The organism is Sphingomonas sp. Leaf357 (genome assembly GCF_001423845.1).
Taxonomy (GTDB): Bacteria; Pseudomonadota; Alphaproteobacteria; order Sphingomonadales; family Sphingomonadaceae; genus Sphingomonas.
The window spans coordinates 278,780-322,610 of the sequence record NZ_LMPM01000003.1 but is presented as its reverse complement, the minus strand read 5'-3'; the positions used below and the strand labels follow the sequence as shown (position 1 = coordinate 322,610).

The following is a 43,831-nucleotide window of genomic DNA, read 5'->3' as shown; positions in this document are numbered from 1 at the left end:
CCGCTTCGCGATCGACCGGGCGGGCCTGGTCGGCGCGGACGGCGCGACGCATGCCGGCAGCTTCGACGTGACCTATCTCGCCACGCTCCCGAACTTCGTGGTGATGGCGGCGGCGGACGAGGCGGAACTGGTGCACATGACGCACACCTGCGTGGCGCATGACAGCGGGCCGATCGCGGTGCGCTATCCGCGCGGGAACGGCACCGGGGTCGCGCTGCCCGAGACGCCGGAGGTGCTCGAGATCGGCAAGGGCCGCATCGTGCGCGAGGGCAAGACGGTGGCGATCCTGTCGCTCGGCACGCGCCTGGGCGAAGCGCTGAAGGCGGCCGATGCGCTGGATGCCAAGGGCCTCWSCACCACGGTCGCCGACCTGCGCTTCGCCAAGCCGCTSGACGAGGCGCTGATCCGCCGGCTGCTGACCACGCACGAAGTGGCGGTGACGATCGAGGAGAACTCGGTCGGCGGCCTCGGCGCGCAYGTSCTCACGCTGGCCTCGGACGAGGGGCTGATCGACAACGGCCTGAAACTGCGCACGATGCGCCTGCCCGACGCGTTCCAGGACCAGGACAAGCCCGAACTGCAATATGCCGCCGCCANCGAGGGGCTGATCGACAACGGCCTGAAACTGCGCACGATGCGCCTGCCCGACGCGTTCCAGGACCAGGACAAGCCCGAACTGCAATATGCCGCCGCCAAACTCGACGCCGACGCCATCGTCGATACCGTGCTCACCGCACTCCGGCATAATGCGACTGGAGTGGTGGAAGGTGCGCGGGCTTAATAGTCCCCCGTCTCATCATCCCGTCGACGCGGAGCCTGTCGAAGCGCGGTTTTGAGGCACGTGCTTCGACAAGCTCGGCACGAGCGGGATGGAAACCGACGGGAGGGGAATTGGATTTCGAAATCGACGGGCGCGGCTCTGGGAGCCTGCCGCGCCCGTCCTGGGTCTTACCTGCCCAGATAATGTTCCTGTGCCGCGTCGGTGCCGTTGATGGCGAGGATCGAACGGGCGTCGGTCGGATGGCGGGCGCGGCCCTTGCCGTCGCTGGCGGCGGCGATGACGCGTTCCAGCAATTCCTGGCCTTCGCTCCACCAGCCGATGCCGCTGGCGGCATTGAGATGACCCTGCGCGCCGGCGTCGATGAAGTGGCTGCCCCAGCCGACAGCGAGGCTGTGCGCGCGATCGATGTCGATCCACGGATCGTCCTGGCTCGCCACGACGATCGACGGGAAGGGCAGCGGCGTGGTCGGCGTGGGACCGAACGCCTTCAACTCGTTCTGCGTCTGCGGGCGATCGACGTCCGCCGGAGCCACCAGCAACGCGCCCGCCACCGGCCAGCCATAAGGCTGGCGCGTGAGTTCCGCCCACCAGGCGACGGCGAGGCAGCCGAGGCTGTGCGCGGCGAGGATGACCGGAGCCTGCGACTGGCGGATCGCCTGGTCGAGTTTCGTCACCCAGGCATTGCGATGAGGCGTGTTCCACATGCCGAGTTCCACGCGCACCGTATCGGGCCGCGCGCTTTCCCAAAGTGACTGCCAGTGCGATGGACCAGAGCCGCCCAATCCAGGGACGGTCAGGATCGTCGGTTGGGCCGGGTCGAACGGTGAAAAGCTTCCCATCGTTTCGTCTCCTCAGGTCTAAGGAAAACGTGGCTGTGGATGCTCCGCAGAAACGCCACTCGGCCACACTTTCCGTTGACCAAACCTATTCCTACTCATTTGATAGGCAATAGGCCTTGCGCCGGACCGAGGACGGGATGCGCCAGTCTGAATGTGTCGAAAAGTTCCCGTCATCTTGTCGCAAATGAGGCAAGCTCGAACGACGTGTTCGGGGTGCGGATCTCGCCGTGAGCGGGTAGGAGTTCTTCGACTCGAAGGAAGTGTGATGTCCAAGATCCGCGTTGATCAATTGCTGGTGGATCGCGGGCTGGTGGAAAGTCGTACGCGGGCGCAGGCTTTGATCATGGCCGGGCTGGTGTTCGCCGGTACGCGCAAGATCGACAAGCCGGGACAGACGGTGGCCGACGATATGGTGCTGGAGGTGCGCGGGCGGGACCACCCCTGGGTATCGCGCGGCGGGATCAAACTGGCCCACGGACTTGAGCATTTCGGCTGGGACGTGGCCGGCGCGGTGGCGATCGATGTCGGATCGTCGACCGGCGGCTTCACCGACGTGCTGCTGAGCAAGGGGGCGGCGCGCGTCTATGCTGTGGATAGCGGGACCAACCAACTGGCGTGGAAGCTGCGGCAGGACGACCGGGTCGTGGTGCATGAACAGACCAGCGCTCGTATCCTGACCGCCGCGCACATCCCGGAAGCGATCGACATCGTGGTGTGCGATGCGAGTTTCATCGGTTTGTCCAAGGTGCTGGACGTGCCGCTCGGCTTCGTTCGTCCGGGTGGGCGAGTGTTGGCGCTGATCAAGCCACAATTCGAGGCAGGTCGCGAGGAAGTGGGAAAGGGCGGCGTGATCCGCGACCCATCAGTGCATGCGCGGGTGTGCGATGAGGTATCCGAGTGGCTGGTCGGGAAGGGGTGGACCGTCGCGGGTGTGGTCGAGAGCCCGATCACCGGGCCGGAGGGGAATGTCGAGTTCCTGATTGGGGCCGTGCGGCCGGCCTGACGCGCGTCAGGCGCAGAATTCTGTCGCGGTGCGGCGCGGTGTCTGCTTCTATATCGAAAGATCACGGACGGGAGCACGAGGCTTGAGGGAAATCGCGTCGAAGCAACAATTGCGACTGGCGTTCGCGCGGTGGGCGGTGGTGACGGTGCCGTTGATCCTGCTGCTCGGGTTCGCCTCGAGCCGTATGTTCCCAGCAGGTTCGGACAATCGCTGGTATGCGATGCTGGTCAAGCCGGCCTTTACGCCCCCCGACTGGCTGTTCCCCGTTGCGTGGTCCACTATCTACGTGCTGATGGGCCTCGCGCTGGCGATGATCATCAACGCGCGCGGATCGAGATTGCGCGGGGCAGCCATCGTGCTGTTCGTCTTGCAACTGATCGTCAATCTGATCTGGAGCCCGCTATTCTTCGGCGCGCATCAGGTTTCGACCGCCTTTCTCGCGATCGTGCTGATGTTCGTGCTCGCGCTCGGCACGACATTGCTGTTCGGGCGGATCCGCGCCGGGGCGGCGTGGCTGATGGTGCCCTATCTGGTGTGGTTGGTGCTGGCGGGCGCGCTGAATTTCGAGATCGACCGGCTCAACCCGAACGCGGCGACCCTTGTGCCGTCTTCCGCCACCACCCAGATGACGAATTGAAGACTTAAAGGACAGATGCATGCAAGCCGATAACAAGATGTTCGACGATTTCGTAAAGTTCGTGAATGGCGCGGCAGGTACGCTGGCTGGCGTGGGCCGCGAGGCCGAGGCCGGTGCACGCTCCAAGGCGAAGGAGTGGATCGGCGGGCTGGACTTTGTTTCGCGCGATGAATTCGACGCGGTGAAGGCGATGGCGGCGGCGGCACGCGACGAGGCCGAGGCGCTGCGCGCGCGTCTCGATGCATTGGAGGCCAAGACCGCCAAGGCACCCAAAACGGGGGCCTAAGGCGATCTTTTCCACAACTTTCTCCTTGCCCCCGACCGCACTCGCCTTGCGTGGCGGGTTCGGGCACGTCACCCCTTCGCATAAGTTGGGAGGGGCGAAGTGATGCTCGACGAAGCGGACGATCATGGCGACGATGCCGCGCCGATCGACATGCTGGAAAGCTATTTCGCGGCGCATGGCTGGGAGCATGAGCGCCTCGACGACGAGGTGATCGCCAAGGTCAAGGGCAGCTGGACGACGTACGAGCTGCGCGCGCTCTGGCGCGACGAGGACAGCGTGCTCCAGTTCCTCGCCTTTCCCGATATCCGCGTGACCGACGAGCGGCGCACGGCGGTGTACGAGGCGATCGGGCTGATCAACGAGCAGCTCTGGGTCGGGCATTTCGAACTGTGGTCGTCCAGTGGCATCCTGCTGTATCGCCACGCAGCGATGATCGAGGGCGATGGCGGCATGCTGTCGCTCGCCTCGGCCGAATTGCTGGTCGAATCGGCGATCGACGAATGCGAGCGCTTCTATCCGGTGTTCCAGTTCGTGATGTGGGGCGGCAAGAGCCCGAAGGAAGCGCTGGCGGCGGCAATGACCGATACGCAGGGCGAAGCATGAGCCTCGGCCGTCTGTGGCTGATCGGTTGCGGGAATATGGGCGGCGCAATGCTGCGGCGCTGGATCGAAACCGGTGTTGTCGCGGCCTCGGACGTGGACGTCGTCAACCGTACGGATCGCGATCTGCCGGAGGGCGTGCGGCAGGCGCGAGAATTGCCCGACGGACCGTTGCCCGACATGGTGATGCTGGCGATGAAGCCGCAACAGATCGACGAGATCGCGCGAAGCCATGCGGCGAGGATGGCCGGTGTGCCGATCCTGATGTCGATCCTGGCGGGGGTCGAGGCGCCTGCACTGGCCGCTCGGTTCGAGGCGGGGGCGATCGTGCGGGCCATGCCGAACCTTCCCGTAGCGCTCGGCAAGGGTGTGGTCGGACTGCATTCCGACGGTGCTTCCGCCGATGAGAGGGAGAGTGTCGCGGCGTTGATGGCACCTTTGGGCCTGGTCGAGTGGGTGGCCGACGCAGGGCTGTTCGACGCGGTGACGGCGCTGGCCGGAAGCGGACCGGGGTTCCTGTATCGCTTCATCGATGCGCTGGCCGAGGGGGGCGCGGCGTTGGGCTTGCCGGCCGATCAGGCGCAGCGGCTGGCGGTGGCGACGGTCGAGGGCGCGGGATTGTTGGCGGCGGCGTCGGACGACCGCCCGGCGGCACTGGCCGACAAGGTGGCGAGCAAGGGCGGATCGACGCGCGCGGGGTTGAACGTGCTGGATGCGGACGGTGCGCTGAAGGTCTTGCTGCGCGAGACGCTGGCGGCGGCGGAGCGGCGCAATCGCGAAATGGCGGCGATGGCACGTTAGATTGGCATTATCTCCGCCTTCGCGGGGTTGACGACGGAAGACGTTCAGTCCCTCAAACTCTCTACCCTTGGACGTTCCGCCTCGGGGATCAGTCCCTCCAGCACCGCCCAGAATCCGCCGACCGCCGCTTGTCCGGCACTTGCGTAGGCCGCGGAGAGGCGTTCGCGCAGCGCGTCGAACAATTGGTTTTCCAGCGCGGTGCCTTCGGCCGAGAGCCGCAACAGGCGCTGGCGGCGGTCGCGTTCGCCGGGGCGGACTTCGATCAGGCCGCGATCGGTGAGTTCGTTGAGGACGCGGCCCAGGGATTGCTTGGTGATCGAGAGCAGGCCGAGCAACTCGCTGACCGTCAGATCGGGCTGGCGGGCGACGAAATAAAGGGCGCGGTGGTGAGCGCGGCCGAGACCCTGCGCCGCCAGGCCACGATCGATCGAACGGGTCAGGTGGCTGTTGCCGAAATAGAGCAGTTCCAGGCCGCGACGCAGTTCGGTTTCGCGGAGGAACAGTGGCGATGCTGAGGGAGTGGGGGAGGCCATGTTGACCCGGTTTGCCATCCGCCTTAGGCGTCCGCAACCCGCTTTGGACGTGCAGATCCTGCATCGCGGCATGATGACAAGAGGACGCGATGGACGCCGACACCAGCCCGACATTCGCTTACGAGCCCAACGCCACGCCGGTCCCGGCGAACGAGCGTGCGGCGCGACTGGTCGATCCGGTCTTCGGGCGGGTCTTTACCGATCACATGGCGGTGATCCGGTATAGCGACGACAAGGGCTGGCACGATGCGAAGATCACCGCGCGGGCGCCACTGTCGATGGATCCGGCCTCTTCCGTGCTGCATTACGCACAGGAGATTTTCGAGGGCATGAAGGCGTATCGCCTGGCCGATGGCGGCACGGCGTTGTTCCGTCCGCACGCCAATGCGCGGCGCTTTCAGGATTCGGCGCGACGGCTGGCGATGCCCGAACTGCCGGAGACGCTGTTCCTGGAATCGATCGAGCGGCTGGTGAAGGTGGATCGCGACTGGATTCCGGAGAGCGATGGCGGATCGCTGTATCTGCGCCCGTTCATGATCGCGAGCGAGGTGTTCCTGGGCGTGAAGCCGAGTGCGGAATATCTCTACATGGTGCTGGCATCGTCGGTGGGCGCCTATTTCAAGGGTGGCGCGCCGACCGTGTCGATCTGGGTGTCGCAGGACTACACCCGCGCCGCGCCCGGCGGCACGGGAGCGGCGAAGTGCGGCGGCAATTACGCCACCAGCCTCGTCGCGCAGGCCGAGGCGATCCGCAACGGATGCGATCAGGTGGTGTTCCTCGACGCGGTCGAGCGCCGCTATGTCGAGGAACTGGGCGGCATGAACGTGTTCTTCGTGTTCGCCGACGGCAGCATGGCGACGCCGCCGCTGACCGGTACGATCCTGCCCGGCATCACGCGCGATTCGATCCTGACGCTGGCGCGGTCGCAGGGCATCACGGTGCGCGAGGAACCCTATGCGATCGATCAATGGCGCGCGGACGCGGCGAGCGGCACGCTGACCGAAGCGTTCGCCTGCGGAACGGCGGCGGTGGTGACGCCGATCGGCAGCGTCGCCTCCCCCGAGGGCAAGTTCGAGATCGGCGGCGGCGGGCCGGGGCAGTTGACGATGCGCATGCGCGAGGCGCTGGTGGGGATCCAGCGCGGCAATACGCCGGATGCCAATGGCTGGTTGCATCACCTCGATATGGCGTGAATTTCGGGGCGTGCGTTTCGGGCTTTTCTAAGCGAGGCACGCCGCTATAAGGCCGCCTCTCGTTGGGGCGTCGCCAAGTGGTAAGGCAGCGGCTTTTGATGCCGCCATTCGCAGGTTCGAACCCTGCCGCCCCAGCCAGTTCCTATCGCTCCACGCCATCCGGTCGCGCGAAGGGGCGGTCGTTCCTCAGATAGACCAGCGAATGGCCGCGATCCCGCGCCACGCGGAATACGAGGCGATACTCCTTCTTCAGGGCCGTTTCGACCAGCGTGAGCGTTTGCAAGTTCCACTCGGCCATCGGCGAATCCATCGTGACGATCACCGGCGGGCGGTTGGAGAGGATGCGGCGGACTTCGGCGACCTCGTCGACGCCGCTGGCGCCGCGTTCCGGTTCGTAGGCAAGCGTCGAGGGGAAGACGTGCGGTGTCGGCAGGCAGGCGTCGGCGAGCAGATAGGTGATCGAATCGCCGGCAAAGACATAGGGACATCCATGGCCGCTATTGGCCTTTACCACGCGGGCGAGGGCGCGGGCCCCTTCGGCGTCGGTGGGCCAGAGCAGCACCTTGCCGACAAAGAGCGCGAGGCCGAGCGCGAACATCGCCGGGATCGCGATGCGGTGGCGGGCGAGGATCGGCGCGGACAGGATCGCGAGCGGGGCAAGCAGAGGCAGGGCGTAGTGATCGAAGAATGCGCCGATCATCGCAAAGGCAATCAGCGCCGCGGCGAGCCAGCCGAACATCAGGGCTTTTCCCGGGCTCCAGGGGCGGGTGCGCCAGGCCAGGACTGTGCAGACGAGCAAGGGTGACAGGACCGCTGTATTGCCCGCGAGGCGGCCGACGATCTTGCCGGCGGGATATCCCTTGCGCAGCGTGATCGAAGCGAAATTGGAGAACCAGAAGGCGTCGAACACCGCCGGACCGCGACGCCAATAGTCGAGGGCCACGGCGGCGGTGGGGGCGATGGCGAGGGCTATCCAGAGCAGGGCGGACAAAGCGAGCGTGGGGAGCGAACCGCCGGCGCGGCGGAGATACCAAAGGTGGGCGAGGCCGAAAAACGCGCCCTCCACCGCCGGGGTGTATTTGGTCTGGATCGCAAGCCCGGCCAAAGCACAGGCGGCGGCTCCGTTCACGATGATCGCGCGCCGGGCTTGCCGCGCGGCGAGCTCCGGCAGGCGCAGGGTGAGGAGGGCGGCGGCGATGACCAAGAGGTTGTAGAAGACCGGCGATTGTCCGCCGCGCCCGCTGAGCAACGACAGCCAGAGGATATAGGCTATGGCCGCCGCGAGCGCCGCGCCGTTAGGTGCGCCGAGCCTGCGCGCGGCCTTGTGCACCAGCCAGGCGGTGGCCGCAGCGAAGAAGGTGGCGACGAGTTGATAGGCCAGAATGCCGTCGCCGGGCAGCAGGCGGATGCCCGAGAAGATCAGGAACAAGCCGACGGGTTTCCGATCCCAGATATCGATATAGGGCAACGCGCCGTGCAGCATGCGGTCACCGACGAGCAGGTAGAATTGCTCGTCGACATGGATCACCGGGTTGCCGAAATCCCGACACCGGATGAGCAGCGCGACGATCAGCAACAGCGCGGCGATCGCCGGCGGGGAGCGGGGAATGGCTGTTCTGGGCGCGGGCATCGCGGAAGGGTCATAGGGATCCCCGGGCGGGGAGGCGAGTGGGCTGTCCGGTGATTTTCGGTTCGCAGCGATGTGCGGGTCGTGCCGCACGGCATCGTCTTCTATTCGTGGGGGATATTCACCAGATGATCGGACGGTGTGTGGCGTTGGCGCGCGGAGTTTTCGCGCATCCTACAATGGCGGCGGCGAAGGTGTTGCTGGTGCGGTTCGGCGCGCCGGTAATCTCGCTTGCCGTGCTGGGGGCCGCGCTGGTCGAAGTGCGCGCGCTGGACTGGCAGGCGGTGCTGGCGCTCGTGCCGCAGAACCCGGTGTTCTGGCTGGTGTTCGTGGCGGCCTATTTCACGCCGATCCTGTGCGACTGGGCGATCTATCATCGGATCTGGAACGTGCCCGTCGCCGGCATCGCGGTGCTGGCGCGCAAGACGATCGGCAACGAATTGCTGATGGGCTATGTCGGCGAGGCGTATCTGTTCGCCTGGGCGCGGCGCGAGGGACATGCCGGTCGCGCGGCGTTCGGCGCGGTGAAGGACGTTTCGATTTTGTCCGCGGCGGTCGGCAACAGTGCGACGATCCTGGTCGCGCTGGCCGCTGCGCCGTTCATGGGGGCGCTTCACATCGGTATCCCGTTATGGGCGGCGGCGGTGTCGCTGTGCGTGATCCTGGCACCGCCGGTCGTCGCGCTGACCTTGCGCGGCCGATTGTTCAGCCTCGCCCCGGTCGATCTGCGCGCGATCGCCGGTTTCCATGCGCTGCGTGCGACGCTGACGATCGGTTTCACCGCGTTGCTGTGGCATCTCGCTTTGCCGGACGTCGCGGTGCTGTGGTGGCTGATCTTCTCGGCGTTGAAACTTCTGGTCTCGCGCCTGCCGCTGGTGTCGAACAAGGAACTGGTGTTTGCGGGCATGGCGGTGGTGCTGCTCGGGCGACAGGCGGACGTTCCGGCGCTGATGACGATGATGGCGACGCTGATGGTCGCGATGCATGTCGTGGTCGGTGGCGTCCTGGGTATCGTCGGGCTGGCCGATGGTCTGCGCGACGGTGGTGATAAGGCAGCCGCAACGGCCTGAAAAAAATCTTAAAAATCTTAAGACGATAGTGCGGGTAGGCCCGGGCGGCATCGTCTTAGCGGTGATGCAGAAGGTTGCCGGGGGGTAGCATCTGACAAGACCGGGCGGCGCGCGCAGGGCCGCCCGGTCGAATTCCGCCTCACCCCGGACGCAAACCTTCCGCCATCTTCACCGATGATGGAACGTCTCGCATGTTGCTCGATCTCGACGCCCGCCCAGATACGCGGTTCGCCCACATGGCGGCGCGCGACCGGGCCGTGCGGCCGGCGTGGAGCGTGCTGGTGCCGTTCTTCAACGAACAGGCGTTTTTGACGCGCACGATCGAAAGCCTGGCCGCGCAAAGCCGGCCCGCGCGCATCATCTTGATCGACAACGGATCGACCGACGACAGCGCCGCGATCGCGCGCGCGACGTGCGATCGACTGAGATTGGACTATCTCCTGATCGCCGAGATGCGGCCGGGCAAGGTGCAGGCGTTGAAGACCGGGCTGCGCTGGGTCCGCACGCACTATGTCGCGACGTGCGATGCCGATACTGTCTATCCAGCCAATTATCTCGCCGCCGCCGAGGCCCTCTTGGAACAGGACGGCTGCGTCGTCGCCGGCGCGTTTTTCGCGCCCGAGCAGGCCGATGAGGCGACGCGCCTGAAGGCGGGTGCCAAGATGCGTGCGACGGCGCGATTGCTGCCGCGGCAGTGCCATACCGGCGGGGCGGGGCAGGCGTTCCGCACCGACGCGCTGCGCCGCGCCGGCGGGTTCGATGCCGATCTTTGGGCCTATGTGCTGGAGGATCACGAGGTGATCCACCGCATGATGAAGCTGGGCACGATGCGGTACAGCGACGACATGTGGTGCTCGCCGTCGCCGCGCGAGCGCGACCGCGCGTCGATCCGCTGGACGCTGGTCGAGCGGCTGATGTACAGCGCGCTCGCGCCATGGGCAGGGGACTGGTTTTTCTACGATTTCCTGGCGTCGCGGCTTCGGTCGCGTCGACTGGTCAGCCAGAGCATCCGGGAACGCGCGTTCCAGACCGGTGGCCAGGATAGCGGAAGGACGATGGGTGCCGCGACTTATCCTGTGTGCGGATGATTTCGCCTTCTCGCCGGCAGTAAGCGGCGTCATTGCAGACCTGGCCGCCGACGGCCGCCTCAATGCGACGAGTTGCATGGCCGTGCTGCCCAATTGGCGCGCGGACAGCGCGATGCTGGCGGGGGCGCCGGATACACTGGCGATCGGTCTTCACTTGGTGTTGACCGGCGAGACTCCGCTGACGAAGATGTCGAAGCTGGCACCGGGCGGTACGCTTCCGGCGATCAATCCGCTTGGCCGCATGGCGGCGCGACGGGCATTGCCCCTGGACGAAATCGCGCTGGAAATCCGGGCGCAGTTCGATGCGTTCGAGGAGGCGATGGGGCGCGCGCCGGACTTCGTCGACGGACATCAACATAGCCATGCGCTGCCCGGCATTCGCGAGATCGTGCTGGCGGAGACCTTGTTGCGTGCGCCCGAAGCGTGGTTGCGGACGTGCGAGGATAGGCTGGGTGCGATGCTGTCGCGCCCGTTTCGTGGCAAGGCGCTGGCGAGTGCGTTTCATTCGCGCGGCTTTCGCGCCGCCGCCGCGGCGCATGGGCTGGCGTGCAACGACAGCTTCGCCGGGCATTACGGCTTTGCCGGCGATTACGCGAAGGTGTTCCCAAGCTTCCTGCGGCGGCCGGCCGGGACGCATCTGGTGATGTGCCATCCCGGATCGGGATCGCGCGACGGCGACACGATCGCCGCGGCACGGTTGCAAGAAGCGGCCGCTTTGGCCACATTGCCGATCGCCGACCTCGCTGCGGCGCAGGGGCTGACCTTTCCGGCCTGAAAAAACGCGAAAACGGGATGGGAATGACCGAGGACGGCCTGAAGGCGATCTTCTTCGAAATACGGCCGATGCTGCTCCGGATGCTGGTCGCCCGCCTGGGCAACCGCGAGGATGCCGAGGATACGTTGCAGGACATGTGGCTGCGCATCGACCAGCTGGCGGCAGGGCCGATCGGCCAGCCGGCGGGGTTCCTGTATCGGGTCGCCGCCAATCTGGCGACCGACCGGCGCATCGCCGTGGCGCGGCGTGGCGCCCGCGACACTGCGTGGCTGGACGTGCAGCCGGTGGCGGAGGAAATTCCCGACGCCGAACGCGCGCTGATCGCGCGAGAACGGCTGCAAGCGGTCGAGCAGGCGATCGCCGACATGCCAGACCGGATGCGTACGGCATTGCGCATGTTCCGTTTCGAAGAGCAGCCGCAACGCAAGATCGCGGAGGACTTGGGGATCAGCGTGAGCGGCGTCGAGAAGCTGCTGCAGCGCGCGTATCGGCAAATTCATGACGCGTGCGAGATATTTGCTGTGGATGATTGCGAGCGGCGACGTCTAAGTCATGAAGGGGACCCGAAAAGTGGGCAGTGACGACGGGATCATCAGCGAGGCTATCGTAGATCGCGCGATCGACTGGCATCTGCGCCAGAGCGATATGGCCGAAGACGCATGGGCGGAGTTCGTCGTGTGGCTGGAGGCCGACGCGGCGCATGCCGAAGCCTATGATCGCGTCGCAATGCTCGATCGGGTGCTGCCGGAAGCGCCGCTTGCCGTGCCGAATCGCCTGATCGCAGCGAACGACGATCATCAGGACCACGGGCGAGCGACGCGCCGTCGCTGGTTGTGGGGGGCAGGGGGCACCGCCGTCGCCGCCGCGATCGCCGTGCTGCTGGTGCCGATGGCCTTGCCGCGTGCCGCCGATCCCTATGAGATCAACACCGCGCCGGGCCAGCGCCAGACGATCGCGCTGGCTGATGGCACGCGGATCGAACTGAGCGGCGGATCGCGCCTGAAGCTCGATCATAACAATACGCGTGTCGCCGCCCTGGACGCGGGCGAGGCGACGTTCACGGTTCATCATGACGAGGGGACGCCGTTCACGCTCCGCTCGGGCGGTCTCTCGGTGCAGGATCTGGGCACTGTGTTCAACGTCGCGCGGTCCGGGCAGCGGCTCGACGTACAGGTTGCCGAAGGTTCGGTGATGTTCCAGCCCGGCGCCGAGGGAATCGTTCTAAAACCCGGCAAGTCGCTCGTCGCTCACGAAGATACGCACAGTGTGACGTTGGGCGATGTCGCGCCCGATACTGTCGGTGGCTGGCGTAGTGGTCGATTGAGTTTCTCGGGCGAGCCGCTGGCTCGTGTTTTCGATGCTATGCGTCGTCTTTATGGGACACAGGTCACCCTGACCGGAGACTTGTCGGAGCAGCCGTTTACCGGCATGGTCGAGATGACGGGCACCGCAGCGCGAGACATTCCGCATATGGCTGCGCTGATCGGGGTGGAATGGCGTCGTAACGGTGAGACCTGGATCCTATCGCGCCGGAGCGCTGCGACGCGCTAGCCGCCTGACTTGCATGATCGCGTTGTGTTCCGCCCTGCCGCTGGCCGCGCAGGGACCGGGACGGCGTGTTTCGATTCCCGCAACCAGCCTCGAGACCGCGTTGATGCTGCTCGGGCGGCAGACGGGCGCGGATATCATCAGCACCGAACCCGGCCTGTCGCGCATTCGCGTGCGGCGCATCGAGGGGGACCTGTCGCCTCGCATCGCGCTCGACCGGGTGTTGCAGGGCAGTGGCTATCATGCCGTCGCGGTGGATGCGCGCAGCTTCCGCGTGGTGCGCGACGCGGCGGTGGCCAAGGCGCGGCGCGCTGCAGCCGTTCCTGTCGCGGCAACGACGGCCTCGGGCGCGGCACCCGAGATCGTCGTTACGGCGAGCAAGCAGCGGGTGCCCTTCCTGCGCTATCCCGGCAGCCTGTCGACGATCGACGGAGCGCTGCTGAGCACGTCCGCGCCGTCTAAGGATCTGAGCGATGTGGCGCGTACCGCGCCGGTGCTGCAGAACACCGAACTGGGGCCGGGGCGGAACAAGATCTTTATCCGCGGGGTCGCCGACAGCAGCTTCGCCGGCGCGGCGCAATCGACCGCGAGCATCTATTTCGGCGACGTTCAACTCGGCTATTCGGGTGCCGACCCCAGCATCCGCCTCTACGACATGCAAAGCGTCGAGGTGATGGAGGGCCCACAGGGGACGCTATACGGCACCGGGTCGATCGGCGGGGTCATCCGCCTGACGCCCAAGGCGGTCGACCTGACCCGGTTCGGGGGATCGGCCGAAGGCGGCGTGACGCTGACGGATACCGGTGCGCCGGGGTTCGATATTGCCGGCACGCTGAACCTGCCGCTGGCAACCGAAACGATCGGGCTGCGCGCGACGGCCTATCGTACGCGCGACGGCGGCTATATCGACGATCCGGGGCGCGGGCTGAAGAACGTCAACCAATCCGACACGCTGGGGGGGCGGCTGGCGCTGAAGGTCGATCCGGGCGGCGGTTGGCAGGTCGATCTCAGTGCGCTCGGGCAGAAGATCGACGTGGAGGACGGCCAATATGCCGATCGCCTGACCGGCGCGCTGTCGCGCCGATCCTATATCGCGCAACCGTTCCACAACGATATCGCGCTGGGCCGCGTGGTGGTGACCAAGGATTGGGCGAACGGACTGCAATTGCTGTCGGCCACGGGCGTCGCCAATTCCCATTCCAACGATCTGTTCGATGCGACGCTCAGGCCGCCCCCGGGATCGGGCATGCCGAGCCCGACGGTGATCGTCTATCAGACGGAGGGGGCGAAGTTGCTGTTGACGCACGAGATGCGGCTCTCGCATTCCGCCGCGAACGGCACGTCTTGGGTGGCGGGGTTCACGCTGCTGCGCAACCGCGATTCGCAGAACCGCTCGGCTGGTCCGGTCAACAATCCGAACGACATCATCGGCGTCACCAACGTCACGCAAAGCGCATCGGTGTTCGCCGAGGGGACGGTGGCCGTGTTCCCCAATTTCTCGGCGACGCTCGGTCTGCGCGGCACCCTGGCGCGCACCGATGGCGAGCCTTCCTTCCGTCCGCGCGGGGGCGAATATGTTCGGGGGCGGTCGACACGGCGGGTCGATCCGACGGCGGCATTTTCGTGGAAGCTGAATCCCGGACTGGCGGTGTTCGGCCGAGTGCAGACCGGCTATCGCACGGGCGGCCTCGCCGTGGCGAGCGGCATCGGACGGGTCGCCGATTTCCGGCTCGACAAGATCCTGGTTGGTGAGGTCGGGATCCGGCGGTTGCGGCAGGGGGAGACTGGCCTGTCGTTGCAGGCGGCGCTGTCCTATGCGCGGTGGGAGAACATCCAGGCCGATCTCGTCAACCGACGCGGCCTGCCATATACCGACAATATCGGCGACGCGCGGATCCAGGCGTTCGAGGGAACGGTAGATTGGGTGCCGATCCGAGGTCTGCGCGGGACGCTGGCATTCCTTTACACACACAATCGGGTGATGGGGCCGCTGGCGGATTCCTCGATATCGGCGAACCGGCGGTTGCCCGAGACTCCGGCCTTCGCTGCGGCCGGCACGCTGGGCTACGAATGGGCGATCGGCGGGGAGAGCAAGCTGAATGTCGGCGGTTCGGCGGCCTATGTGGGACGATCGGTCCTCGGGACGGGCGATCTGCTCGATATCAGCCAAGGGCGCTACCTGACGATCGGCTTGAACGGTGGCTGGGCTAGACGGAGCGTAACCACATCGCTGACGATCGACAATCTGACGAATAGCCAGGGAAATCGGTTCGCTTCGGGAAACCCGCTGACCTTCGCGGCGCGGGACCAGACTACCCCGCTGCGGCCGATGAATGCCCGTATCGGGGTGGCGTTCGCTTTCTAGTCGCCAGATCGGCGACACAGGTCGAAAACCTTGTTGCCGAGCGGCAGACGGGCGTAGCGGCGGTAGCCGTCGCTCACGAGGCGCCGGGTTGCGATGGCGCGTTTAGTCACGTCTTCACCGTCCTCGGGCGATTGCAGGACGACGATTGCCGGATGCCGATCGAAGATGCGGTCGATTTCAGCGGCCTGGTCCGTGCCGACCGCGCCGTGCTCGCGCAACAGCATCAGATGGGTCGGGAAGATGTAGCGGGTGAGCGCCGGACGTCCGGTCATCGGGTACAGCATCGCCGATCCCTGATAGACGTAGAGCGCGCCCGGCCCCGGCCCGATCGCGCGGACGAGCGCGGCGAATTCGGCGCGGCTGCCGCGGGTGCGGCGTTCGCCGTGCATCACGAATTGGCCGGCGAGGAAAATGAGGGCGAGCAAAGACCAGCCCGTCGCGCGGCCATAGCGTCGGCTGGCGAGGAAACCGGCGGCGCAGGCGGCGGCGGGGAGCATCACCGGCAGCGTGTAATGGTTGAACCACGAGCCGAAGATCAGGAAGCCGAAGACCGATGCCATCAGCCAGAGGCGGAGGAATCCGATCCCATGCTTCGCACGTCCGTCCATAGGTGCTGACCCCGGACCGACGGTTGCCAGTAACAGCAACGGCGCAAGTATCGCGGCCCCGACCAGAAGATTGCCCAGGCTTTCCGTGATCGGATCGGACCGGCGGGCGATGATCGAGAGGAAGTTGGCGTACAGGAAGGCGTCGGCATGGCCGGCGATCCAATAACCCCCGGCAATGATCGCGGTGGGCAGCAATGCCGCGCCGACCAGGGCGATCGCATAGGGCACAAGCGCCGCGATCGACCTTCGCCGCCGCCATTCGTCCCACAATGGCCATAGGCCGAAGGCGAGCCCTTCGAATACCACCGAATATTTGATCTGGAGCGCGCATCCGACCAGCCCCATCGCGATCATGTTCAATCGCCGGCGTCGCATCGTGTCGCAGTCCGTGGAGACGACGATCAGCCAGGCCGCGCCGGCCATGAAGAGATTGTAAAAGACCGGGGCCTGGCCGCCCTGGCCATCGGCGAGATCGAGCCACAGGATGTAAAGTGCCGCCGCGATCGTCGCACCGCGTTGCCACCCGACGCGATCGGCGATGCGGGCGATGATCGCGGCGGTCCCGACCACGGCCGCAAAGGCCAGCGCCTGATAGACGTAGATGCCAACCGGCGGATCGAACATTCCGGGGGGCAGATAGAGCAGGAACAGACCGAACGGCTTGCGATCCCAGATGTCGACATAGGGCAGCGCGCCGTGCGCCATCGCGTGGCCGACGGAATAATAGAATTCCTCGTCGACGTTCACGATCGGATTGCCGAAGGTGATCGCGCGCGCGAGCACCGCGACGAGCGAAAGCAGGAACAGCCGATTGGTCGACAGGCGCGCGAAGGCGGACTTCAAAGCGGCGCTAGGCCCGCGATCGACTCCGCGAATCGATCAGCGCGCATTCTCGCGGAAATAGGCGATGTAGCCGACATGGTCGGACAGCATATCACCGGCGGGCTCTTTGCCGAAGGGCACGGCGATGCCGGTCAATTCGAGCCGCGCGGCATGGCCGGGGGCGAAGAACTGCCAGTCCTTGGCGCGCTTGCGCGAGGCGAGCGCATCGCCAGGCAGGGGCAGGCCGTCTTCAGCCGCTTGGCCGAGGGCGTCGCGTACACCACCGGCCACGCTCCAGCGCGCCGCGATATTGCCAAGCAGGGTCGCACGTCGCGCGGCCGTCTTGCCGACGTTGAAGTCTCCGGCAACGATCAGCGGATTGCGCGGATCGCGCGTCTGTTCGACGAAGCGGGTCATCAGATCGACCTGGCGATCATAGGCTTCGTCGGACCGCGCCTTGTCCACGCCCGAAGCCGTGCGGCTGTTGAGATGCGTAGTGACGATATCGACCGGCGTGGCGAGCCCGGGCACGGCGATGCGCACCAGCATGGCACCCTTGTTGGCGAGGCAATCGTAACCGGCGCAGTCGGAAGCCGGAAAAACCATCCGGCGCACGCTGACGATCGGATAATCCGACATCAGTTGCAGCCCGCTGCCGAGCATCTTGCCCATCGTCTCGCCGCTCCACCAATGCGCACCGGCGGCAAGCCTGGCATCGGCAGGCGACCCGGCGAGCCGTGCAGTGAGATCGGCCGATGGCCCGTTCACGACGTAGCGATAGCCGGCGGCGCGGCCGATCGCCTTCGCATCGGTGGTGAACGCTTCCTGCAACACCACGACATGCGGTGCCTGACCGCGAGTGCGCAGATCGCGAAGACGATCGGCGATCGCGGTGAGATCGGCCGGCCGACCACTGGCGACCGGCCAGGGCAGCCCCTCGACATTATAGGTGAGCAGCGAGAGATTGTTCTCGATCGCGGGCAGCGTCACCGTGCGCGGTGCGCGTGGAGGAAGTGTCGCACCGACCGCGCTGGTCATCACCGCTGCCGCAAAAATCGACTTCCGTACGATGTTCATTGCTTGTCCCGCCCGCCGCCGAAGAATGCATAGTCCGTGATTGTGACGACTCCGAATGCGGATTTCCGCATTGGTTCCATTAAAAATAAATTATTTATGTCGCGGCTGCGGATGTCCGCCTCCCCTGACGTCTTTCCAGTATCGGGGTGGGGGGAAAATCCATGCGCATTCGGGGTTCGGTGGCGTTACGTGTCGCGGTGGCGGCGGGGTTGGGGACGATCGTGGCGGGGGCTGCGGTCGCGCACGAGCCGGACCAGAGATTGCCGCCTATCACGCTTTCGATTGTGCGGGGCAAGGCGGCAACGCTCGTGTCGTCGGCCGCCACGACCCGCCTGCTGTCGGAACGCGACCGCTACACGCTGAACGACACACGCACCCGCAGCACGAGCATAGCGGCGGGGCCGGTCACGTTGGGAATCAGTGGATCGCGGTTGCGCACGACCTCGCAAAAAGGGCAGTTTGCGCTCCGATCGCCCGATCGGGTATCGGTGATGGCGGCGGGGTTCGATGCCGGGATCGATATGCTGGAGGGCCTTACGCTTCATGCTTTCTCCAGCATGATGCGCGTGAAGCGGCGGATCGATCTGCTGCCCGGAACCAGCCGATCGCTGAACAGCAGCATGACGGCGTTCGGCATGGGCATTGAACGGAGTGCGCTCGGATCGCTGGTGCTGGATTATACCGACAACAACGCGCGCGGGCGGCGCGATCCGCTGTCGCGGATGACCGAGCAGGTCGGCGGTGCGGTGCCGTTCGGCAAGGGCATGCGGGTTTCGTTGACCAACGCGACGGCCACGGATCAGCGCGGACGGCTGACCTGGACGCTCTCCGCCGCGGCGGTGAAGCGCCCGATGTACGACAATGACTTTTCCGGCAGCTCGCGCACGATGGCCGATCGTCGCGCCGAAATGGCGTTCCGCATCGCCCTGTAAGCTGAGCGCAAGCTTGCCGTGGCGCGGTTCTTCTCTAGGCTGCGACCAGCCAAAGGGGAGCGCGGCCAAGTGACCAACAGCCTATTCCGGTTGAAGACGATCGTTCGGGGCGAGGACCAGCCGGAGCATCACCGGCTGGCGCGGACCCTATCCTGGCCGCACCTCGTCGCGCTGGGAGTTGGCGCTATCGTCGGCACCGGCATCCTGACGCTGATCGGCGTGGGTGCGGGGCTTGCCGGGCCGGCGGTGATCCTGTCCTTTGCGATCGCCGGGGGTATCTGCGCCTGCGCGGCGCTGGCTTATGCCGAAATGGCGACGATGATGCCGGCCAGCGGCAGCGCTTATACCTACAGCTACGCCGTGCTGGGCGAACTGATCGCGTGGGTGATCGGGTGGAGTCTTATCCTCGAATATTCGCTGGTCGTGTCGACCGTCGCGGTCGGCTGGTCCGGCTATGCCGCGCCGTTGCTGCATGCGACGTTCGGCGTTCCCGAAAAACTGATGCAGGGGCCGGAGCTCGGCGGGATCGTCAACCTGCCGGCAATCTTCATCATCGCGGTCGTGGCCGGGTTGCTGATGATCGGAACGAAGGAGAGCGCGACGCTGAACGCGCTGCTGGTGGTGATCAAGCTGATCGCGCTGGCGGTGTTCGTCGCGGTGGCGTTGCCGCATTTCAACGGTGCCAATCTCGAGCCGTTCATGCCGTTCGGCTTCCCCAAGGCCCCCGCCGCCGATGGCGTGGAGCGCGGCGTGATGGCGGCGGCGGCGATCATCTTCTTCGCCTTCTATGGTTTCGATGCGATCTCGACCGCGGCGGAGGAGACCAAGAACCCGGGACGCGACCTGGCGATCGGGATCGTCGGATCGATGGTGGCGTGCGTGGCGATCTACATGCTGGTCGCGGTGGCGGCGGTGGGGGCGTTGTCGTTCACGCATTTCGCCGACAGTGCCGAACCGCTGGCGCTGATCCTGCGCGAGATCGGGCAGGGCAAGGCGGCGACGTTCCTGGCCGGATCGGCGGTGATCGCGCTGCCGACGGTGCTGCTCGCCTTCCTGTACGGGCAGAGCCGCATCTTCTTCGTGATGGCGCGCGACGGGTTGCTGCCGGAGAGCCTGGCGAAGGTTTCCGCGCGGGGCACGCCGGTGCGCATCACGCTGGTGACGGCGACGATCGTGGCGGTGATCGCGGGCGTGCTGCCGCTCAAGGAGATCGCCGCGCTGGCGAATGCAGGCACGCTGGCGGCGTTCGTCGCGGTGTGCGTGTGCATGCTGGTGCTGCGCCGACGCGCGCCGGATGCGGAGCGGAGTTTCCGCGCGCCTTTTGCCTGGGTGATCGGGCCGATCGGGGTGCTGGGGTGCTGCTATCTGTTCTTCAGCCTGCCGGCACGGACGCAGATCTGGTTCGCGTGCTGGAATCTGGCCGGGCTGGTGGTGTATTTCGTCTATTCGCGGCGGCGTGCGGTGGCTGGAGCCTGATCCCGGCCAACGATTTCAAGCGACAGGGATCAGTCACTGTCCGTTCGTGCTGAGCTTGTCGAAGCGCCGTATTGCTTTTCCAGCGGGGGAAAGAAAAGCGGCCCTTCGACAGGCTCAGGGCGAACGGGAAGATGGTGGTTCAGCTTTCCCAGGACGCGTGAAACAGGTGCATCCGAGCCCGTCTCAGCCCGCCTTGGTCCAGTCCTGCGTGCGGCAGAAGGGGCCGAAGCAGCCTTTGACCTTGAGCGCGTCGCCCTCGCGGCGGAGTTCGGAGCGGTAGGTGCGGCCGCTTTCGGGATCGTAGATCTGGCCCTTCCAGCGATCGTTGGCGGGCGCGAAGGCGGAGAGGATCGAGATGCCGAGGATCGGGCGCGCGCGTTGCGCCGCGTCCGGATTGTTGACGTCGGTCTTCGGCTTGGACGGATCGACCTTCACGATCCGGACTATGCGACCGCACAGATGCTGGCCGCACGGGGCGATCTCGACCACCGCCTTGCCGCCCTGCGTCAGCCAGCGGCCGGTGACCGGCGCGGGTGCGGCAAGAGCCGGGGCGGCGGCGAGCGCTGCCCCGGCGAAAGCGACGAAAGCCTTCACGCTGCCAGCTTGCGCAACACGTACTGAAGGATGCCGCCGTTGAGGAAATATTCCAGTTCGTTGACGGTATCGATACGGCACTTGGTCTCGAACGTCTCGGTCGAGCCATCAGCGCGGGTGAGCGTGACGGTCACGTCCTGACGCGGGCGGATCTCCGCGACGTTGGTGATCGTGAAGCTTTCCGAACCGTCGAGGCCGAGCGTCTGGCGCGTGACGCCGTCGGCGAACTGCAAGGGGAGGACGCCCATCCCGACGAGGTTCGAGCGATGGATGCGCTCGAAGCTCTCGGTGATGACGGCGCGGACGCCCAAGAGGTTGGTGCCCTTCGCGGCCCAGTCCCGCGACGAGCCGGTGCCGTATTCCTTGCCGGCGACGACGACCAGCGGCACGCCGTCCGCCTTAAAGCGCATCGCGGCGTCGTAGATCGGCATGATCTGGCCGTCATATTTCGACATGCCGCCTTCGACGCCGGGGACCATTTCGTTCTTGATGCGGATGTTGGCAAAGGTGCCGCGCATCATGACGTCGTGGTTGCCGCGGCGGGCACCATAGCTGTTGAAGTCGGCGCGGCTAACCTGATGTTCTTGCAGGAAACTTCCGGCCGGGGAGTCCGCCTTGATGCTGCCGGCGGGGCTGATGTGATCGGTCGTAATGGAATCGCCCAAAATCGCGAGCGGGCGGGCGTCGACGATGTCCTGCACCGGGGCGGGCGTCATCGTCATGCCATCGAAGTACGGCGGGTTGGCGACATAGGTGCTGCCTGCGCGCCAGGTATAGGTGTCCGACCCTTCGACCTGGATTTCCTGCCACTTGGCGTCGCCGGCATAGACGTTGCCGTAGCGCGAGCGGAACATGGAATCGTCGATGTTGGCGCCCATCACTTCGGCGATCTCGGCGTTCGAGGGCCAGATGTCCTTGAGGTACACGTCCTGCCCGTTGCTGCCCTGACCCAAGGGCGTTTCGACCATGTCGGTCGTGACGCTGCCCTTGATCGCATACGCGACGACGAGCGGCGGCGAGGCGAGGAAGTTGGCGCGCACGTCCGGCGAGACGCGGCCTTCGAAGTTGCGGTTGCCCGACAGGACCGAGGCGGCGACGATATCGTTGCCGTTGATCGCGGCGCTGATCGGCTCGGCGAGCGGCCCGGAATTGCCGATACAGGTCGTGCAGCCATAACCGACGAGGTTGAAGCCCATCGCGTTGAGGTCCGCCGTCAGGCCGGCCTTGTCGAGATAATCGGTGACGACCTGCGATCCCGGCGCGAGCGAGGTCTTGACCCAGGGCTTGCTCTTCAGGCCGAGCGCATTGGCCTTGCGCGCGACGAGACCGGCGGCGACCAGCACCGACGGGTTCGACGTGTTGGTGCAGCTGGTGATCGCGGCGATCACGACGTCTCCGTCGCCGATGCCGTGCGTCTGGCCCTCGACGTCGGCGCGGACCGGACGGTCCTTCTTGTAGACCTTGAACAGATCGCCGTTGAACACTTCGTCGACCTTGGAGAGCGCGACCTTGTCCTGCGGGCGCTTCGGTCCGGCGAGCGACGGGACGACGGTGCCCATGTCGAGTTCGAGCGTGTCGGTGAACACCGGGTCGACGCTGTTCTCGTCATGCCACAGGCCCTGCGCCTTGCAATATGCCTCGACCAGGGCGACGTTTTCGTCCGACCGCGCGGTGAGGCGCAGATACTCGATCGTCTTGGCGTCGATCGGGAAGAAACCGCAGGTCGCGCCATATTCCGGCGCCATGTTCGCGATCGTCGCGCGGTCCGCGAGCGTCATCGTATCGAGGCCGGGGCCGTAGAACTCCACGAACCGACCGACGACGCCCTTGGCGCGCAGCATCTGCGTGACCGTCAGCACGAGATCGGTGGCGGTGATGCCCTCGGCCATCGCGCCGGTGAGCTTGAAGCCGACCACTTCGGGGATCAGCATCGATACCGGCTGGCCGAGCATCGCGGCCTCGGCCTCGATCCCGCCGACGCCCCAGCCGAGCACGCCCATGCCGTTGACCATCGTGGTGTGGCTGTCGGTGCCGACGAGCGTGTCGGGATAGGCGACCATGTTGCCCCCCCCGTTGGCGGCTGCGTGTTCGCCCCAGCTGGCCGAGGACCATACGCCCTGGCCGATATATTCCAGGTTCACCTGATGGCAGATGCCGGTGCCGGGAGGCACGACCTGAAAGTTGTCGAGCGCCTTGCTGCCCCATTTCAGGAATTCGTAGCGCTCGAAATTGCGCGAATATTCGAGATCGACATTGTCGCTGAACGCCTTGGGCGTGCCGAATTCATCGACCATCACCGAGTGATCGATGACGAGATGGACGGGAACCAGCGGGTTGATCTTGGCCGCGTCGCCGCCGAGCTTGGTGATGGCATCGCGCATCGCCGCCAGATCGACCACGCACGGCACGCCGGTGAAATCCTGCATCAGCACGCGCGCGGGGCGGTATTGGATCTCGCGATTGGAGCGCTGGTCCTGCTGCCAGTCAACGATCGCCTGCACGTCCTCGACGGTGACGGTCTTGCCGTCCTCGAAGCGCAGCAGGTTTTCGAGCAGCACCTTCATCGAGAAGGGCAGGCGGGAGATGTCGCCGAACTTCTCCGCCGCGGCGGCCAGGGAATAATAATCGTACTTCTTGCCGTTCACGTCGAGCGTGGCGCGGGTTCCGAGTGTGTCCTGGCCGATGGCGGTCATGAGCGGCGGGTCCTTCCCTTGGATAATGTCCCGGACGGGGCGCGGCGGGGAAGCGAGGCATCTCGCGTGCGCGCGCCTCCGGCCGGGGCGAAATGGCTAGAGTCGGGTGCGCCTTAGCAAGGGGTGTGTTGGAGGGGAAGGGCGTGGGGGAGCGGTATGCAGCCGAACCTCAAGCGCCCTCCACGCGACGGCGACGACCCAGTGTCGCATTATCGAAGCCGGATGGACGGACTTCGCCTGCAGAAAGGGGATACGGGTCCGTTCATCGATCTCCGGAAAAGTCGCCTCAAAGATGCGGTAATTCGCGATCCCAGGAATCGCCGGCCCGGACTCGTCCGATAGTGCGGCAGATGCGCACGAGACCTAGGCCGACCGGACGTTCACCACGTTCGTCAAGACGCGCCGCACGCCTGGGATGCGGGGGTACTTTCGGCCCATATAAAAACGGCCGTCACGGCTCACATGTCTCTTATCGAGACAAGTTGCGACGCAGACGCCCAAGAGGGGCCGCCCTGCCTCTTACTTTCCGCTTTTGCGCCTTGACACCGCGTACCCCGCACCGCAACACTATGAACAATTCGTTAACATTCTCGGAATGGGAAGGCGAATGGGGTGGAGCATTTTGCTCCGAAAAATCAGGGGTTGGTTCATGAAAATTTCCAAGCGTTTACTCGCGTCCGTCGCGGCGCTCGGCGTGCTTTCGGCAGGCACGGCACAGGCTACTACGTTCGTTCTCACCGACACCGGCGGCGCCGCAGTCGGCACGCAGGCACGCGCAGGGTTCGAGATCGCAGCCGCCTATTGGGCATCGGTCCTCAAGGACAACGTCACGATCAACCTGAACATCGGGTTCTCGGCGCTCGGCACCGGCATTCTCGGCTCGACCGGCAGCACGCGCTCGCTGCTGTCGATGAACCAGGCCTATTCGCTCCTCAACGCGGACAAGACCAGCGCACTCGACAACCAGGCCGTCGCCAACCTGCGTCCGCTGGGCACCAGCACCGCGATCGCCGGCGCGGGCGCAGTCTCGGCCATCTCGAATGGCTTTGCCAACGGCGTCAACGCGACCAACGGCTACACCGATCTGTCGACCCGCATCGACAATGACGGCAGCGTCAACAACTCGACCGTGGCCGTCACCAAGGCTTCGGCCAAGGCGATGGGCGCAACCGTCGACGTGAACGGCGCGGCGATCACCAACACGGGCGCGGACGGCAGCATCACGTTCAGCAACCTGTTCAAGTTCGACTTCGATCCGACCGATGGCATCTCTTCGGACTCGTTCGACTTCATCGGTGTCGCAATCCACGAAATCGGCCACGCTCTGGGCTTCGTCAGCGGTGTCGACTCAGTCGACGCGCGCACTTCGCCGGGCAGCACGTCGCTCAGCTCGCTCGAAGGCTTCGTCGTGATGAGCCAGCTCGATCTGTTCCGCTACAGCTCGGCCGGCAATCTCGACTGGTCGACGCAGAACGTGCCGTATTTCTCGATCGATGGTGGCGTGACGCAGCTGTTCGGTGACTCGCGTTTCTCGACGGGCGTATTGAACGGCGACGGTCGCCAGGCATCGCATTGGAAGGACAGCGCATCGGGGGTTCCGCAGCTCGGCATTCTCGATCCGACGTCGGGCTACGGCCAGATGCAGGAAATCACCGCGCTCGACCTGGCCGCCTATGACGCGATCGGCTGGAACATCGGCTTCGACGTGCTCGGCAATTCGGGCTACCGCTACACCACGGCCGACGCCTATCGCGCGTTCGCCGTCGCGGTCCCCGAGCCGACGACCTGGGGCATGATGATCCTGGGCTTCGGCATGGTCGGCGCATCGGCACGCTATCGCCGCCGCACCGCCAAGGTCGCCTTCGCCTAAAATTCCGCTACTTCGGTAGGGGGGGCTCGAGCCGCCGGTCGCAAGACCGGCGGCTTTTGCTGTTTTCGGGACGATGTGGATCGATCCGATGGCGTCCCCGGGAGAGACGCCAGGCGTTTGTTCCCAAAATGTTCTTTCCTACAGGATGTGAGCTGTAATATCTGGTGCGCTCGACTCGATCAGTGAGGAGGGCTTTATGAACGATACAACGGGGTCCGGGCGGAGGCGCGGGCGCAAGGCGACCGGACCTATGGTCGTCGATGGAACAGCGGCGTCTGTGACGAGCGCGCCCAAAAAGGCGACGCCGAAAGCCCAGCGAAAGAAGCCCGCGCCGCGCGCCGCGAAAGGGGTACCGGACGTGATCGTGCCGCTGCGCCATCGCAACGACGGCTGGACGCCGATCCGGCAGCGGACGTTCCTGCGTGGCCTGGCCGAACTCGGATCGGTGACGGACGCCTGCAAGCGGGTGGGCATGTCGAGGACGTCGGCGGAACGCCTGCGCAAGCGATCGCCCGAATTCGCCGCCGCATGGGACAAGGCGGTATCGATCGTCGCGCCGATCCTGGAGCAGGCGGCGTACGAACGCGGCGTCGAGGGCTGGGACGAACCGGTGTTCCACGGCGGGGTTCAGGTGGGCGTGAAGCGGCGGTATTCGGATTCCTGCCTCGGGATGCTGTACCGCCACCGTGTGCCGGTGGGGACGCCGGAGCAGCCCGATCTCGCCACGGCGACTCAGGCCGAACTGGAAGCCGCGGCACGGGCAGCGTGCGAGCGGGCCGGTGGGTCTTTCTGCGAGCGGCTACTGTCGATCGCCGAGGTCGAGGCGAGCCTGACGCGGAAGATCCAGGCGATCGTCCGGGCGCGGACGAAGGCGCCACAGCCGCCGGCCGGCGACCGGCCGGGGGATCAGGCCCAGCCCTCCAGCACCTGATCCTGCGGGCGGTGGCCGTCGGCCCACATGCGGATGTTCTGGATCACGCGATCACCCGTGGCCATGCGGCCTTCGAACGTCGCCGATCCCATATGCGGCAGCATGACGACGTTGGGGAGCGCGAGCAGGCGGGGGTCGATCCGAGGCTCGTGCTTCCACACGTCCAGCCCGGCACCGGCGAGGTCGCCGGATTCCAGCGCGGCGGTGAGCGCGTCTTCATCGACGATGCCGCCGCGCGCGGCGTTGATCAGATAGACGTGAGGGCGGAGCAGGGCGATGCGGCGGGCGTCGATCAGGCTCTTGCTGTCGGCATTGAGCGGCGTGTGGATCGTCAGGATGTCGATGCTGCCGAGCATCGTGTCGAGATCCTCGTGCCAGGTCGCGGCGAGCTGCGCCTCCAGCACGGCGGGCAGGCGGTGGCGATTGTGGTAATGGACCGAGAGGCCGAAGGCGCGGGCGCGCAGCGCCACCGCCTGGCCGATGCGCCCCATGCCGACGATGCCCAGCGCCTTGCCACCGATGCGGTGGCCGAGCATGCCGCCGGGGCTCCAGCCGGTCCACTGGCCCGAGCGGACGAGCTTCTCGCCTTCGGCGAGCCGGCGGGGCACGGAGAGGATCAGCGCCATCGTCATGTCGGCGGTGTCCTCGGTCAGGACGCCGGGCGTGTTGGTGACGATGATGCCGCGGGCCCGCGCCGCCTTCAGGTCGATATGGTTCACGCCGGCACCGTAATTGGCGATCAGTTTCAGGCGCGGGCCGGCGGACTCGATCAGCGCGGCGTCGATCTCGTCGGTGACGGTGGGGACGAGCACGTCGCAATCCTGCACGGCGGCGCGCAGCTGTTCGGGCGAGAGCGGCGCGTCGGTGCGGTTGTTGGTCGTGTCGAACAGCTGCTCCATCCGGTCCATCACCGCATCGGTGAGTTCGCGCGTGACGAAAACCTTTGGAGTGGGGCGTCTCGTTTCGGGCATGTTCGTGGCTTGGCGGAGGCGGTCGGCGGCGTCAATGTGGTTGATGCGGCCGTGCGGTAGGGCGTAGAAGGCAGGCCGGTTTTCAAGGGGCAATGTATGCGTAGGGCTGCGAGACTTCTGCTCGCGTGCGGGGCGGCCGCGCTGTTGGGCTCGGGCGCGATGGCGGCGCTGGTGCAGAAGAAGACGCCGTATTACGGCTCGATCTCGGCCGGCAAGGCGCGGATGCGGACCGGTCCGGCGCGGAGCTATCCGGCGAGCTGGCTGTATCAGCGCGCCGATCTGCCGGTGAAGGTGCTGGCGGTGTACGAGCGTGGCGCGTGGATGAAGGTGGAGGATCCGGGCGGGATCCAGGGCTGGATCATGGGCACGCTGATCAGCGAGACCCGCACCGCCTTAATCGTCGGGCAGGTGGCGGAGTTGCAGGAATCGCCGCGACCCGGCGCGAAAGTGACGTGGCGGGTGGCGCCGGGCGTGGTCGGACGGCTGAGCAAGTGCACGCGCGGCTGGTGCCATTTCGACGTGCGCGGGCGCGGCGGCTTCATCGAGACGTCGCATCTGTGGGGCGTCGATCCCGAGGAGCAGTTCTGAGCGCGATGCGGATCGCCCGCGACGATCTGTCGCATCCGGCGGTGATCGCGTTGCTCGATTATCACCTGGCGCAGGCGTTGGAGAATTCCCCGCCGGGCGCGGTGTTCGCGCTCGACCATAACGGGTTGCGCGCGCCGGACGTAACGGTCTGGTCGGCGTGGGAGGGAGAGACGCTGCTGGCGCTGGGCGCGATGAAGGAACTGGATGCCGCGCATGGCGAGCTGAAATCGATGCGGACCGCGCCCGACCAGCTGCGCCGCGGCGCGGGGGGTATGATGCTGGGCTATCTGATCGCCGAGGCGCGCGCGCGGGGCTACGCGCGGCTGAGCCTGGAAACGGGCAGCAACGCGGCGTTCGCGGCGGCGCGGGCGATGTACGAGCGTGCGGGGTTCGAGACGTGCGGGCCGTTCGCGGGCTATTCGGATACGGGGTTCAGCCGGTATTATACGTTGGGGCTGGGCTGAAGCCGGACCGCAATTGGTGGTTGGGATGTCTGCTGCATCGTGATCGCGCCCGTAAGCCCGAGCCGGCGATCTGGGCGATGATGGTGGCGGGTTTCGATCTCGTCGGTTTCGCAATGGGCGGTCGCCGCAAGACCGCTGCCCGGCTCACCTCCGCCTGATTTGACAGCCCGATACGAGGCTAAGAAAAAGCCGTCGATCGCCAGATCGACGGCTTTCCGTGTCCGCGAGAGACGCTGCTCGCCGATCAGCGGGGTGAAGCACGCGAGACGCCGTGGAGGCCTACCCCACCAATTCCACCGCCACAGCCGTCGCCTCTCCGCCGCCGATGCAGAGCGCCGCGACGCCCTTTTTCAGGCCGCGGTTTTGCAGCGCGGCGATCAGGGTGGCGAGGATGCGGGCGCCGCTGGCACCGATCGGATGGCCGAGCGCGGTGGCGCCGCCGTTCACGTTGACCTTGTCATGGGGAATGTCGAGGTCGCGCATGGCGATCATCGAGACGACGGCGAAGGCTTCGTTGATCTCGAACAGATCCACGTCGCCTACGCTCCAGCCGGTCTTGGCGAGCAGCTTCTGGATCGCGCTGACCGGCGCGGTGGTGAACTTGGCGGGTTCGTGCGCGTAAGCGGCATGCCCGACGATGCGGGCGACGGGCTTGAGGCCGTGCGCGTCGGCGACGCTCTGGCGCGTCATCACCAGCGCGGCGGCACCGTCCGAGATGGACGAGGCGTTGGCGGCGGTGATCGTGCCGTCCTTGGCGAAGGCGGGCTTCAGCGTCGGGATCTTGTCGGCATTGCCCTTGGGCGGCTGTTCGTCGGCGGTGATGGTTTCAGTGCCCTTGCGGCCGGTGATCTCGACCGAGGTGATCTCCCGGTCGAACGCGCCGCTGCCTTGAGCGGCCTGCGCGCGGGTGAGCGAGGCGATGGCGTAATCGTCCTGCGCGGCCCGCGTGAACTGATATTCGCCGGCGGTTTCCTCGGCGAAGCTGCCCATCGCTCGGCCGGGTTCGTAGGCGTCCTCCAGGCCATCGAGGAACATCGAATCCATCACGCGATCATGCCCCATGCGCGCGCCGCCGCGATGCTTGGCGAGAATGTACGGCGCATTGGTCATGCTCTCCATGCCGCCGACGACGAGCAGGTCGACCGACCCGGCGGCGAGGGCATCCGCGCCCATGATCGCGGCCTGCATGCCGGAGCCGCACATCTTGTTTACCGTGGTCGCCTCGACCGACATCGGCAGGCCTGCCTTGAGCGCGGCCTGGCGTGCAGGAGCCTGGCCGAGGCCGGCGGGCAGAACGCAGCCCATATAGATGCGCTCGACGTCCGCGCCGTCCACGCCGGCACGCTCGACCGCCGCCTTCACCGCGGTGGCGCCGAGATCGACGGCGGTGGCCCCGGCGAGGCTGCCCTGAAAGCTGCCCATCGGCGTGCGGGCGTAGGACAGGATGACGACGGGATCGGTAGTGGTCATGATTTAGGCCTCTCGCGCGAATGTGTTGCGTGCGATCTAATGGGGGAGGGGACGGTTTACAAATGGCGCGGACGTGCCGGAGCGTTGTTTGCGTTTGCCGTCCATTCCGGGCGGACGGCGACGTAAAATGGTGACGGGGCCGATCGGGCCGCTTATCGCTCCGGCATGGGAATCCTGACGCCCGAATTGCTGTTCTGGCCGGCCGGGCTGGGTGTGCTCGGGGCGATCCTGGGCAGCTTCATCGCGACGTTGGCGATCCGCTGGCCGCAGGGGCGATCGGTTATGACCGGGCGGTCGCATTGCGATGCCTGCGGCGTGGCGTTGCGCGCGCGCGATCTGGTGCCGTTGCTGAGCGCATCGCTGGCGCGGGGGCGGTGCCGCGCCTGTGGTGCCAAGATCGACGCACGACATTGGCAGATCGAGCTGGCGGCGTTGGGGATCGGTGTGGTTGCCGGGATCATAGTGCCCGGGGCGACTGGGTTGGCGGGGGCGGTGTTCGGCTGGCTGTTGCTGGCGCTGGCGGCGCTGGACGCGACGGAATTCTGGCTGCCTGATCGGCTGACCGGCACGCTAGCGCTGGCCGGGTTGGCGACGGGGCTGCTGGGCGTGGAGCCGGGCTGGCGCGACCGGGCGATCGGCGGCGTTGCCGGGTTCGGTGTTCTGTGGGCGATCGGGGCGGGCTACAGAATGCTGCGCAAGCGTGAGGGGCTCGGTGGGGGCGATCCCAAGTTGCTCGGGGCGATCGGGCTGTGGCTCGGCTGGGCGATGCTGCCGGCGGTGTTGCTGTTGGCGGCGATGACCGGGCTGGCGCTGGTCGCGGTCGGCATGATGCTCGGCCGCAGGGCGACGTTGGAGACGCGCGTCCCGTTCGGCGCGTTGCTGGCGATCGCGGCTTACCCGGCGTGGCTGTTCCTGCTAGGATTTCCGCGATGATGCTGATCGCACTCCTGCTCGCCCTGATGGCCGATGCGCCGGTTTCCGGCCTGCCGATCGACGTGCTGCCGAAACAGGCGCTGCCGGCGAAGGGGTGCGCGGCCTATCTGTTCGCCAAAGGCGAGACGCCGGCGTTCGTGGCGATGGCGAGCGCCGACCCCGCGCAGTTGCGGGTCTCGATCGGCGGGGCGGTGACCGATGTCGCGCGCACCGGGCAGAATGGTGGCGGTGGCGGCTATGGCTTTGCCGGGGTGACCGAATATGCCGGTGGTGGCGTGACGGCGGTGCTCGACATGAAGGTCGAAGCGCGCGCCGATCTGAAGGACGGGGCGGCGGTGCGAGACGCGACGCTCAGGATCGATCGTATCGGAAAGGACAGCGTCGTGGTCGCGGTGGTCGGGATCATCGGCTGCGCCAAAGCATAGGGACGAGCGACATGATCGATCTGCAGGCGGTTCTCACGGCTCAGCGCGCGGCGTTCATAGGCGAACTGCCGGTGTCGATCGCGACGCGCAAGGATCGGTTGAAGCGCGCGGCGGCGATGATTTCGGACCATGCCGAGGCGTTCTGCGACGCGCTGTCGGAGGATTTCGGGCATCGCAGCCGTGAGCAATCGATGCTGACCGATATCGCCGCGTCGGTCGCCCCGATCCGGCATGCGATCAAATCGGTCGACAGCTGGGCGCAGCGGAGCAAGCGACCGGTGCAGTTTCCGCTCGGGCTGCTGGGGGCGAAGGCCTGGGTGGAATATCAGCCCAAGGGGGTAGTCGGCGTGATCGCGCCGTGGAATTTCCCGGTCAATCTGGTCATGGCGCCGCTGGCCGGCATCTTCGCGGCGGGCAACCGGGCGATGGTGAAGACCAGCGAGTTCACGCCGCGCGTCGCCGCCCTTTTCGAAGAGGTGGCGGGGACGTATTTCGCGGCGGACGAACTGGCATTCGTGTCTGGCGGGCCGGAGGTGGGCAAGGCGTTCGCGTCGCTGCCATTCGATCATCTGATCTTCACCGGGGCAACGTCGGTCGGCAAGCATATCCTGCATGCGGCAGCGGACAATCTGGTGCCGGTGACGCTGGAACTGGGCGGGAAATCGCCGGTGATCGTCGGCAAGGGCGCCGACCTGAAACAGGCGACCGAGCGGGTGGCGCTGGGCAAGATGCTGAACGCCGGACAGATCTGCCTCGCGCCGGATTACATGCTGGTCGAGGCGGGCGACGAGGCGGCGGTGGTGGACGGGTTGCGCAGCGCGGCGACCGCGATGTATCCGACATTGCTGAGCAATCCCGACTATACATCGGTGGTGAACGACCGGCATTTCCAGCGGCTGACCGACCTGATCGACGATGCCCGCGCGAAGGGCGCGAACGTCGAGGTGGTCAATCCGGGGAACGAGGATTTCGGCGCGTCCAATGCGCGCAAGATGCCGCTGCACATCGTGACAGAAGTGACCGACGACATGGCGGTGATGCAGGAGGAAATCTTCGGGCCGGTGCTGCCGGTGCGGCGCTATGCGGGGATCGAGGATGCGATCGCGCAGGTCAACCGGCGCGACCGGCCGCTGGGACTATATTATTTCGGCGGCGATGCGGGCGAGCGGCGGCGCGTGCTCGACCGGACGATCGCGGGCGGGGTGACGCTGGACGACGTGATCTTCCACATCAGCATGGAGGAATTGCCGTTCGGCGGCGTCGGGCCTTCGGGCATGGGCGCGTATCACGGGCGCGACGGGTTCATGACGTTCAGCCACGCCAAGGCGGTGTACAAACAGGCGCGGTTCGACGTGGCCAAGCTGGCGGGGCTGAAGCCGCCTTACGGCAAGGCGACGATGGCGAGCGTCAAGCGGCAGATGGGGTAAGTTACGCCGCCGATCGACCCTGCGACATGGCGGCGCGCAGCGCGGCATTCATGCGCGATTGCCAGCCCGGGCCACCGGATTTGAAGGCGGCGATCACGTCGGAATCGATGCGGAGCGTTACCTGAACCTTGGCATCGGCCTTCGTGCTGCCGACGGGGCGGCCACGACCCTTGCCGAAGGCAGCGCGAATTTCCGCAGGGATTTCGTCGCCGCGTAGCGCCTTGGCGAAATCCTCTTTGGTCCATTCGGGGTTGTCGTCGTCGAAAACGACCGGGCGATCTTCATGGGGCATAGCGTTGCATCTCCTTGCGATGAGCACGGCGCAGGCTGATCACGCGGACCATGCCGCGCCGCCGAGTGCCCGCGACACAATAGGATTCCCCGTCGATCAGCCCGTACAGCCTAAAGCGCGGTTCGGCGAAACGGCCGTCGGCCACATATGCGAGCAATTCGAGTTCGGCCGCCCGTGCCAACGATATGCCGTGCTTCTCGATATTGAGTGCGTCCTTGGCGGGGTCGAACTCGATATCCATTCTGCGATTATGGCAATCGACAGCAGGGCGCGCAAGGAATTAATTGCAGCTACGCTTTAATCGCTCGACGGCAACTCCGCCTTCGGAAAACCGGTCCAGGCCTGATCGTAATCCTCGTCCAGCGCGCTTGTTTTCAGCGCGAATTCGGTGGGGCGGAAGACCCAGCGGCTTTCGATCATGAAGGCCATGGTGCCATCGATCTTATGCGGTTTCAGGTCGGCGTTGCTCGCGGCGGTCCAGGTGGCGACGTCGGGGCCGTGGCCGCTCATCTGGTTGTGCAGGCTGAGCGCGCCGGGGCGGAAGCCCTCGGCCTTGGCATCATATTGGCCGGTGATCAGGCCCATGCACTCGCTCATCGTGTTGCGGTGGAACCAGGGCGGGCGGAACGTGTCTTCCGCCACCATCCAGCGGGGCGGAAAGATGACGAAATCGACGTTGGCGGTGCCGGGCTGGTCGCTTGGCGAGGTGAGGACGGTGAAGATCGATGGATCGGGGTGGTCGAAACTGATGCTGCCGATCGTGTTGAAGCGGGCGAGGTCGTATTTCCATGGCGCATAATTGCCGTGCCACGCGACAACGTCGAGTGGAGAGCGGCCGAGCTGCGTGGACCACAGGCTGCCGAGGAATTTCTGGACGAGTTCGTAGTCGTCCTCGACGTCCTCGAACCACGCGAGCGGCGTTTCGAAGTCGCGCGGGTTGGCCAGGCCGTTCGCGCCGATCGGGCCGAGATCGGGCAGGCGGAAGGGCGCGCCGTGATTCTCTGCGACATAGCCGCGCGCTTCGCCGTCGGGGAGGGTGACGCGGAAGCGGACGCCGCGCGGGATCAGCGCGATCTCGCCGGGTTTCACGTCGATCCGGCCAAGTTCGGTCAAGAGCGTGAGGGCACCCTGTTCGGGCAGGATCAGGAGTTCGCCGTCGCCGCTGACGAAGGCGCGGTTCCGCATGTCCTCGCTCGCACGGTAGATGTGCATCGCCACGCCGGTCTGTGTGGCGGGGCCTTCGCCCGCGACGAGCATGGTGGTGAGGCTGTCGAGCCAGTCCTGGCCTTGCGCGATGTCGAGCGGGCCCCAGCGCAGGCGGTTGGGCGCCAGTGGCGGTTTGGCGACGCCGGGGGCGAATTGCGTCGCGCCTTCGTAGCGGGTGAAGGCGGGGTGCGCGGCGCTCGGGCGCAGGCGATAGAGCCAGGAGCGGAGGTTTTCGTGGCGCGGCGCGGTGAACGCGGTGCCGCTGAGTTGTTCGGTGTAGAGGCCGAAGGGGGGGCGTTGGGGAGAGTTTCGTCCGACCGGGAGAGCGCCGGGGACGGCTTCGGTGGCGAAGTGGTTACCGAAGCCGGTTTGGTATTTGGTCATGGCTTTGGTCCTTACGTTCACCTCAACAACTACCGTCATCCTGACGAAGGTCAGGATCCATCGTGCAACACGGACGATCGCCGTTGTGGCACGATGGATCCTGAAACGAGTTCAGGATGACGGCGGGGTTGGGGAGGGATTTACGCCTCCACCGCGCCCGGGACGACGCCGCGGCGGATCTGGTCGAGTTCGATCGATTCGAACAGCGCTTTGAAGTTGCCCTCGCCGAAGCCGTCATTACCCTTGCGCTGGATGATTTCGAAGAAGATCGGGCCGACCATGTTCTCGGTGAAGATCTGCAGCAGCAAGCCGCCACCCGTTTCCGGGGCGCCGTCGATCAGGATGTCGCGCTTGCGCATTTCCTCGACGTCGTGGTTGTGGCCGGGCAGGCGCTTGTCGATCAGGTCGAAATAGGTTTGCGGCGTGGTCTGGAACTTGATGCCGTTGGCCCGCAAAATATCGACCGTCTTGAAGATATCGTCCGTGGCGAGCGCCAGATGCTGGATGCCTTCGCCTTTGTAGTCCTTGATGAATTCCTCGATCTGCGAATGCTCGTCCTGGCTTTCGTTCAAGGGAATGCGGATCTTGTCGTCGGGCGCGGTCATCGCCTTGCTGAACAGCCCGGTGGCTTGCCCTTCGATGTCGAAATAGCGGATCTGGCGGAAGTTGAAGATGCTCTCGTAATAATTCGCCCAATAATCCATCCGGCCACGCTGGAGATTGTGGGTGAGGTGATCGAGCGTGTGCAGGCCGACGCTGTGATCGTCCGGCGACGTGCCGGCGATCGGCTCGAAATCGGTTTCGTAGATCTTCGATTTCTCATCGACGAGGTACAGGTTGGCACCGCCGATGCCCTCGATCGCCGGGATGTCGAGTTCGCCGGGGCCGTGTTCGCCCTTGACCGCCGCCGCACCGCGTTCGAGCGCGAGCTTCAACGCCTGCTGGCCGTCGGCGACGCGGAACGCCATCGCGTTGGCGCTGGGGCCGTGCGCGTTGCGGAAGCCGGCGACCTGGCCCGCTTCGTCCATGTTGAGGAGGAAGTTGATGTCGCCCTGCGCATAGCGGCGGACGTTCTTCGACTTGTGGTTGCCGACATGGGTGAAGCCCATCTTGACGAACAGATCGGCCAGAGCCTCGGGCGCGGGGGAGGTGAATTCGACGAATTCGAATCCATTGAGGCCCATCGGGTTTTCGCCCATCGATTCTTGGGGTGCGGTCATCGTCACTCTCCGGGAAGGTGGTTTCAGATGATACTATATCGGGGATTGGGGCGGGCGTCCAGCCAGCCAGTTGCCGTCACCCCGGACTTGTTCCGGGGTCCACCGTGCGGCAAACCAATCAGGTGAGAATTTGCGGCGCGGTGGACCCCGGAACATGTCCGGGGTGACGGTCTGCTCTTTGTGGAATGAGAAACGCATGCCGACGCTGAAACTCGACGATTTCCTGCCTTATCGGCTGTCGATCGCGTCGAACCGCGTGTCGTCCGCGATCGCGACGGCGTATCAGGCTCTGTTCGGGCTGAAGATCGCGGAGTGGCGGTTGATCGCGGTGATCGCGGAGGGCGAGGGGCTGACGCAGCAGGCGCTGGGCGTGCGGACGCAGATGGACAAGGTGACGGTGAGTCGTGCGGCGATCGCCCTGGTCGAGCGCGGACTGGTGGCGCGGCGGCCCAATCCTGACGACCAGCGGTCGCACCTGTTGTCGCTGACCGACGCCGGACAGGCGCTGTACGAGAATGTCGCGCCCAAGGCTTTGGAACTCGAAGGGCGGGTGTTTGCGGGGTTTTCGGCGAAGGAGATCGTGACGTTCCGGGCGGTGCTCGATCGGCTGGAGGCTTCGGCGGCGGCGCTTGATCCCGAAGGAGGCTGAACTCTTGGCCGTCATGCCGGGCTTGATCCGGCATCCAACGTGCCGCGCGATCAGAAGCCGATTGGTTTGCGGCACGTTGGATCCCGGATCAAGTCCGGGATGACGGGGGGGCAGGGACGTGCCCAACTCCGGCGTTGCGGGAATCGCAGGCAAACCCTAAGCCGCATTTCGGCCCTCCCCAGGCATATGTAATACCCTTATCAGGAGGACTGAATGCCCGAAATGATCGACCGCGCCGGATTGTCCGTGGCCGAGCCGCTGGTGCGGTTCGTCGAGAGCAAGGTGCTGCTCGGGCTCGGGATCAATGCCGTGTCCTGGTGGCAGGGCATGGCAGATATCTTCGAGAAGTTCGCGCCGGAGAACCGGGCGTTGCTGGCGGTCCGCGAGACGTTGCAGACCGAGATCGACGCGCGGTATCAGGCGGGCGGCGCGGTGGACGAGGCGTTTCTGCGCGGGATCGGGTATCTGGTGCCGGAGCCTGCACCGTTCACGATCCGGACCGAGCATGTCGATGCCGAAGTCGCGACGATGGCCGGGCCGCAGCTGGTGGTGCCGATCCTGAACGCGCGCTTCGTGCTGAACGCGGCCAATGCGCGCTGGGGCAGCCTGTATGATGCATTCTACGGCACCGACGCGTTGCCGGGGAAAGCGAAGCCGGGCGGGTACGACACCGAACGTGGCGTGCAGGTGGTCGCGGCGGCGAAGGCGTTTCTCGACAAGGCCGTGCCGCTGTCGATCGGGCCGTGGGATAGCGTGGCGAGCCTTGCGATCGTGGACGGCGTTCTGATGGCACAGGGGGTGCCCGGCGCGGCGAAGCCGGCGCTGGCGGACGCGAGCGCGTTCGTCGGGTATCGCGGCGAACCGGCCACGCCGTCTTCGCTGCTGTTCCGGCATCACGGTTTGCATATCGAAGTGGTGATCGATCGCGAGTCTTCGGTCGGGCGGGACGATCCGGCGGGGATCGCCGACGTGCTGCTCGAATCCGCGCTGACCACGATCGTCGATCTCGAGGATTCGGTCGCGGCGGTGGATGCCGAGGACAAGGTGGCGGCCTATGCCAATTGGCTCGGGCTGATGCTCGGCGATCTGCAGGAGAGTTTCGAAAAGGGCGGGCGGACGATCGTGCGCAAGCTGGAGGCGGATCGCGAGTATGCGACGCCGGACGGCGGCACGCTGACGCTGGCCGGGCGCAGCCTGTTGTTCGTGCGCAATGTCGGCCACCTGATGACGACCCCGGCGGTGCTGCTGGCGGATGGGGGGGAGGCGCCGGAGGGCATCCTGGATGCGATCCTGACCTCGACCATCGCGCTGTACGACCTGCGGGGAGTTTCAGGTCGGTCATCCCCCCGGGATGACCTGAACGGTCCGGGGGACCGTTCACCTGAAACTGGCAAGTTCCGCAACAGCCGCGCGGGATCGGTCTATATCGTCAAGCCGAAGATGCACGGGCCGGAGGAATGCGCCTTCACCAACGCCTTGTTCGATGCGGTGGAGGATCTGCTGGAGATCGAACGCCACACGATCAAGGTCGGCGTGATGGACGAGGAGCGGCGGACCTCGGCCAATCTCGCCGCGTGCATCGCGGTGGTGAAGGACCGGATCGTGTTCATCAACACCGGCTTCCTCGATCGCACCGGCGACGAGATGCATACCGCGATGCATGCGGGTGCGATGATCCCCAAGGCCGAGATGAAGGCGAGCGACTGGATCAAGGCGTATGAGGATCGCAACGTGCGGATCGGTCTGGCCGCCGGCCTTTCGGGCAAGGCGCAGATCGGCAAGGGCATGTGGGCCGCGCCGGACCGCATGGCGGACATGATGGAGCAGAAGATCGCGCATCCGAAATCGGGCGCGAACACCGCCTGGGTACCGTCCCCCACCGCCGCGACGTTGCACGCGATGCACTATCACGACGTCGATGTGTTCGAGGGGCAGAAGACGATCGCGAAGGAGGCCGTGCCGGGCCTCGGTCCGTTGTTGAACGTGCCGGTGGCGGGCGGGCGCAACTGGACGCCGCAGGAGGTGCAGGCCGAACTGGACAACAATGCACAGGGCATATTGGGCTATGTCGTGCGCTGGATCGACCAGGGCGTCGGCTGTTCCAAGGTGCCGGATATCCACGATATCGGGCTGATGGAGGATCGCGCGACGTTGCGCATCTCGTCCCAGCACATGGCCAATTGGCTGCTGCACGGGGTGGCGACCACGGCGGACGTGGATGCAGCGTTCGAGCGGATGGCGAAGAAGGTCGATGCGCAGAATGCGGGCGACGCGGCCTATTCGCCGATGTCGGGGCACGAGGATAGCAGCCTGGCGTATCAGGCGGCGCGCGCTCTGGTGTTCGAGGGCGTGACGCAGCCGAGCGGGTATACCGAGCCGTTGCTGCACGCGTTTCGGTTGCGGGTGAAGGGGGCTTGACCGCTTCCGCCGTCATCCCGGACTTGATCCGGGATCCATCAAGCGGCTTGGGTTGCGGCCAGAGGGGCGGGCGCAGCCTTGCCGGCACGTTGGATCCCGGATCAAGTCCGGGATGACGGAATGTCAGCAGGAACCAACATGATGGCCGTGCGTTAGGCGCGGGAGGTGGGGAATAGACGGTGGTCAGCCGCTCCCCCAAGGGGAAAAGCGCGTTTTGACTGGTCTTTGGTTTACGTCGAGTTGGGTGGTCTTGGCTTTGGCGGGGCTCGCTCCCGCGCAACAGGTGCCGCCGGCCACGCCCGAGCCGGTTCAAGCTCAGCCGGTCGATCCCAATGCGGACAAGCCGATCGTTACCGATTCCCAGTTCGATTCCGCGCTGCCCGCGCTGTCCAACGATATCAACGCCCCCCTCGAGGCGATGCCCGCTGCCCCGGCGGGGACGCCGCTGATCGCCGGGCAGGTATCGCCCGCCGATCCCGCGCTGACGCCGGTCGCGGCCGAGACACCGGAGCTGAGCGCGCCGCTGCCCGCGCTCGGATCGTACGACACCACGCCGCCGATCGAGGTTGCCGATGTCGGCGACGAGAAGACGGTGGTCATCCGCTACGACACCGAAGTGCGCGGGCTGGACGAGCTGGAGCTGACCAGTCAATTCAATTCGCTGTCCGCGCTGAAGGAAGGCGGTGGCAATGCCGCCAACGCGGCGATGATTTCCGCGCGCGCCAAGGAGGATGAGGCGCTGGCGGTGCGGCTGATGAAGTCGAAGGGCTTCTATGACGGCACCGCGATCTCGACGATCGAGCAGCCGCCGGCGAAGAGCGGCAAGCCGGTCAAGGCGATCGTCAGCGCGACGCCGGGCAAGGTCTACAGCCTGTCGTCGGTGACGATCGACGCCGGGCCGGTTGTGCCGCCAGATCTGTTGCGGCGCGAATTGCCGCTAAAGATCGGCGACAGGATTGAGGCGGATCGCATTCAGGGCGCGGAGGCCAATCTGGCGCTGACGCTGCCGCAACAGGGCTATCCGTTCATCAAGGTCGGACAGCGCGACATCCTGCTCGACGATGCGAAATGGACCGGGGATTACACGCTGCCGGTCGACACCGGGCCAAGATCGTCGTTCGGCACCTATTCGACCGAGGGCAAGCTGGCGTTCGACGCCAAGCATGTCGGGGTTCTGGCGCGGTTCAAGGACGGCGAACTGTACGACAATCGCAAGGTCGACGACCTGCGCCAGGCGCTGGTCGCGACGGGATTGTTCTCGACCGTATCGGTCGAGCCGCGCCGCACCGGACAGCCCGGTCCGGACGGGACCGAGAAGGTCGACCTGCTGGTGCGGCAGGAGGCCGGGCCGCCGCGCTCGCTCGCCGCCACGGCGGGCTATTCGACCGGCGAGGGAATCAAGCTCGAAGGGTCGTTCACGCATCGCAACGTGTTCCCGCCCGAGGGCGCGCTGATCGGATCGATCATCGCCGGCACGCAGGAGCAAGGCCTGTCGGGTACCTTCCGGCGGATGAACGCTGGCAAGCGCGACCGGACCGTCACGCTGACGGCATCGGCCAACCACTCGAACTACGATGCGTTCAACGCCTTTACCGGCACGTTGTCCGGGCGGATCAGCTACGATTCGACGCCGATCTGGCAGAAGAAGTTCACCTATGCCTACGGCTTCGAACTGACCGGCACGAACGAAAGCGTCTACGATTTCGCGATCGGCGACCGGAGGCGCAAGACGTACGGCATCGTCGCGCTACCTGGGCAGGTGTTGTTCGATACGTCGGACAGTCTGCTCAACCCGACCAAGGGCTATCGCCTGAAATTGAGCCTGAGCCCGGAGACGTCGGTGAGCGGCGGCGTGCGGCCCTATGCGCGCGTGCTGATCGAGGGCAGCATCTATCAGCCGGTGACGCCGAGCCTGGTGGTGGCGGGGCGGGTGCGCGCGGGGACGATCCCGGGCATCGCACGCGACGATCTTGCACCGTCGCGGCGCTATTACGGCGGCGGCGGCGGATCGGTGCGCGGCTACGGCTATCAGCGGCTCGGGCCGTTCGATCCGCAGGGCAATCCGGTCGGCGGACGCTCGCTCAACGAATTCTCGATCGAGGCGCGCTATCGTTTCGGCAATTTCGGGATCGTGCCGTTCTTCGATGCGGGTAACGCGTACGAGACGGTTTACCCCAAGGGCGGCGACCTGCGGTACGGCGCGGGCATCGGCGGGCGATTCTACACCAATTTCGGACCGATGCGGGTGGACGTGGCAACGCCGCTCAACCCGCGACCGGGCGACGGCAAGGTCGCGCTCTACATCTCGATCGGGCAAGCATTCTGATGGCCGACGAGCAGGTTTCCGAGACCGTCGTGGCGGGCAAGCGCCCGGTGTGGCTGAGCATCCTGAAATGGATCGGCATCGCGATCCTCGGCGTGCTGGTGCTCGCGGTGGTGCTGGTGCTGGGCGTCAACACGTCGCCGGGGCGGCGGATCATCGCCAATTATATCGGCGGGTACGAGACGGCGTCGGGGCTGAACATCAAGGTCGGGCGGATCGACGGATCGATCTACGGCAAGATGGTGTTGACCGACGTGCGGGTGAGCGACCCCAAGGGCGTGTTCCTGACCTCGCCACGGCTCGACGTCGACTGGCGGCCGTTCGCGTTCCTGAAGAACCATGTCGATGTGCGCTCGGCCGGGTCGAAGCTGATCACGTTGCAGCGGTCGCCCGAGCTGAAGGCGGTGCCGAGCGATCCGAACGCGCCGTACCTGCCCGACCTCGACATCGATATCGGCAAGCTGACGGTCGATCGGTTCGTGATGATGAAGGCGGTGACGGGGCAGGCGCATGTCGTACGCTTCGACAGCGGCGTGCACATCGCGGATGCGCGGGCGCAGCTGACCGCGAACGCGATGGCGCTGACCGGGCCGGGCATCGCGGGTGGCGACCGGCTGACGCTGAAGCTGGACGCGGTGCCGGATCAGGACAAGCTCGACGTGGACGCGCGGCTGACCGCACCGGCGACCGGCGTGGTGGCGACGATGGGCGGGCTGAAACAGGCGCTGGACGCGACGGTTTCGGGCAAGGGATCGTGGAAGGCCTGGCAGGGTAAGGCCGTCGCGACTCTGGGTGGCAAGTCGTTCGCCGATCTCGATCTCGCCGCCAATGACGGCACGTTCAAGGTGCGCGGGAATGCGCATCCGGCGCTGTACGCCGACACGCCGGCGGAGGGCGTGGCGCAGGTGCGCGCGGGCCGCAACCAGAAGCCCGACGCGACGAATCCGCTGGCGGCGATCACCGCGCCGCAGGTCGATTTGTCGATCGACGCGACGCTCGACCAGCGCAAGGTGGATACGAAGTTCCAGCTGAAGTCGGATGCGCTGGCGGTGGCGGGGCAGGGGCTGATCGATCTGGCGACGAGCCGGTTCGGGCAGTTGAAGGTCGATGCGAAACTGCTGACACCGGGCGCGATCCTGCCCAACCTCAACGGGCGCGACGTGGCGGCGAGCGTGGTGCTGGACGGCGCGTTCGCGACGCCGACGGTGAACTATGTCGTGCAGGCGAAGAGCATCGGTTTCGGCGAGACGCGCGTCGACGATCTCTATGCCTCGGGCCTCGCCAAGGTGGATTCGAACCATATCCTGGTGCCGATCAAGGCGCGCGCGCGGCGCATCGCCGGGCTGGCTGCCGCAGCGGGCGATCTGCTCGACAATGTCGCGATCGAGGGCGATTTCGCGATCTCGGGCGTCAACATCCTGTCGGACAATCTGCGCATCCGGTCGAAGCGGATCGACGCCACCGCGATCATCGCGGCGAACATGCAGACCGGGCGCTACACCGGCGGCCTGAACGGCCGGGTGAACAATTTCCGTGTCGAGAGCATCGGCATCCTGAACATCCAGACCGATGCCAAGCTGGTGACGGCGCCGCAGGGCGGGTTCGGGATCACCGGGCGCGTGGTGGCGCGTACGTCCCGGATCTTCAATTCGGGCGTGGCGAGTTTCCTCGGCGGCAACGCCATTGTGCGCACCGATATCGGTTACGATCCGAACGGGATCATCACGTTCCGCAATCTGCGGCTGAACGCGCCGCAATTCCGCGTGACGAACGGCTCCGGGCGGTACGATCCGACCGGCGCGTTGCTGGTCAATGCCGATGCCTATTCGAGCGCATACGGGCCGTTGACGGCGCGGGTGACGGGCAGCGCGACGCAGCCGGTGGTGCTGCTGCGCGCGCCGCGCCCGGGCGTGGGCGTCGGACTGGTCAATCTCGAGGCGCGGGTGCGCGGGAACGGCACGTCCTACGCCGTCTCCGCGACCGGGGGCACGACCTATGGGCCGTTCTCCGCCGACGTGATCGTGCGGCCGAGCCCGGTGCTGGCGGTGGACATCCGCGCGGCCAAGTTCGCGGGCGTGAATTTCAGCGGCAAGGTGCAGCAACTTCCGGCGGGACCGTTTGCCGGCCGCATCCAGTTCGCCGGGTCGGGCATCACCGGCGCGGCCAATCTCGGCGCGCAGGGCAAGTACCAGCGCGCCGACATCGCCGCGCGAGCCTATGCCGCGAAGATCCCCGGCAGCGTGGATTTCACGATCGGCCGCGCGATCATCGCCGCCAATGTTGTGCTCTACGACAAGCCGGCGGTGAAGGCCGACGTGCAGGTCGCGGACCTGCGCTATGGCCCGACGGTGATATCCTCGGCGCGCGCGAAGGTGGATTATGCCGGCGGCTCCGGCACCGCACAGGCTGTGGCGACCGGTTCCAACGGCGTGCCGTTCAACATCGCGGTCAATTCCCGGCTCAGTCCGAAATTGTGGCTGGTCGCGGCGCAGGGCCGGGCGAACGGCATCGGCTTCAAGACGGGTACGCCGGCGCGGATCCAGATCGAGGGCGCGACCTATCGCCTGCTGCCGACGCGGCTCGATTTCGACCAGGGGTCGGCACGGATCGCGGGCAGTTACGGCAGCCGTAATGGGGGGGGCATGACCTTGCAGGCTCGGCTCGACACGCTCGACCTGTCGATGGCCAATGCGCTGGTGCCGAACCTCGGCCTTGGCGGCACGGCGACCGGCAGTCTCGATTTCGCCCAGGCCGGTTCTGCGGCGTTCCCGACCGCCAATGCGCGGATGACGATCAGCAATTTCACGCGCTCCAGTCTGGCGGCCGTGTCCGAGCCGGTGAATATCGAGTTCGCCGGGCGGCTGGCCTCGGGCGGCGCGGATGCGCGCGCCTTGGTCAAGCGAGGCGCGACGA

The 43,831-nt window shown here is 66.1% G+C and carries 39 protein-coding genes, 1 tRNA gene and 3 pseudogenes (1 of these 43 only partly in view); 30 read left to right on the top strand and 13 right to left on the bottom strand.

Features of this window, described 5'->3' with window-relative positions:
- Together ASG11_RS18160 and ASG11_RS19425 are read left to right on the top strand one after the other, a co-directional pair.
- Positions 1-596: pseudogene (locus ASG11_RS18160) on the top strand (transketolase C-terminal domain-containing protein); the annotation flags it as partial.
- A 1-nt stretch (position 597) separates the two neighbouring features.
- Positions 598-781: hypothetical protein (locus ASG11_RS19425; protein WP_330218919.1), on the top strand; the 184-nt coding region annotated here is incomplete at its 5' end.
- 167 nt (positions 782-948) lie between these two features.
- Here the strand turns inward: ASG11_RS19425 and ASG11_RS18155 are convergent.
- Positions 949-1,620, bottom strand: coding sequence for an RBBP9/YdeN family alpha/beta hydrolase (locus ASG11_RS18155; RefSeq protein ID WP_055783587.1), 672 nt, complete (start codon positions 1,618-1,620; stop codon positions 949-951).
- A 265-nt stretch (positions 1,621-1,885) separates the two neighbouring features.
- Here ASG11_RS18155 and ASG11_RS18150 point away from each other — a divergent pair, with 265 nt between their 5' ends.
- The 5 genes from ASG11_RS18150 to ASG11_RS18130 all read left to right on the top strand — a co-directional run bounded on the left by ASG11_RS18150 (position 1,886) and on the right by ASG11_RS18130 (position 4,946).
- On the top strand, positions 1,886-2,623 hold the full coding sequence (locus tag ASG11_RS18150) for a TlyA family RNA methyltransferase (RefSeq protein WP_055783586.1): 738 nt from the start codon (positions 1,886-1,888) through the stop codon (positions 2,621-2,623).
- Positions 2,624-2,705: 82 nt separating this feature from the next.
- Positions 2,706-3,260, top strand: coding sequence for a TspO/MBR family protein (locus ASG11_RS18145; RefSeq protein WP_055783584.1), 555 nt, complete (start codon positions 2,706-2,708; stop codon positions 3,258-3,260).
- 19 nt (positions 3,261-3,279) lie between these two features.
- A complete protein-coding gene (locus ASG11_RS18140) occupies positions 3,280-3,546 on the top strand; it encodes an accessory factor UbiK family protein (protein ID WP_055783582.1) in 267 nt (88 codons plus the stop codon).
- A gap of 102 nt (positions 3,547-3,648) precedes the next feature.
- Positions 3,649-4,149, top strand: coding sequence for a YbjN domain-containing protein (locus tag ASG11_RS18135; protein ID WP_055783580.1), 501 nt, complete (start codon positions 3,649-3,651; stop codon positions 4,147-4,149).
- Positions 4,146-4,946: a pyrroline-5-carboxylate reductase family protein gene (locus ASG11_RS18130; protein ID WP_055783578.1), complete on the top strand. Its 801-nt coding sequence runs from the start codon at positions 4,146-4,148 to the stop codon at positions 4,944-4,946. The genes ASG11_RS18135 and ASG11_RS18130 overlap by 4 nt, the downstream gene beginning before the upstream one ends.
- A gap of 44 nt (positions 4,947-4,990) precedes the next feature.
- On the opposite strand, the gene ASG11_RS18125 is transcribed toward ASG11_RS18130, so the two are convergent.
- A complete protein-coding gene (locus tag ASG11_RS18125) occupies positions 4,991-5,479 on the bottom strand; it encodes a MarR family transcriptional regulator (RefSeq protein ID WP_055783659.1) in 489 nt (162 codons plus the stop codon).
- Positions 5,480-5,568: 89 nt separating this feature from the next.
- Here ASG11_RS18125 and ASG11_RS18120 point away from each other — a divergent pair, with 89 nt between their 5' ends.
- Positions 5,569-6,672 (top strand): branched-chain amino acid aminotransferase, encoded by a 1,104-nt coding sequence (locus ASG11_RS18120; RefSeq protein WP_055783576.1) that lies wholly within the window; start codon positions 5,569-5,571, stop codon positions 6,670-6,672.
- 63 nt (positions 6,673-6,735) lie between these two features.
- Positions 6,736-6,810, top strand: a tRNA-Gln gene (locus ASG11_RS18115).
- A gap of 4 nt (positions 6,811-6,814) precedes the next feature.
- On the opposite strand, the gene ASG11_RS18110 is transcribed toward ASG11_RS18115, so the two are convergent.
- Positions 6,815-8,302, bottom strand: coding sequence for a hypothetical protein (locus ASG11_RS18110; RefSeq protein WP_055783575.1), 1,488 nt, complete (start codon positions 8,300-8,302; stop codon positions 6,815-6,817).
- Between the two features lie 125 nt (positions 8,303-8,427).
- Between ASG11_RS18110 and ASG11_RS18105 the strand changes: the two genes are divergently transcribed.
- The 6 genes from ASG11_RS18105 (at position 8,428) to ASG11_RS18080 (ending at position 15,145) form a co-directional block, all read left to right on the top strand.
- Entirely contained in the window at positions 8,428-9,369 is a 942-nt protein-coding gene (locus ASG11_RS18105) for a hypothetical protein (protein WP_156363876.1), read from the top strand.
- A gap of 191 nt (positions 9,370-9,560) precedes the next feature.
- Complete coding sequence (locus ASG11_RS18100) at positions 9,561-10,457, top strand: glycosyltransferase (RefSeq protein ID WP_082472952.1); 897 nt, start codon at positions 9,561-9,563, stop codon at positions 10,455-10,457.
- A complete protein-coding gene (locus ASG11_RS18095) occupies positions 10,429-11,232 on the top strand; it encodes a ChbG/HpnK family deacetylase (protein WP_055783571.1) in 804 nt (267 codons plus the stop codon). The genes ASG11_RS18100 and ASG11_RS18095 overlap by 29 nt, the downstream gene beginning before the upstream one ends.
- Positions 11,233-11,255: 23 nt before the next feature.
- Complete coding sequence (locus ASG11_RS18090; RefSeq protein ID WP_055783569.1) at positions 11,256-11,813, top strand: RNA polymerase sigma factor; 558 nt, start codon at positions 11,256-11,258, stop codon at positions 11,811-11,813.
- Positions 11,803-12,783, top strand: coding sequence for a FecR family protein (locus ASG11_RS18085; protein ID WP_236697591.1), 981 nt, complete (start codon positions 11,803-11,805; stop codon positions 12,781-12,783). The genes ASG11_RS18090 and ASG11_RS18085 overlap by 11 nt, the downstream gene beginning before the upstream one ends.
- Positions 12,784-12,796: 13 nt before the next feature.
- Positions 12,797-15,145 (top strand): TonB-dependent receptor, encoded by a 2,349-nt coding sequence (locus tag ASG11_RS18080; protein WP_055783565.1) that lies wholly within the window; start codon positions 12,797-12,799, stop codon positions 15,143-15,145.
- Here ASG11_RS18080 and ASG11_RS18075 read toward each other — a convergent pair.
- Together ASG11_RS18075 and ASG11_RS18070 are read right to left on the bottom strand one after the other, a co-directional pair.
- Positions 15,142-16,596, bottom strand: a complete 1,455-nt coding sequence (locus tag ASG11_RS18075; RefSeq protein ID WP_055783564.1) for a DUF2029 domain-containing protein — start codon at positions 16,594-16,596, stop codon at positions 15,142-15,144. The genes ASG11_RS18080 and ASG11_RS18075 overlap by 4 nt on opposite strands.
- Positions 16,597-16,632: 36 nt before the next feature.
- The gene (locus ASG11_RS18070) at positions 16,633-17,652 is read right to left on the bottom strand and encodes an endonuclease/exonuclease/phosphatase family protein (RefSeq protein ID WP_055783562.1); all 1,020 of its coding nucleotides are present in this window, start codon (positions 17,650-17,652) and stop codon (positions 16,633-16,635) included.
- Between the two features lie 161 nt (positions 17,653-17,813).
- Between ASG11_RS18070 and ASG11_RS18065 the strand changes: the two genes are divergently transcribed.
- Both ASG11_RS18065 and ASG11_RS18060 read left to right on the top strand, forming a co-directional pair.
- Positions 17,814-18,584 (top strand): hypothetical protein, encoded by a 771-nt coding sequence (locus tag ASG11_RS18065; protein WP_055783560.1) that lies wholly within the window; start codon positions 17,814-17,816, stop codon positions 18,582-18,584.
- 69 nt (positions 18,585-18,653) lie between these two features.
- Positions 18,654-20,060 (top strand): amino acid permease, encoded by a 1,407-nt coding sequence (locus ASG11_RS18060; RefSeq protein WP_055783559.1) that lies wholly within the window; start codon positions 18,654-18,656, stop codon positions 20,058-20,060.
- A gap of 183 nt (positions 20,061-20,243) precedes the next feature.
- Here ASG11_RS18060 and ASG11_RS18055 read toward each other — a convergent pair whose 3' ends face one another.
- Positions 20,244-20,654 carry a DUF2147 domain-containing protein gene (locus ASG11_RS18055; protein WP_055783557.1) on the bottom strand — a complete coding sequence of 137 codons (411 nt, stop codon included), beginning with the start codon at positions 20,652-20,654 and terminating at the stop codon, positions 20,244-20,246.
- Positions 20,651-23,347: an aconitate hydratase AcnA gene (gene acnA / locus ASG11_RS18050; protein WP_055783555.1), complete on the bottom strand. Its 2,697-nt coding sequence runs from the start codon at positions 23,345-23,347 to the stop codon at positions 20,651-20,653. Before acnA ends, ASG11_RS18055 begins: the two co-directional genes overlap by 4 nt.
- Before the next feature lie 595 nt (positions 23,348-23,942).
- Between acnA and ASG11_RS18045 the strand changes: the two are divergent.
- The 3 genes and pseudogenes from ASG11_RS18045 to ASG11_RS18040 all read left to right on the top strand — a co-directional run.
- Positions 23,943-25,028: pseudogene (locus ASG11_RS18045) on the top strand (NF038122 family metalloprotease); the annotation flags it as partial.
- Positions 25,029-25,112: 84 nt separating this feature from the next.
- A pseudogene (locus ASG11_RS19520) lies at positions 25,113-25,217 on the top strand (PEPxxWA-CTERM sorting domain-containing protein); the annotation flags it as partial.
- A gap of 196 nt (positions 25,218-25,413) precedes the next feature.
- Positions 25,414-26,148, top strand: a complete 735-nt coding sequence (locus ASG11_RS18040; protein ID WP_156363875.1) for a hypothetical protein — start codon at positions 25,414-25,416, stop codon at positions 26,146-26,148.
- Here the strand turns inward: ASG11_RS18040 and ASG11_RS18035 are convergent.
- Positions 26,124-27,119, bottom strand: coding sequence for a 2-hydroxyacid dehydrogenase (locus ASG11_RS18035; protein WP_055783550.1), 996 nt, complete (start codon positions 27,117-27,119; stop codon positions 26,124-26,126). The genes ASG11_RS18040 and ASG11_RS18035 overlap by 25 nt on opposite strands.
- 96 nt (positions 27,120-27,215) lie before the next feature.
- On the opposite strand from ASG11_RS18035, the gene ASG11_RS18030 reads away from it, so the two are divergent.
- From ASG11_RS18030 to ASG11_RS18905, 3 genes are read left to right on the top strand one after another with little or no spacing between them, the layout of a single operon-like run.
- Complete coding sequence (locus tag ASG11_RS18030) at positions 27,216-27,707, top strand: SH3 domain-containing protein (protein WP_055783548.1); 492 nt, start codon at positions 27,216-27,218, stop codon at positions 27,705-27,707.
- Positions 27,708-27,712: 5 nt separating this feature from the next.
- Positions 27,713-28,171, top strand: a complete 459-nt coding sequence (locus tag ASG11_RS18025) for a GNAT family N-acetyltransferase (RefSeq protein ID WP_055783546.1) — start codon at positions 27,713-27,715, stop codon at positions 28,169-28,171.
- Between the two features lie 20 nt (positions 28,172-28,191).
- Complete coding sequence (locus ASG11_RS18905; RefSeq protein WP_236697590.1) at positions 28,192-28,329, top strand: PEPxxWA-CTERM sorting domain-containing protein; 138 nt, start codon at positions 28,192-28,194, stop codon at positions 28,327-28,329.
- Positions 28,330-28,450: 121 nt separating this feature from the next.
- On the opposite strand, the gene ASG11_RS18020 is transcribed toward ASG11_RS18905, so the two are convergent.
- The gene (locus ASG11_RS18020) at positions 28,451-29,641 is read right to left on the bottom strand and encodes an acetyl-CoA C-acyltransferase (protein WP_055783545.1); all 1,191 of its coding nucleotides are present in this window, start codon (positions 29,639-29,641) and stop codon (positions 28,451-28,453) included.
- A 165-nt stretch (positions 29,642-29,806) separates the two neighbouring features.
- On the opposite strand from ASG11_RS18020, the gene ASG11_RS18015 reads away from it, so the two are divergent.
- The 3 genes from ASG11_RS18015 to ASG11_RS18005 are packed head-to-tail and all read left to right on the top strand — an operon-like array spanning position 29,807 to position 32,426.
- Positions 29,807-30,574 carry a prepilin peptidase gene (locus ASG11_RS18015; RefSeq protein ID WP_055783543.1) on the top strand — a complete coding sequence of 256 codons (768 nt, stop codon included), beginning with the start codon at positions 29,807-29,809 and terminating at the stop codon, positions 30,572-30,574.
- Positions 30,571-30,999 carry a hypothetical protein gene (locus ASG11_RS18010; protein ID WP_055783541.1) on the top strand — a complete coding sequence of 143 codons (429 nt, stop codon included), beginning with the start codon at positions 30,571-30,573 and terminating at the stop codon, positions 30,997-30,999. The genes ASG11_RS18015 and ASG11_RS18010 overlap by 4 nt, the downstream gene beginning before the upstream one ends.
- Before the next feature lie 11 nt (positions 31,000-31,010).
- The gene (locus ASG11_RS18005; protein WP_156363874.1) at positions 31,011-32,426 is read left to right on the top strand and encodes a coniferyl aldehyde dehydrogenase; all 1,416 of its coding nucleotides are present in this window, start codon (positions 31,011-31,013) and stop codon (positions 32,424-32,426) included.
- Position 32,427: 1 nt separating this feature from the next.
- Here the strand turns inward: ASG11_RS18005 and ASG11_RS18000 are convergent, their stop codons facing one another.
- From ASG11_RS18000 to hppD, 4 genes are all read right to left on the bottom strand, one after another.
- Positions 32,428-32,718 (bottom strand): BrnA antitoxin family protein, encoded by a 291-nt coding sequence (locus tag ASG11_RS18000; protein ID WP_055783539.1) that lies wholly within the window; start codon positions 32,716-32,718, stop codon positions 32,428-32,430.
- Positions 32,708-32,959: a BrnT family toxin gene (locus ASG11_RS17995; protein ID WP_055783537.1), complete on the bottom strand. Its 252-nt coding sequence runs from the start codon at positions 32,957-32,959 to the stop codon at positions 32,708-32,710. Before ASG11_RS17995 ends, ASG11_RS18000 begins: the two co-directional genes overlap by 11 nt.
- A 56-nt stretch (positions 32,960-33,015) precedes the next feature.
- A complete protein-coding gene (gene hmgA, locus ASG11_RS17990) occupies positions 33,016-34,308 on the bottom strand; it encodes a homogentisate 1,2-dioxygenase (protein ID WP_055783535.1) in 1,293 nt (430 codons plus the stop codon).
- 140 nt (positions 34,309-34,448) lie between these two features.
- Positions 34,449-35,528, bottom strand: coding sequence for a 4-hydroxyphenylpyruvate dioxygenase (gene hppD / locus ASG11_RS17985; protein ID WP_055783534.1), 1,080 nt, complete (start codon positions 35,526-35,528; stop codon positions 34,449-34,451).
- A 196-nt stretch (positions 35,529-35,724) separates the two neighbouring features.
- On the opposite strand from hppD, the gene ASG11_RS17980 reads away from it, so the two are divergent.
- The 4 genes from ASG11_RS17980 to ASG11_RS17965 form a co-directional block, all read left to right on the top strand.
- Positions 35,725-36,177 carry a MarR family winged helix-turn-helix transcriptional regulator gene (locus ASG11_RS17980; protein ID WP_055783532.1) on the top strand — a complete coding sequence of 151 codons (453 nt, stop codon included), beginning with the start codon at positions 35,725-35,727 and terminating at the stop codon, positions 36,175-36,177.
- Between the two features lie 213 nt (positions 36,178-36,390).
- Entirely contained in the window at positions 36,391-38,595 is a 2,205-nt protein-coding gene (locus tag ASG11_RS17975; RefSeq protein WP_201781373.1) for a malate synthase G, read from the top strand.
- 256 nt (positions 38,596-38,851) lie between these two features.
- Positions 38,852-40,921: a BamA/TamA family outer membrane protein gene (locus ASG11_RS17970; protein WP_443024503.1), complete on the top strand. Its 2,070-nt coding sequence runs from the start codon at positions 38,852-38,854 to the stop codon at positions 40,919-40,921.
- On the top strand, positions 40,921-43,831 hold the 5' portion of the coding sequence (locus tag ASG11_RS17965) for a translocation/assembly module TamB domain-containing protein (RefSeq protein WP_055783528.1). The gene runs 1,367 nt beyond the window's last position; only the first 2,911 of its 4,278 coding nucleotides appear in the window; its start codon is at positions 40,921-40,923; the stop codon falls past the right edge of the window. Before ASG11_RS17970 ends, ASG11_RS17965 begins: the two co-directional genes overlap by 1 nt.

What these genes read in the sequence shown, in the direction of transcription:
- ASG11_RS18155 (WP_055783587.1), bottom strand. Translation starts at nt 1,620, where the DNA reads ATGGGAAGCTTTTCACCGTTCGACCCGGCCCAACCGACGATCCTGACC.
- ASG11_RS18150 (WP_055783586.1), top strand. Translation starts at nt 1,886, where the DNA reads ATGTCCAAGATCCGCGTTGATCAATTGCTGGTGGATCGCGGGCTGGTG.
- ASG11_RS18140 (WP_055783582.1), top strand. Translation starts at nt 3,280, where the DNA reads ATGCAAGCCGATAACAAGATGTTCGACGATTTCGTAAAGTTCGTGAAT.
- ASG11_RS18135 (WP_055783580.1), top strand. Translation starts at nt 3,649, where the DNA reads ATGCTCGACGAAGCGGACGATCATGGCGACGATGCCGCGCCGATCGAC.
- ASG11_RS18130 (WP_055783578.1), top strand. Translation starts at nt 4,146, where the DNA reads ATGAGCCTCGGCCGTCTGTGGCTGATCGGTTGCGGGAATATGGGCGGC.
- ASG11_RS18125 (WP_055783659.1), bottom strand. Translation starts at nt 5,479, where the DNA reads ATGGCCTCCCCCACTCCCTCAGCATCGCCACTGTTCCTCCGCGAAACC.
- ASG11_RS18120 (WP_055783576.1), top strand. Translation starts at nt 5,569, where the DNA reads ATGGACGCCGACACCAGCCCGACATTCGCTTACGAGCCCAACGCCACG.
- ASG11_RS18110 (WP_055783575.1), bottom strand. Translation starts at nt 8,302, where the DNA reads ATGCCCGCGCCCAGAACAGCCATTCCCCGCTCCCCGCCGGCGATCGCC.
- ASG11_RS18105 (WP_156363876.1), top strand. Translation starts at nt 8,428, where the DNA reads ATGATCGGACGGTGTGTGGCGTTGGCGCGCGGAGTTTTCGCGCATCCT.
- ASG11_RS18100 (WP_082472952.1), top strand. Translation starts at nt 9,561, where the DNA reads ATGTTGCTCGATCTCGACGCCCGCCCAGATACGCGGTTCGCCCACATG.
- ASG11_RS18090 (WP_055783569.1), top strand. Translation starts at nt 11,256, where the DNA reads ATGACCGAGGACGGCCTGAAGGCGATCTTCTTCGAAATACGGCCGATG.
- ASG11_RS18080 (WP_055783565.1), top strand. Translation starts at nt 12,797, where the DNA reads ATGATCGCGTTGTGTTCCGCCCTGCCGCTGGCCGCGCAGGGACCGGGA.
- ASG11_RS18070 (WP_055783562.1), bottom strand. Translation starts at nt 17,652, where the DNA reads ATGAACATCGTACGGAAGTCGATTTTTGCGGCAGCGGTGATGACCAGC.
- ASG11_RS18065 (WP_055783560.1), top strand. Translation starts at nt 17,814, where the DNA reads ATGCGCATTCGGGGTTCGGTGGCGTTACGTGTCGCGGTGGCGGCGGGG.
- acnA (WP_055783555.1), bottom strand. Translation starts at nt 23,347, where the DNA reads ATGACCGCCATCGGCCAGGACACACTCGGAACCCGCGCCACGCTCGAC.
- ASG11_RS18040 (WP_156363875.1), top strand. Translation starts at nt 25,414, where the DNA reads ATGAACGATACAACGGGGTCCGGGCGGAGGCGCGGGCGCAAGGCGACC.
- ASG11_RS18035 (WP_055783550.1), bottom strand. Translation starts at nt 27,119, where the DNA reads ATGCCCGAAACGAGACGCCCCACTCCAAAGGTTTTCGTCACGCGCGAA.
- ASG11_RS18030 (WP_055783548.1), top strand. Translation starts at nt 27,216, where the DNA reads ATGCGTAGGGCTGCGAGACTTCTGCTCGCGTGCGGGGCGGCCGCGCTG.
- ASG11_RS18025 (WP_055783546.1), top strand. Translation starts at nt 27,713, where the DNA reads ATGCGGATCGCCCGCGACGATCTGTCGCATCCGGCGGTGATCGCGTTG.
- ASG11_RS18020 (WP_055783545.1), bottom strand. Translation starts at nt 29,641, where the DNA reads ATGACCACTACCGATCCCGTCGTCATCCTGTCCTACGCCCGCACGCCG.
- ASG11_RS18015 (WP_055783543.1), top strand. Translation starts at nt 29,807, where the DNA reads ATGGGAATCCTGACGCCCGAATTGCTGTTCTGGCCGGCCGGGCTGGGT.
- ASG11_RS18010 (WP_055783541.1), top strand. Translation starts at nt 30,571, where the DNA reads ATGATGCTGATCGCACTCCTGCTCGCCCTGATGGCCGATGCGCCGGTT.
- ASG11_RS18005 (WP_156363874.1), top strand. Translation starts at nt 31,011, where the DNA reads ATGATCGATCTGCAGGCGGTTCTCACGGCTCAGCGCGCGGCGTTCATA.
- ASG11_RS18000 (WP_055783539.1), bottom strand. Translation starts at nt 32,718, where the DNA reads ATGCCCCATGAAGATCGCCCGGTCGTTTTCGACGACGACAACCCCGAA.
- ASG11_RS17995 (WP_055783537.1), bottom strand. Translation starts at nt 32,959, where the DNA reads ATGGATATCGAGTTCGACCCCGCCAAGGACGCACTCAATATCGAGAAG.
- hmgA (WP_055783535.1), bottom strand. Translation starts at nt 34,308, where the DNA reads ATGACCAAATACCAAACCGGCTTCGGTAACCACTTCGCCACCGAAGCC.
- hppD (WP_055783534.1), bottom strand. Translation starts at nt 35,528, where the DNA reads ATGACCGCACCCCAAGAATCGATGGGCGAAAACCCGATGGGCCTCAAT.
- ASG11_RS17980 (WP_055783532.1), top strand. Translation starts at nt 35,725, where the DNA reads ATGCCGACGCTGAAACTCGACGATTTCCTGCCTTATCGGCTGTCGATC.
- ASG11_RS17975 (WP_201781373.1), top strand. Translation starts at nt 36,391, where the DNA reads ATGCCCGAAATGATCGACCGCGCCGGATTGTCCGTGGCCGAGCCGCTG.